Source organism: Yinghuangia sp. YIM S09857 (assembly GCF_051388915.1).
Lineage (GTDB): Bacteria > Actinomycetota > Actinomycetes > Streptomycetales > Streptomycetaceae > Yinghuangia.
Genome location: NZ_JBPKBH010000007.1, coordinates 318,708 through 363,182, shown reverse-complemented (window position 1 = coordinate 363,182; position 44,475 = coordinate 318,708). Strand labels below are relative to the sequence as shown.

The 44,475-nt window shown below is 70.4% G+C and carries 43 protein-coding genes and 1 riboswitch; of the genes, 27 read left to right on the top strand and 16 right to left on the bottom strand.

The window, feature by feature from the left end; translation table 11 throughout:
• Window positions 1-148: 148 nt before the first annotated feature.
• Window positions 149-625, bottom strand: a complete 477-nt coding sequence (locus tag ACRX5S_RS17880; protein ID WP_436773933.1) for an RICIN domain-containing protein — start codon at window positions 623-625, stop codon at window positions 149-151.
• Between the two features lie 354 nt (window positions 626-979).
• A complete protein-coding gene (locus ACRX5S_RS17875) occupies window positions 980-2,878 on the bottom strand; it encodes an anthranilate synthase family protein (RefSeq protein WP_436773932.1) in 1,899 nt (632 codons plus the stop codon).
• A gap of 365 nt (window positions 2,879-3,243) precedes the next feature.
• Here ACRX5S_RS17875 and ACRX5S_RS17870 point away from each other — a divergent pair, with 365 nt between their 5' ends.
• Window positions 3,244-4,578: a class II 3-deoxy-7-phosphoheptulonate synthase gene (locus ACRX5S_RS17870; RefSeq protein WP_436773931.1), complete on the top strand. Its 1,335-nt coding sequence runs from the start codon at window positions 3,244-3,246 to the stop codon at window positions 4,576-4,578.
• Window positions 4,579-4,694: 116 nt separating this feature from the next.
• Entirely contained in the window at window positions 4,695-5,714 is a 1,020-nt protein-coding gene (locus ACRX5S_RS17865; protein WP_436773930.1) for a threonine aldolase family protein, read from the top strand.
• A gap of 97 nt (window positions 5,715-5,811) precedes the next feature.
• On the opposite strand, the gene ACRX5S_RS17860 is transcribed toward ACRX5S_RS17865, so the two are convergent.
• Window positions 5,812-6,171 carry a (2Fe-2S)-binding protein gene (locus ACRX5S_RS17860; protein WP_436774062.1) on the bottom strand — a complete coding sequence of 120 codons (360 nt, stop codon included), beginning with the start codon at window positions 6,169-6,171 and terminating at the stop codon, window positions 5,812-5,814.
• Window positions 6,172-6,291: 120 nt separating this feature from the next.
• Window positions 6,292-6,771 (bottom strand): bacterioferritin, encoded by a 480-nt coding sequence (gene bfr / locus ACRX5S_RS17855; RefSeq protein ID WP_436773929.1) that lies wholly within the window; start codon window positions 6,769-6,771, stop codon window positions 6,292-6,294.
• Between the two features lie 243 nt (window positions 6,772-7,014).
• Between bfr and ACRX5S_RS17850 the strand changes: the two genes are divergently transcribed.
• Window positions 7,015-7,710, top strand: a complete 696-nt coding sequence (locus ACRX5S_RS17850; protein ID WP_436773928.1) for a sulfite oxidase-like oxidoreductase — start codon at window positions 7,015-7,017, stop codon at window positions 7,708-7,710.
• A 55-nt stretch (window positions 7,711-7,765) separates the two neighbouring features.
• Here the strand turns inward: ACRX5S_RS17850 and pknB are convergent, their stop codons facing one another.
• The 4 genes from pknB to thiO form a co-directional block, all read right to left on the bottom strand.
• A complete protein-coding gene (gene pknB / locus ACRX5S_RS17845; protein WP_436774061.1) occupies window positions 7,766-9,811 on the bottom strand; it encodes a Stk1 family PASTA domain-containing Ser/Thr kinase in 2,046 nt (681 codons plus the stop codon).
• 166 nt (window positions 9,812-9,977) lie between these two features.
• Entirely contained in the window at window positions 9,978-10,769 is a 792-nt protein-coding gene (locus ACRX5S_RS17840) for a thiazole synthase (protein ID WP_436774060.1), read from the bottom strand.
• 13 nt (window positions 10,770-10,782) lie between these two features.
• Complete coding sequence (gene thiS / locus ACRX5S_RS17835; RefSeq protein WP_436773927.1) at window positions 10,783-11,001, bottom strand: sulfur carrier protein ThiS; 219 nt, start codon at window positions 10,999-11,001, stop codon at window positions 10,783-10,785.
• Entirely contained in the window at window positions 10,998-12,209 is a 1,212-nt protein-coding gene (gene thiO / locus ACRX5S_RS17830) for a glycine oxidase ThiO (RefSeq protein WP_436773926.1), read from the bottom strand. Before thiO ends, thiS begins: the two co-directional genes overlap by 4 nt.
• Window positions 12,206-12,318, bottom strand: a riboswitch (TPP riboswitch). (Overlaps the previous gene by 4 nt.)
• 480 nt (window positions 12,319-12,798) lie before the next feature.
• On the opposite strand from thiO, the gene ACRX5S_RS17825 reads away from it, so the two are divergent.
• The 5 genes from ACRX5S_RS17825 to ACRX5S_RS17805 all read left to right on the top strand — a co-directional run bounded on the left by ACRX5S_RS17825 (window position 12,799) and on the right by ACRX5S_RS17805 (window position 16,158).
• The gene (locus tag ACRX5S_RS17825; protein ID WP_436773925.1) at window positions 12,799-14,001 is read left to right on the top strand and encodes an NAD(P)/FAD-dependent oxidoreductase; all 1,203 of its coding nucleotides are present in this window, start codon (window positions 12,799-12,801) and stop codon (window positions 13,999-14,001) included.
• Between the two features lie 97 nt (window positions 14,002-14,098).
• The gene (locus ACRX5S_RS17820) at window positions 14,099-14,464 is read left to right on the top strand and encodes an Rv2175c family DNA-binding protein (RefSeq protein WP_436773924.1); all 366 of its coding nucleotides are present in this window, start codon (window positions 14,099-14,101) and stop codon (window positions 14,462-14,464) included.
• A complete protein-coding gene (gene thiE, locus ACRX5S_RS17815; RefSeq protein ID WP_436773923.1) occupies window positions 14,461-15,132 on the top strand; it encodes a thiamine phosphate synthase in 672 nt (223 codons plus the stop codon). Before ACRX5S_RS17820 ends, thiE begins: the two co-directional genes overlap by 4 nt.
• Before the next feature lie 73 nt (window positions 15,133-15,205).
• Entirely contained in the window at window positions 15,206-15,736 is a 531-nt protein-coding gene (locus ACRX5S_RS17810; protein WP_436773922.1) for a ribonuclease domain-containing protein, read from the top strand.
• Window positions 15,733-16,158: a barstar family protein gene (locus ACRX5S_RS17805; protein WP_436773921.1), complete on the top strand. Its 426-nt coding sequence runs from the start codon at window positions 15,733-15,735 to the stop codon at window positions 16,156-16,158. The genes ACRX5S_RS17810 and ACRX5S_RS17805 overlap by 4 nt, the downstream gene beginning before the upstream one ends.
• Window positions 16,159-17,312: 1,154 nt before the next feature.
• On the opposite strand, the gene ACRX5S_RS17800 is transcribed toward ACRX5S_RS17805, so the two are convergent.
• A complete protein-coding gene (locus ACRX5S_RS17800) occupies window positions 17,313-18,422 on the bottom strand; it encodes a polyprenyl synthetase family protein (protein ID WP_436773920.1) in 1,110 nt (369 codons plus the stop codon).
• A 141-nt stretch (window positions 18,423-18,563) separates the two neighbouring features.
• On the opposite strand from ACRX5S_RS17800, the gene metF reads away from it, so the two are divergent.
• A complete protein-coding gene (metF, locus tag ACRX5S_RS17795) occupies window positions 18,564-19,505 on the top strand; it encodes a methylenetetrahydrofolate reductase [NAD(P)H] (RefSeq protein ID WP_436773919.1) in 942 nt (313 codons plus the stop codon).
• A gap of 966 nt (window positions 19,506-20,471) precedes the next feature.
• Here the strand turns inward: metF and ACRX5S_RS17790 are convergent.
• Window positions 20,472-21,953 carry a phytoene desaturase family protein gene (locus ACRX5S_RS17790; protein ID WP_436773918.1) on the bottom strand — a complete coding sequence of 494 codons (1,482 nt, stop codon included), beginning with the start codon at window positions 21,951-21,953 and terminating at the stop codon, window positions 20,472-20,474.
• 413 nt (window positions 21,954-22,366) lie between these two features.
• Here ACRX5S_RS17790 and sigJ point away from each other — a divergent pair, with 413 nt between their 5' ends.
• The gene (sigJ, locus tag ACRX5S_RS17785; protein ID WP_436774059.1) at window positions 22,367-23,230 is read left to right on the top strand and encodes an RNA polymerase sigma factor SigJ; all 864 of its coding nucleotides are present in this window, start codon (window positions 22,367-22,369) and stop codon (window positions 23,228-23,230) included.
• A gap of 72 nt (window positions 23,231-23,302) precedes the next feature.
• Window positions 23,303-24,118 carry a hypothetical protein gene (locus tag ACRX5S_RS17780; RefSeq protein ID WP_436773917.1) on the top strand — a complete coding sequence of 272 codons (816 nt, stop codon included), beginning with the start codon at window positions 23,303-23,305 and terminating at the stop codon, window positions 24,116-24,118.
• Between the two features lie 44 nt (window positions 24,119-24,162).
• Here the strand turns inward: ACRX5S_RS17780 and ACRX5S_RS17775 are convergent, their stop codons facing one another.
• Window positions 24,163-25,362 (bottom strand): cytochrome P450, encoded by a 1,200-nt coding sequence (locus ACRX5S_RS17775; RefSeq protein ID WP_436773916.1) that lies wholly within the window; start codon window positions 25,360-25,362, stop codon window positions 24,163-24,165.
• A gap of 122 nt (window positions 25,363-25,484) precedes the next feature.
• On the opposite strand from ACRX5S_RS17775, the gene ACRX5S_RS17770 reads away from it, so the two are divergent.
• Complete coding sequence (locus ACRX5S_RS17770; protein ID WP_436773915.1) at window positions 25,485-26,144, top strand: TetR/AcrR family transcriptional regulator; 660 nt, start codon at window positions 25,485-25,487, stop codon at window positions 26,142-26,144.
• Window positions 26,145-26,341: 197 nt separating this feature from the next.
• Here ACRX5S_RS17770 and ACRX5S_RS17765 read toward each other — a convergent pair whose 3' ends face one another.
• The gene (locus ACRX5S_RS17765; RefSeq protein WP_436773914.1) at window positions 26,342-27,895 is read right to left on the bottom strand and encodes an ABC transporter substrate-binding protein; all 1,554 of its coding nucleotides are present in this window, start codon (window positions 27,893-27,895) and stop codon (window positions 26,342-26,344) included.
• Between the two features lie 379 nt (window positions 27,896-28,274).
• Here ACRX5S_RS17765 and ACRX5S_RS17760 point away from each other — a divergent pair, with 379 nt between their 5' ends.
• The 4 genes from ACRX5S_RS17760 (at window position 28,275) to ACRX5S_RS17745 (ending at window position 32,713) form a co-directional block, all read left to right on the top strand.
• On the top strand, window positions 28,275-29,171 hold the full coding sequence (locus ACRX5S_RS17760; RefSeq protein ID WP_436773913.1) for an IclR family transcriptional regulator: 897 nt from the start codon (window positions 28,275-28,277) through the stop codon (window positions 29,169-29,171).
• Window positions 29,172-29,230: 59 nt separating this feature from the next.
• Window positions 29,231-29,395 (top strand): hypothetical protein, encoded by a 165-nt coding sequence (locus ACRX5S_RS17755; RefSeq protein WP_436773912.1) that lies wholly within the window; start codon window positions 29,231-29,233, stop codon window positions 29,393-29,395.
• 523 nt (window positions 29,396-29,918) lie between these two features.
• Window positions 29,919-30,272 (top strand): effector-associated constant component EACC1, encoded by a 354-nt coding sequence (locus ACRX5S_RS17750; RefSeq protein WP_436773911.1) that lies wholly within the window; start codon window positions 29,919-29,921, stop codon window positions 30,270-30,272.
• 41 nt (window positions 30,273-30,313) lie between these two features.
• Window positions 30,314-32,713: a caspase family protein gene (locus tag ACRX5S_RS17745; RefSeq protein ID WP_436773910.1), complete on the top strand. Its 2,400-nt coding sequence runs from the start codon at window positions 30,314-30,316 to the stop codon at window positions 32,711-32,713.
• Window positions 32,714-32,727: 14 nt separating this feature from the next.
• On the opposite strand, the gene ACRX5S_RS17740 is transcribed toward ACRX5S_RS17745, so the two are convergent.
• From ACRX5S_RS17740 to ACRX5S_RS17730, 3 genes are read right to left on the bottom strand one after another with little or no spacing between them, the layout of a single operon-like run.
• Window positions 32,728-33,156, bottom strand: coding sequence for an NUDIX hydrolase (locus tag ACRX5S_RS17740; protein ID WP_436773909.1), 429 nt, complete (start codon window positions 33,154-33,156; stop codon window positions 32,728-32,730).
• A complete protein-coding gene (locus tag ACRX5S_RS17735; protein ID WP_436773908.1) occupies window positions 33,153-33,902 on the bottom strand; it encodes a protein phosphatase 2C domain-containing protein in 750 nt (249 codons plus the stop codon). The genes ACRX5S_RS17740 and ACRX5S_RS17735 overlap by 4 nt, the downstream gene beginning before the upstream one ends.
• A 12-nt stretch (window positions 33,903-33,914) precedes the next feature.
• Window positions 33,915-34,682: a GntR family transcriptional regulator gene (locus ACRX5S_RS17730; protein ID WP_436773907.1), complete on the bottom strand. Its 768-nt coding sequence runs from the start codon at window positions 34,680-34,682 to the stop codon at window positions 33,915-33,917.
• Between the two features lie 418 nt (window positions 34,683-35,100).
• On the opposite strand from ACRX5S_RS17730, the gene ACRX5S_RS17725 reads away from it, so the two are divergent.
• From ACRX5S_RS17725 to ACRX5S_RS17695, 7 genes are all read left to right on the top strand, one after another.
• Window positions 35,101-35,415 carry a hypothetical protein gene (locus tag ACRX5S_RS17725; protein WP_436773906.1) on the top strand — a complete coding sequence of 105 codons (315 nt, stop codon included), beginning with the start codon at window positions 35,101-35,103 and terminating at the stop codon, window positions 35,413-35,415.
• Window positions 35,406-35,660 carry a hypothetical protein gene (locus tag ACRX5S_RS17720; protein ID WP_436773905.1) on the top strand — a complete coding sequence of 85 codons (255 nt, stop codon included), beginning with the start codon at window positions 35,406-35,408 and terminating at the stop codon, window positions 35,658-35,660. The genes ACRX5S_RS17725 and ACRX5S_RS17720 overlap by 10 nt, the downstream gene beginning before the upstream one ends.
• Window positions 35,657-37,222: a hypothetical protein gene (locus ACRX5S_RS17715; protein WP_436773904.1), complete on the top strand. Its 1,566-nt coding sequence runs from the start codon at window positions 35,657-35,659 to the stop codon at window positions 37,220-37,222. Before ACRX5S_RS17720 ends, ACRX5S_RS17715 begins: the two co-directional genes overlap by 4 nt.
• On the top strand, window positions 37,219-37,539 hold the full coding sequence (locus ACRX5S_RS17710; RefSeq protein WP_436773903.1) for a WhiB family transcriptional regulator: 321 nt from the start codon (window positions 37,219-37,221) through the stop codon (window positions 37,537-37,539). Before ACRX5S_RS17715 ends, ACRX5S_RS17710 begins: the two co-directional genes overlap by 4 nt.
• Window positions 37,540-37,636: 97 nt before the next feature.
• A complete protein-coding gene (gene traA / locus ACRX5S_RS17705) occupies window positions 37,637-38,005 on the top strand; it encodes a plasmid transfer protein TraA (protein ID WP_436773902.1) in 369 nt (122 codons plus the stop codon).
• Between the two features lie 35 nt (window positions 38,006-38,040).
• The gene (locus ACRX5S_RS17700) at window positions 38,041-40,152 is read left to right on the top strand and encodes a hypothetical protein (RefSeq protein WP_436773901.1); all 2,112 of its coding nucleotides are present in this window, start codon (window positions 38,041-38,043) and stop codon (window positions 40,150-40,152) included.
• A 171-nt stretch (window positions 40,153-40,323) separates the two neighbouring features.
• Complete coding sequence (locus tag ACRX5S_RS17695; RefSeq protein WP_436773900.1) at window positions 40,324-40,536, top strand: hypothetical protein; 213 nt, start codon at window positions 40,324-40,326, stop codon at window positions 40,534-40,536.
• Window positions 40,537-40,642: 106 nt separating this feature from the next.
• Here the strand turns inward: ACRX5S_RS17695 and ACRX5S_RS17690 are convergent, their stop codons facing one another.
• On the bottom strand, window positions 40,643-41,092 hold the full coding sequence (locus ACRX5S_RS17690; protein WP_436773899.1) for a hypothetical protein: 450 nt from the start codon (window positions 41,090-41,092) through the stop codon (window positions 40,643-40,645).
• 176 nt (window positions 41,093-41,268) lie between these two features.
• Here ACRX5S_RS17690 and ssb point away from each other — a divergent pair, with 176 nt between their 5' ends.
• The 4 genes from ssb to ACRX5S_RS17670 all read left to right on the top strand — a co-directional run bounded on the left by ssb (window position 41,269) and on the right by ACRX5S_RS17670 (window position 44,421).
• A complete protein-coding gene (ssb, locus tag ACRX5S_RS17685; protein WP_436773898.1) occupies window positions 41,269-41,754 on the top strand; it encodes a single-stranded DNA-binding protein in 486 nt (161 codons plus the stop codon).
• A gap of 92 nt (window positions 41,755-41,846) precedes the next feature.
• Window positions 41,847-42,239: a hypothetical protein gene (locus ACRX5S_RS17680; RefSeq protein ID WP_436773897.1), complete on the top strand. Its 393-nt coding sequence runs from the start codon at window positions 41,847-41,849 to the stop codon at window positions 42,237-42,239.
• Window positions 42,236-43,243 carry a bifunctional DNA primase/polymerase gene (locus ACRX5S_RS17675; protein ID WP_436773896.1) on the top strand — a complete coding sequence of 336 codons (1,008 nt, stop codon included), beginning with the start codon at window positions 42,236-42,238 and terminating at the stop codon, window positions 43,241-43,243. The genes ACRX5S_RS17680 and ACRX5S_RS17675 overlap by 4 nt, the downstream gene beginning before the upstream one ends.
• Entirely contained in the window at window positions 43,240-44,421 is a 1,182-nt protein-coding gene (locus tag ACRX5S_RS17670) for a DUF3631 domain-containing protein (protein ID WP_436773895.1), read from the top strand. Before ACRX5S_RS17675 ends, ACRX5S_RS17670 begins: the two co-directional genes overlap by 4 nt.
• Window positions 44,422-44,475 lie beyond the last annotated feature (54 nt).

Here is a 44,475-nt window from a genome sequence, read left to right as displayed (position 1 = left end):
GGGCAACACCAATGGTGTTGCCCCCCACAGCGCTTTGCAGACATTTACATCCTGTTGGTGCACTTCTCAAACCCTGCTGCGCTGCCACGCAATCGGGCACGTGCTCGCCGCTTCTGCGTCATTCGATGGCTGACCCTGCCAGAAGGGGTCACGCCCACCCCCAGTAGTGGTCCCACCAAGGTCCGCAGCCCCACACGATGAGCTGGACGTAGGGCTGGGTGCTTCCGCCCGGGACGCCGATGCACATGCCGGAAGTGAAGTTCCGCAGGCGGAACCAGTTGCCTGTGGAGTCGTACTCGAATGTCCAGAGCTGGGTCCAGTAATAACCCGATTTCCCGCACGTCTCCGCAACGAGCGGGGCTCCTGCCGTGCCTGGCGAGGTGATGCAGCCGAAATACATGGTGGAAGCCGGCGCCAGGCGGATGTGCCACCAGCCAGTGCCGTTCGCGTCGGTGTACTCGGGGGTCAGGTCCAAAACACTCGCGTTGGCGCAGTTGACCTGTTGGAGACGCCAGTTGGCGGTGGGGGGACTGATGCACAGGGACGAGTTGAGGTTCCGCAGTTTCGTGATCAAGCCCGCAGAACTCGGCGGTGCGACTGCGACCATGAGCGTCAGAAGCGACATGGCCAAAAACAGCAGCGTGCGAATTTTCCTGCCCATCCCAGTCCTTCACTAGTTTCTGTCACGACGGTGCGGGTTGCGCCCGAACAGAAGAAGATACGAACGGGAAGTGATGCCCCGGGGGCGAAGATCCGGGCACCGGACTGTATCTTTCGCGAGTGCAGAATTCAACAGGTGACGACCCGGGATTGCGATTGCCCAGGGGGATGCGGCAGGCGGAATTCCTTATTCCGCCGCCCGTCGTCCCGGCTGTTCGTGCGGCGTCGCCGTGTCCTGCGAACGCTGCCCTGGAATGCGCGGCGCACCTGGGGGTCGGGCATGTTCGCTGCAGTAATGCGCCGCACCTCCCGGCATCCCCTACAGCGCCCCCAGGATCTCGCGGACGATCGCCAGTCCGTTCTTCGTGAGCACCGACTCCGGGTGGAACTGGAGCCCGGCGATCCGCGAGCCCTTGGCGTGCATCGCGTGCACCTGGCCGCCGCCGTCCTCGTCGACGCTGAACTCCAGACCGTGCAGCGGCCGTTCCGGGGCGCAAGCGGCGAAGGTGTTGTAGAAGCCGACCTTCTCCGGACGGCCGAAGAAGTCGATCTCGACCTGCTTGCCCTGGTACGGGCTTTCCTTGCGCACCAGTTCCAGGCCCAGCTCCGCGGCGATCAGCTGGTGCCCGAGGCAGACCCCGAGCATCGGGCCGCCGGAGTCCAGGCGCCGCCTCACCGCCGCGCCCATCGTGCGGATCTTGCGGTCGAGCACATGCCGCGGGTCGCCCGGGCCGGGGCCTACGAGCAGCAGTTCGGCCTCGGTGACCTGGCGGGCCGAGACCTCGTCGTAGGGCGTGACGGTGACCCGCAGGCCCAGCGTCCGCAGCAGGTGGGCCAGCATGGCCGTGAAGGTGTCCTCGCCGTCCACGACCAGCACCTGACGGCCCGCCAACTCCGGTGCCCGCAAAGCGTGGTCGTCCCGCGCCGTCATCCAGAACGGGGCGAGCCCGGCATTGCGCGAGGCCAGCAGCCGGGCCACCTCCGGGTCGTCCGCCAGCGGCGCGGCGGTCCCGGGGACGCGTACCGCCGACGGCACCACGCCGAGCGCGGCCAGGACCCCGGCGGCCTTGGCGTGCGTCTCGGCGACCTCGCTCGCGGGGTCGGAGTGGCGGACGAGCGTCGCGCCCGCCGGGACGCGCAGGGTGCCGTCCGGCGAGATGTAGGCGGTGCGGATCAGGATCGGCGCGTCGAGGGTCCGGCGGTTCTCCGCGTCCCGGCCGATCAGCGCCACAACGCCGGAGTAGTACCCGCGCCCGGTCGGCTCGTGGCGGCGGATGACGCGGCAGGCGTTCTCCAGCGGCGACCCGGTGACGGTCGGCGCGAACATCGTGCCGCGCAGCACCGCCCGCACGTCCAGCGAGCTCCGGCCGCGCAGCACGTACTCGGTGTGCGCGAGGTGTCCCATCTCCTTGAGGTACGGCCCGAGCACCTGCCCGCCCAGGTCGCACACCTCGCTCATCATCTTCAGTTCCTCGTCGACGACCATGAACAACTCGTCGACCTCCTTGCCGTCCCGCAGGAACCGCAGCAGCCCCTCGCGGTCCGGCCCGCCCGCCGGATAGCGGTACGTCCCGCTGATCGGGTTCATCACCACCTCGCCGCCGATCGCGCTCACATGCCGCTCGGGGCTCGCGCCGACCAGCGTCAGGTCGCCGGTGTGGACGAGGTACGTCCAGTACGCCCCGCTCTCGCGCGTCAGCAGCCTCCGCAGCAGCGTGCCCGCCGTCTCCGGCCCGTAGTCCGCGAGCCGGTCCCGGTACTCGCGCCGCACGACGAAGTTCGCCCCTTCGCCGCGCCCGATCTCCTCGCCGATGACGCGCCGCACGATCCCGGCGTATGTCTCGTCGTCCACGTCGAACCCGCCGCCGGTGAGCGTGACCGGGGTGTCCGGCAGCGCCGCCAGCACGTCGTCGTACGGCAGCACGGCCTGTGATGTGACGCGCAGGCACAGCAGCGGCGTGCCGTCGTCGTACGCCTCGAACCCGCGCTCGCGGATCTGCCGGAACGGGATGAGGGCCAGCACGTCGTGCCGCGCCTCCGGAGCGGAGTCGTCCAGGTCCGGCAGCGGGACGGCGTCCAACGTCGGCACCTCGACCACGTCGCCGAAGAGGAGGTCGAAGTCGTCGGACCCCTCGCGGCGGAGCAGCGCGAAGGGCGGCGGGGCGGGGGAGAAGAGGGGGGCCAGCAGCTCGGCCGTCTTCGGCGCGGTCGCGGTCATGGGGTCGTCCCATTCGGTCGGGGACGTGCCGCCCGTCGGGCCCCGCTCCCGCGTCCTCGACCCGAACGCGAAACGGCCGCCCACCGGGCGGCCGTCGGATCAGGAGTCCTGGAGAGGTCTAGAGATCGCGAAGTAGCGGGGCCGCCGCGGAGCGGGGCCACCACCAGGAGTACGCAGTGCAGGAACGCGCGATCATGCGGTCACTCTAGCGGCACGGGACCGGGTTCCGACAAGCGACCGGCCGGACGGGACCCGGCGCGTTCCGGACCCGCGGATCCCGACCCCCGCACCCCCGGGCGAGAGACCCTCGTCTCGTTCTTCGGTCATCGCTCTAATTGCCTTGCCGCATTGTTTAACCTTGGGGGGTGACAGCGAACGACATCGACACCTGGCGATCCCTCCCGGCGGCGCAGCAGCCCGAGTGGCCGGACTCCGAGGCCCTGCGCGACGCGCTCGCGGACCTCGCGTCCTATCCGCCGCTGGTCTTCGCCGGCGAGTGCGATCAGCTCCGTGGCCGACTGGCCTCGGTGGCCCGGGGCGAGGCGTTCCTGCTCCAGGGCGGCGACTGCGCGGAGACCTTCGTCGGCAACACCGCCGACGCGATCAAGAACAAGCTCAAGACCCTGCTCCAGATGGCCGTGGTGCTGACTTACGCGGCGTCCGTGCCGGTCGTCAAGGTCGGCCGCATGGCCGGGCAGTACTCCAAGCCGCGGTCGCAGCCGATCGAGACGCGCGACGGCGTGACCCTGCCGACGTACCGCGGCGACGCCGTCAACGACCTCGCCTTCACCCCCGAGGCGCGCACGCCCGACCCCGAGCGCCTGAAGCGGATGTACCACTCGTCGTCCGCGACGCTCAACCTGGTCCGCGCCTTCACCACGGGCGGGTACGCCGACCTGCGCCAGGTGCACGCCTGGAACCAGGACTTCGTCGCCCTCTCGCCCTCGGGCGAGCGCTACGAGCGCCTGGCGTCGGAGATCGACGGCGCGCTGCGCTTCATGCACGCGTGCGGCGTCGACCCGGAGGAGTTCCGCACGGTCGAGTTCTTCGCCTCGCACGAGGCGCTGATCCTGGACTACGAGTCGGCGCTGACCCGCGTCGACTCGCGGACCGGCGACCTGTACGACGTGTCCGGCCACATGGTCTGGATCGGCGAGCGCACCCGCCAGTTGGACGGCGCGCACGTCGAGTTCGCGTCCCGCATCCGCAACCCGATCGGCGTCAAGCTCGGCCCGACGACGACACCGGAGGACGCGCTCGCGCTGATCGACAAGCTCGACCCGGACCGCGTGCCCGGCCGCCTGACCTTCATCATCCGCATGGGCGCGGGCAAGGTCCGCGACACGCTGCCCACCCTGGTGGAGAAGGTCACCGCGTCCGGCGCGCAGGTCGCGTGGGTGTGCGACCCGATGCACGGCAACACCTTCGAGGCGACCAGCGGGCACAAGACCCGTCGCTTCGACGACGTGCTCGACGAGGTCAAGGGCTTCTTCGAGGTGCACCGCGCGCTCGGCACCCACCCGGGCGGCATCCACGTCGAGCTGACCGGCGACGACGTGACCGAGTGCGTCGGCGGCGGCGACGAGATCTTCGTGGACGACCTGCACCAGCGCTACGAGACGGCGTGCGACCCGCGGCTCAACCGCAGCCAGTCGCTCGACCTCGCGTTCCTGGTCGCGGAGATGTACCGGGGGCACTGACCTCGCGGCCGCGCGGCGGTGCCCGAGACGGTGGTAAAGGCGGAAAACCGGCGGCGAAGGGGCGTACACGGCAATGTGTACGCCCCTTCGCCATGTCCGGATGGCAGGCTGGGGCCGTGATTGATCTGCGCAGCGACACCGTCACCCGTCCCACCCCCGCGATGCGCGCGGCTATGGCCGACGCCGAGGTCGGCGACGACGTCTACGCCGAGGACCCGACCGTGCGCGCGCTGGAGGAGCGCGTCGCGGACCTGTTCGGCGGGCGGCTCACCGGCCTGTTCACGCCGACCGGCGTCATGGCGAACCAGATCGCGGTACGCCTGCTGGTCGGCCCCGGCGAGGAACTGGTGCTGGACGCCGACGCGCACATCGTGGCCCACGAGGACGGCGGGGCGGCCTGGCACGGTGGTGTGCAGACCCGCACGACGCTGAGCCCGCGCGGGCTGCTGGAGCCGGCGGACCTGGCGAAGCTGTTGCGGCGGGGGGACGCGTACACGGTCGGTACGCGCGCGGCGGCCGTCGAGCAGACCCACAACCGCGGCGGTGGAGCCGTCTACCCGCTGGAACAGCTCGCCGCCATCCGGGAGTTGACCGCGGCGGCCGACGTCGCGCTGCACTGCGACGGGGCACGGATCTGGCACGCGCACGTCGCGACCGGGACGCCTCTGGCGGCGTACGGCGAACTCTTCGACACGCTGTCGGTGTGCCTCTCGAAGGGCCTTGGCGCGCCCGCCGGTTCGGTGGTGCTGCTGCCCGGCGAACGGATGGTCGAGGCGCGCCGCATGCGGCACCGCATGGGCGGGGCGATGCGGCAGGCCGGGATCCTCGCGGCGGGCGGGTTGTACGCGCTCGACCGGCACGTCGAGCGCCTGGCGGAGGACCACACGCACGCGGCGCTGATCGCCGACCGTCTGGCCGAAGCGGGACTGGACGTGGTGGCCCCGGAGACGAACGTGGTCCTGGTGCTGCTGCCGGAGCCGCGCCCGGACGCCGCGACGGTCGCGGCGCGCTGCCGCGACGCGGGAGTTCTGGTGTCGGCCTTCGGACCCCGGCTGATCCGCATGGTCACGCACATGGACGTCGACGCGTCCGCGTGCGCGAAGGCGGCGGAGGTCGTCGGGCTTTCGGCGGGTTGAGGTCGACCACGGACGCCGGGCGACGGGGTTGGAACAACGGACGCCCGGCAAACAAGGCCGACCGACGGACAGGGGAGTCGGCGGGGCGGACGCCGGATCAGGCGACCTGCGTACCCGCGTCCGCCGACACGATCGCGAGGGGGACGGCGACCAGCGGGGCCGGGCCGGGCTGCGGCACCGCGCCGCGGTCGGTGAGGTCCACGAGGTCGCCGCAGGCCGCGGACCCGACGGCCGGTTCGGCGGCGGGGGAGCGGTCGGCCCGGCATATCCGCCCGCAGCGCTTGGTGCAGCCGTCGCACGCGCGGTCGTCGCGCGGGATCATCGCGGAGATCGTCTTCACGCAGCGACCGCAGTCGGTTCCGGCACGGCACGAGGCGGCGATCTCGCGCATGCTGCGCGCGCCGCCGTCTATCTGGGCGGTGACGTGGGTGTCGGTCACGCCAAAGCAGATGCACACGTACACGGAACGTCCCCCCAAGGGTGAAGTCACTAAGGTAAGGGTAACCTCACCCCTGGTGGGAAGTGAAGAGAGGCCTCCGTCACGTGGCCGGAAGCGGCCCCTCCGAGGCTCGGTCGCTCAGCTGTCGGGCTGCTCGATGAGCTGTGTGACGTACAGCGGCTCGCCCAGCTTCTTCAGCAGGTCGAGCTGGGTCTCCAGGTAGTCGACGTGCTCTTCCTCGTCCGCGAGGATGTCCTCGAAGATGTTCGCGGACGTGGCGTCGCCCTTCTCGCGCATGAGCAGGATCCCGCCACGCAGGCGCTCGATCGCCTCCATCTCGACGGCGAGGTCCGCGCGGAACATCTCCTCCAGCGTCTGGCCGATCCGCAGCGCGTTGAGGCGCTGGTAGTTGGGCAGGCCCTCCAGGAAGAGGATGCGGTCGGTCAGCTTCTCCGCGTGCTTCATCTCGTCGATGGACTCGTGGCGAGTCCAGTGCGCGAGCTTCGTGTACCCCCAGTGCTCCTGCAACTTCGCGTGCAGGAAGTACTGGTTGATGGCCGTGAGCTCGGCGGTCAACTGTTCGTTCAGGAGCTCGAGGATCTGGGGGTCGCCGTGCATCGCGATGCACCTTCCGACTCGGTGGGCGGCGGGATCCGTGAGGTACCAGGGATGTACGTGATCACGGTTATGTGAATGCTGTCACCTCATGCGCCTTAAGTTCCACGAAGGGAAGCCTTGCCTTTCAAGGGCTTTTAATGGGGAATTGCCGGAAATGACGTATACGCGACGGGGGATCCGGCCGCGCCGCACGGGGGCGGGGGCGGTCGTGACCTGCCCCGGGGGTCTGGGACCATAGAGGGCATGGGTCATACCGGAGCGGAGCAGGGGGGAAGCGATCCGGCGGGCGGCACGGCCGCGACGGCGGGTGCGGCGGCCAAGGCGTCGGCCGCCGGCGGCGTCGACCCCCGACTGCCCCCGGGTCAGCGACTGCAACGCGGTTGGCCGGTCCTGCACTACGGTCCGGTGCCGCGCTTCAAGCCCGACACCTGGGACTTCCGGGTCTTCGGCGCCACCGCGTCGGGCGACAAGCACGCGTGGAACCACGAGGAGTTCTCGGCGCTGCCGCGCACCACGGTCGAGGCCGACTTCCACTGCGTCACGAAGTTCAGCATGCTGAACAACGAGTGGGGCGGCGTGTCGGCCGAAACCATTCTCGCGATAGCGCCGCCCGCGCCCGAGGTCACCCACGTGATGGTGTGGGCCGAGTACGGCTTCAGCTCCAACCTGCGGATCCTGGACTTCGCCACCGAGCGCACGATCTTCGCGACGCACCACGACGGCGAGCCGCTGACCGCGGAACACGGCTTCCCGGTCCGGCTGATCGTGCCGCACCTGTACGCCTGGAAGGGCCCCAAATGGGTCCGCGGGATCGAGTACATGGTCGCCGACAAGCGCGGGTTCTGGGAGGAGCGCGGCTACCACAACATCGGCGATCCCTGGCAGGAGCAGCGCTACTCCTACCAGGAGCGCGAGGGCGAGGGCCCGGACCTCCAGTAGTCCGGGCCACCCCTGGATCGCGTCCTCAAATACCCTCCGGGCACGCGGCGCCGGGCTAGAACACGTTGATGGTCACCTTCGACCCGCGCGGTGCCAGGTTGCCGCCGCCCGGGCTCATGCTCGTCACGTTGCCCGGTCCGATCGGGAACAGCTTCTGCACGTCGACCTTGAAGCCCGCGGCCTCCAGGATGCCCTTGGCCTCGCCCTCGCTCTTGCCGTCGACCTTCGGCACCTCGACCAGGTCCGGGCCCTTCGAGATCGCCACGAACACCGTCGACCCCGGGTACAGCGTGCCGCCGGTGGGCGACTGCGCGGCGACCATGCCCGCGGGCGCGTCGTTGGAGAAGACCGGCGTCGGATCGACCACGAGGTTGAGCCTGCGGTCCGCCAGCGCGTCGCGCGCCGCGCCCTCGGTCAGGCCGATCAGGCTCGGCACCTCCACCGGCTGGCCCTTGCTCACCACGATGTCGACCGGGGTGTCGCGGGACAGCATGGTCCCCTTGGCCGGGTCGGTGCGGATGATCTGGCCGGGCTCCAGCGCGTTGTCCTCCTGCCGCTGGCTGCCCAGCACCAGGCCGACCCCCTCCAGCGCCAGCTTGGCCTGGTCGGCGGTCTGCCCGGTGAGGTCGGGAACGCCGAGCCGCTCCGGGCCCAGCGAGACCGTGAGCGTGACGATCGTGCCCTTGTCGACGCTCCGCCCCGGCCGCGGGTCGCTCGCGATGACCAGGTCGCGGGCGACCGTCTCGCTGAACGACTCCACGATGCGCACTTCGAGCCCGGTGTCCTTGACGCGCTTCTCCGCGTCGACCTTCGCGAGGTTCAGCACGGCGGGGACGTTCGCGGAGCTGTTGGCCCCCAGCCGCCACGCCACCACGCCGATGACCGCGGCGGCCACGACCACCGCGATGAACGCGAGCACCCCGCGCGAGGGTCCGCGCCGCCGCCGGGCCGCGCCCTTGCCGGGGTACGGGCCGTGCGGATCGTCGGGATCGTCCGGCCCCAAGTGCTGGTGTGCGTAGGCGCCGTGCGGGTGCTCGTCCAGGATCGACTCGGTACCGAGCCCCAACGGGCCGAGGTCGAGCGGTACTTCGACCTGGCGGGTGAGGTTCGCGCCGTCGTCGCCGAGGCTGCCGTACGGCGGCGGCGGGTACGCGGCGGCACCCGCGTACTCCGGGGCGTGCTCGGGGAATTCGTCGTACGCCGGGGCCGGGGGCGGCAGCACGCGCTCGGCCGCGCCGAAGTCCAGCTCGGCGTCGGACATCTCGTGCTGGCGGGTCTGCCGCACCAGCGACAGGAGCTGCTCGGCGTCGCCGGGCCGCTGCTCCGGATCGCGCGTGGTGGCCCGGGCGACGAGGCGGTCCAGGGCCGCGGACAGCCCCGGTACGACTCGCGACGGCGGCGGGACGTCCTCGTGCACGTGCTTGTAGATGATCTCGACGGCGGAGCGGCCCTGGTAGGGCTGACGGCCGGTCAGCATCTCGTACAGCAGGATCCCGGCCGCGTAGACGTCCGAGATCGGCGAGGCGGCGCCGCGCTCGATCTGCTCGGGCGAGAGGTAGGCCACCGTGCCGACGAGCACCTTGCCGGTGGCCGCCGACGCCGCCGTGGCGGTCGCCCGGGCGAGGCCGAAGTCGGCGACCTTGATGCCGCCGTCGTCCGAGATCAGGACGTTCTCCGGCTTCACGTCGCGGTGCACGAAGCCGGCCCGGTGGGCGGCGCCGAGCGCGGCGAGCGTCGGCTCCAGGACGCCGAACGCCTCACGCGGCGTCAGAGTGCCGAGGTCTTGCAGCAGTTCGCGCAGCGTGCGGCCTTCGACGTACTCCATCGCCAGGAACACGACGTCGCCGTCGTGGCCCTGGTCGAACACGCCGACGACATTCGGGTGCGAGAGCCGCGCGGCCGACTTGGCCTCACGGATGAAGCGCTCGGTGAAGGAGGCGTCCGCGGCCATCGCCGGGTGCATCACCTTCACCGCGACCGTGCGGTCCAGACGGGTGTCCAGGGCCCGGTAGACGGTGGCCATGCCGCCCGCCGCAATCCGGGACTCCACCCGGTAACGGCCGTCGAGCAGGCGCCCGACGAGGGGGTCGTCCATAGTCATGTCCACGGTTGGGATTTTACGGTCACCCAGTCAGGGACGGGTCACACGGCCGGTCGGTTCCGGTAACTGATGAGCTGTCAGCCACAGGTCTCCTCCCCTGGTTCCCGCTGGTGGGAAAGCTACGCGTGGTTCTGCGGGCGCATCCGGAACGGCCTCGCGGACGTCCTCAGAAAGCCGGGATCTCGGCGAGTCCGTCGACGGGCGAGGAGGCCTCCGCGTAATGTCGGCGCGGGATGCGGCCGGCCCGGTACGCCAGGCGCCCCGCGTCCACCGCGTGCCGCATCGCCGCCGCCATGAGCGCGGGTTCCTGCGCCCGCGTCACCGCGGAGGCGAGCATGACCGCGGCACAGCCCAACTCCATCGCGAGCGCGGCGTCCGACGCGGTGCCGAGGCCCGCGTCCAGGATCACCGGGACGCCCGCCTGCTCGGTGATCAGCCGGATGTTGTGCGGATTGCGGATGCCGAGGCCCGAGCCGATCGGCGAGCCCAGCGGCATGACCGCGGCGCAGCCGACCTGCTCCAGGCGGCGGGCCACCACCGGGTCGTCGTTCGTGTAGGCGAGGACCGTGAAACCGTCGTCGACCAGCCTCTCGGCGGCGTCGAGGAGTTCGACGGTGTCCGGGAGCAGCGTGCGCTCGTCCGCGACCACCTCGACCTTGACCCAGTTCGTCTCCAGTGCCTCGCGGGCCAGGCGCGCGGTCAGCACGGCCTCGCCGGAGGTGTGGCACCCGGCGGTGTTCGGCAGCGGCCGGATGCCGAGCCGGCGCAGCAGGTCGAGCACCGAGCCGGAGGTCGCCGGGTTCAGGCGGCGCATCGCGACGGTGGTCATCTCGGTCCCGGAGGCGATCAGCGCCGCCTCCAGGATGTCCAGGCTGGGGGCGCCGCCGGTTCCGGTGATCAGCCGCGACGTGAAGACGTCGCCGCCGAGTTCGAGCTTGTCGTCGGTCCCGTTCGGGATCGTGGCCACGTCGTCATCCTCCCTGGACTGCGGTCAGCACCTCGACGCGGTCGCCCGCGTCGAGCACGGTCGCGGGCCACGCGCTGCGCGGCACGACGTTCTCGTTGACCGCGACCGCGACGCCCTTGGTGGCGTTCGTCATGGTCGCGACGAGGGCGGCCACGGTGGTTCCGGGGGCGAGCGGGCGCGGCTCGCCGTTCACGGAGACGGATTCGGTCGGCTGAACGGTCATGCGTACGACACCTCCTTGGACGACGCGGACGACGCGGACGACGCGGGCGGCTCCCCCGCCGCGGACGCGGCGAAGCGCCCCGGGCCCCACGGGCGCACGACCTCCGGCACGGTGCCCTCGGCCAGCAGTTCGGCGACCGCGTCCGCGGTGACCGGGGTCAGCAGCACGCCGTGCCGGTAGTGGCCGGTGGCCAGCACCAGGCCGGGCAGCTCGGCGGCGCCGATGACCGGGGCGTTGTCGGGCGTGCCGGGACGCAGGCCCGCATGCGTCTCCACCAGCGGGAGTTCGGTGATGCCGGGGACCAACTCGTGTGCGTCGCGCAGCAGTTCGTAGACGCCGCCCGCGGTCACCTCGGTGTCGTAGCCCAGTTCGTGTTCGGTGGCGCCGATCACCAGCTCGCCGTCCTCGCGCGGCACCAGGTACATGCTGCCGCCCTTGACGACGCCGCGGACGTTGCGCGACAGGAACGGCGCGAAGACCTCCGGGACGCGCAACCGCAGGATCTCGCCCTTCACCGGGCGCACCGGCGGCAGCGTGCCGGGCGGCAACCCCTCGACCGCGTTCGACCAGCACCCGGCGGCGAGCACGACCTGCCCGGCGGCGAGTTCGGTGCCGTCGTCCAGGCGTACGCCCGTCGCCCGGTCCGCGTCGGCGCGCAGCGCCGCGGCGCGGGCCCGCACCAGCTTCACGCCCGCGCGCTCGCAGGCCGCGAGGAGCGCGGCGACCAGGCGCCGGTTGTCGATCTGGTGGTCGGCCTCGACGTGCAGGCCGCCCGACACGGCCGGGGACAGCATCGGTTCGAGGCGCCGGCACTCGCGGCTGGTCAGCCACGTGGAGGCGAGGCCCAGGCGCTCCTGGTACGCGTGCAGGTCCTTCAGGACCGCGCGGTCGTCGGCGTCCAGGGCGACCGCGAGGGTGCCGCACGCCCGGTAGCCGGACGGCAGGCCCGAGGCTTCGGACAGTTCGGCGGCGAACGACGCGTAGCGGTCGGCGGAGGCCATGTTGAGGCGGAGCAGGGACTCCTCGCCGTATTGGAGTTCGGAGACCGGGGTGAGCATCCCGGCGGCGGCGTGCGACGCCCCGCGCCCGGGGGCGGGGTCGACGACCGTGACGGAGAGGCCGCGCAGCGCCGCGCGCCACGCGATGGAGAGGCCGATGACACCGCCGCCTATGACGACGGCGTCGGCCGGGGGGCCCGCAAATGCCATGGTTGCTGAACACTCCCTTACGCCGGCATGACCCGGATCAGGTTCGGACGGTCGGGAGCTGACAGCTCCCCTCTCAGCCCGGTCCCACCGGGCTCCCGTGAGGTGTCAACCCTACCTCCGCCCCGCCGAGCCCCCCGGAGCCTCCCCGCGAGCGCCCCGCCGCTGACCCGTCCGCCCGTCGCGGCTCGCCCCCGTCCCCAGCCCCCGCACCCGTCCTAGCCCCAGCGCCCGTCCCCAGCCCCGTCCCCAGCCCCCGCGCCCGTCCCAGCCAGCGCCCGTCCCAGCCCTCGCGCCCGCCCCAGCCCTCGCGCCCGTCCCCAGCCCCAGCCCCCGCGCCCGCGCCCGCGCCCGTCCCAGCCAGCGCCCGTCCCCAGCCCTCGCGCCCGTCCCCGTCCCCAGCCCCCGCGCTCGCGCCCGTCCCCAGCCCTCGCGCCCGTCCCCAGCCCCTGTCCCCGCTCCCGCGCCTGCCCCGCCCCCTCGGTCCCGCGACCGTCCCCGCCCGGTGGCCGCGTGGCCCGGTGCGTGATCCTTGCCTCAATCAAACTCTTGGACGATGGTGCGACACGTGTCGGGACTTAGGGTTCGCGGCATGGAGAACGTGCTTGTCGTGGGCGCCGGCATGGCCGGCCTACAGACTGTCGTGGGGCTGCGCGACCAGGGGTACACCGGCCGGATCACCCTGCTCGGCGCGGAGGAGCACAAACCGTACGACCGGCCGCCGCTGTCCAAGGAAGTGCTCGCCGGGAAGACCGACGACACCTCCTTCGACGCCGACTGGGACGCCCTCGGCGTCGACCTCCTGCTCGGCCGCACCGCCACCGCACTGCGGCTGCGCGACGGTGCGGAAGGCGGCGAGGTCGACACCGACGCGGGGCCGGTCGACTTCGACCGGCTGGTGATCGCGACCGGCTCGCGCGTCGTCAACCTGCCCGGCGCCGACGAAGTCCCCGGCGTCCACGTGCTGCGCACCATCGACGACGCCCGCGCGCTGCGCGACGCGCTCGTCCCCGAGACGCACGTGGTCGTCGTGGGCGCGGGCTGGATCGGCGCCGAGGTCGCCACCGCGGCCGCCGCGCTCGGCTGCCGCACCACCGTCGTGGAGGCGCTGCACGCACCGCTCGCCGGAGCGTTCCCCGACGAAATCGGCGCGCGCTTCGTGCCCTGGTACGCCGAGGCCGGGGTCGAACTCCTGCTCAACACCCGCGTGGACCGCCTCGAACCGGGCGCCGTGCACCTCACCGACGGCTCGCGCCTGCCCGCCGACGCGATAGTGGTCGGCATCGGCGTCCGCCCCGAGACTGGGTGGCTCGCGGGCTCCGGCGTGGACCTCGACGAGCAGGGCGCCGTCGTGGTCGACGACCACCTGCGCACCTCGGCTGTGGGGGTCTACGCGGTCGGCGACTGCACGGTGTTCCAATCGCCGCGCTACGGCAGGCGCATGCACGTCGAGCACTGGGACAACGCCCTCCAGGCCCCGCGCACCGCGGCGGCGAACCTCATGGGCGGCGACGCCGCGTACGACCCGGTGCCCTACTTCTGGTCCGACCAGTTCGGGCGCATGGTGCAGTACGTCGGCCACCACCCAGCGGGCGACGAACTCGTGGTGCGCGGCCCCGGCGAGGACGGCAAGTGGACCGCGGGATGGTTCGCGGGCGACGCGCTCGTCGCCCTGTTGAGCGTGGCCCGGCCGCGCGACCTCGCCCAGGGGCGCAAGCTCGTGCAGACCGGAGTCGCGGTGGACAAGGCGAAGTTCGCCGACATCGGCGTCGCCCTCAAGGACGCGGCGCGCTGAGGCTGGTTCCGGCGGCGCGCTCGGCGGCGGTCCGCCGACGCGCCCAGGCCGAACGGGCCGACCCGTCGAGGTCGGTCCGTTCTCCTATCCTGGTCGCGTGAGCGAGACCGAGACCACCATCGAAAAGCTTGTCGGCGCATGGCTGACCCTCCCCGAGATCGCCGAGATGTTCGGCGTCGAGGTGACCCGGGTCCGCCAACTGCTCAAGGAGCGCCAGTTCCTGGCGGTCCGACGCGGCGAGAGCCGCAGCCTCCAGGTGCCCGCCGCGTTCATCCAAAACAACGCGACCGTCAAGGGCCTGGCCGGGACCATCACGGTGCTGTCCGACGCGGGCTTCTCGGACGACGAGATGCTGGAATGGCTCTTCACTGAGGACGCGTCGCTGCCCGGCACCCCCATCGAGGCCCTGCGCGGCAACCGCAAGACCGAGGTCCGCCGCCGCGCCCAGGCACTCGCCGTATGAGCGTTGTGGACCGCGGGGCGGCGGGATCGGGCACGGCCCGCGCCAGGCTGGCCGACGCCCGTGTCTACCTGTGCACCGACGCGCGCGAGGCGCAGGGCGATCTGCCGGAGTTCCTGGACGCCGTGCTGGCCGCCGGAGTCGACATCGTGCAGTTGCGGCAGAAGGGCTTGGAGGCCCGGCAGGAGCTGGAGTTCCTGGAGGTCTTCGCGGACGCCGCGCGGCGTCACGGGCGGCTGCTCGCGGTCAACGACCGGGCGGACGTCGCGCACGCGACCGGGTCGGACGTCCTGCACCTGGGACAGGACGACCTGCCGGTGCCGTACGCGCGCCGCATCATCGGCGACGACGTCGTCGTCGGGCGCTCCACGCACGCCGAGGCGGAGGTGGACGCGGCGATCGCCGAGCCCGGCGTCGACTACTTCTGCACCGGCCCGGTCTGGCCCACGCCGACCAAGCCGGGCCGTCACGCGCCCGGCCTGGACCTGGTCCGGTACGCGGCGGCGCGTCGCCCCGAGCGGCCGTGGTTCGCGATCGGCGGCATCGACCTGGGCAACCTCGACCAGGTGGTCGAGGCGGGCGCGACCCGGGTGGTCGTGGTGCGGGCCGTCACCGAGGCGGACGACCCGGCGGCGGCGACCGCGGAGTTCGTGCGGCGCCTGAAGGCGTAGTCCCGGCCGAGGGCGGCTCCGCAGAAGCGGTCATTGCCGGGTCTGCGGGCGCGGGCATGCCACCATCCCGGATATGTCCGAAATGCCGAATAAAACCCGGCTGATCGTCGGCGGCGTGCTGATCGCCGTCCTGGCCGCGGTCGCTTTCCTTCTCACCCGCGGCGACGGCGACGACGGCGGATCCCCGGACCGGTCGGCGACCCGGACCGCCACCGCGGCGGCCTCGCCGGAGGCGTCCGGGTCGACGAACGGGGCCTTCGGCGGGACGGCGTCACGTACGGGGGCGGCGCCGGCGTCCTCCGCGCCCGCCCCGAGTGTGCCGCCGGGCATGTCCGTCGTGCGGGTCGGTCAACTCCCGGCCGAGGCGCGGGAGACGCTGCGGCTCATCGACGCGGGCGGGCCCTTCCCGTACGCCAAGGACGGCTCGGTGTTCGGCAACCGCGAAGGGCGGCTGCCCGAGCAGAAGAGCGGGTACTACCGGGAGTACACCGTCGAGACACCGGGGTCCGACGACCGGGGCGCCCGCCGCGTCATCACGGGATCGTCGGGGGAGCGGTACTACACGTCCGACCACTACGCGACGTTCAGGGTGATCGTTCCGTGAGGACTTGGCACGAGGTGCGCAACGCGACGCCGTGGACGTCCGGGCTGCTGCCGGGCGACCTGGTCGACCTGCCGCACGCGGCGGCCGCGCGGCGGCTCGTGGACTCGGCGCACACGCACGGCTGGTGGGGCGCCCGCCTGGACCTCGGCGAGGCGCACGACACGCCCTCGTTCTTCGCCGCATGCGCGCGCGACCTGCGGCTGCCCGGGTACTTCGGGCGCAACTGGGACGCCTTGTGGGACTGCCTGACCGACGACACGCTGCTGCCAACCGAAAGGCGTCGCCTCGTCGCGGTCGACCGCTGGCGGCGGTTCGCGGAACGTGCCCCCGGGGACTGGACGGCGGCCCGCAATTTGCTGCGCGAAGCAGCCGACTATTGGCATGAAACGGACAGTCCACTGGTGGTGTTGGTCAGGCTCTGAGGCGGGTAGGAGCCGATTCGGACACGGGGCTGCCGGGTTTCCGGGCGCCTTCGGACTGATCCGGGTGTGCCGCGTGTCGGCTCCGGTCGTTCACCTATTCGGCTCTGGTCGGGTTCTGTTCGGGATACGCCCTGGTACGGCCGAATTTGTCCGCCATCCGAGTGGTCACCGGTGTGATTGGTTCGCGGCGCGTTGCCATGAGGGCGGGTGGCGGCAACCAACTGGCCAGACTTCGGACCATGAACAGCTCCGTCGAGCGCCGCCCGGCCGGCGCCGTCTACGACAGTGTGTTGCTCGCCTCCACGGCACCGAGACCGGTCCGTACGGAGCCGATGGTGCCCGGACCGCGTCCGGTGCAGCAGGTGTCCGACGAGCAGTCCGGCGCCGGACCCGCGGCCGACGACGACGCGGAGGGCGGATCGGACGACATCCCCGGCGCCTCAGCCCCGCCCCCGGCGGTACCGCCGCCACGCGGGCGCCCCGCGGTCGCCGACCGCGTGCGCATCGGCACGGTCGAACTGTTCCGGCCCCCCGAGCCCGCACCGACCGCACCGGCTGCACCGCCCGCGCGGTCGGGCGCGGGAGTCGGATCGGGAACGACCGGCTCCGAGCACCACGACCAACACGCGCCGCCCGAGACCGCGCCCGGCACTTCCGGGGACGAGACCTCCGGCCTCCTCGGGCCGCTGGTCGTCCTCGGCCTCTTCCTGACCGCGCTGCTCCTCATCGGGCGCTACCCGCCGGACATCCTCAAGCCCGTCCCGGCGGGCGCGCCGCAGGCCCCCGGACCCGGCGACCGCGTGGTCCCGGGGGCCCGGCGCGCCGAGTTGGCCGCGGGGGACGTACGCAAGGCTCCGCCGCCGACGCCTGCCGACGCCGCGCCTTCCGAGGCTGCGCCTACGAAGAACGCGCCTACGAAGACCGCGCCCACCATGACCGCGCCTGTCGGCGCAGCCCCCGGCAGCGAGCCGACGGTTGCACCGGTGCCGCGCCCCGGCGGCGCGACGAACGTCCAGGACCGTCCCGAAGACCGCGGCAGGTCGGCCGACTCGGCCGACGGCGGCAAACGCGGTGGCCGGTCTGCAGGCCACGTCGAAACCGGCACCGGCAGGATCGCCGGGACGCGAGGATGGGCGCCCGCCGCCCCGGTCGGCTCAGACGGTGCGCGCCGTGGCGGCCCCGACGAGGCCGCGCAGCACCGCGCGGGCGTCGTCGGCGACCGGGGCCGCGTCGAGCGCGGCGAGGGCCCGTCCGGTCAGCGCGTCGATCATCGCCTCGACCTCGGCGAGGGCGCCGGTGCCCTGGATGACCGCGCGCAGCTCCTTCACCCCGGCGTCGTCCAGCCCCGGGTCCCCGACCAGGTCGTCGAGCAGCCGGGTCTGGGCGCGGGTACTGCGTTCGGCGGCGAACGCGAGCAGCACGGTCCGCTTGCCCTCGCGCAGGTCGTCCCCGGCGGGCTTGCCGGTCTCGGCCGGGTCGCCGAACACCCCGAGCACGTCGTCGCGCAGTTGGAAGGCCTCGCCGAGGGGCAGCCCGTACGCCGAGTAGGCGGCGAGTAGGTCGTCCCCCGCCCCGGCCAGCGCGGCCCCGACGTGCAGCGGGCGCTCGATCGTGTACTTCGCCGACTTGAAGCGGATCACCCGGCGCGAGCGCTCGACCGAGCCCCCTCCCATCGCCTGCTCCAGCACGTCGAGGTACTGCCCGGCCATGACCTCGGTCCGCATGACGTCGAACAGCGGCTTCGCGGCGGCCAGCGAGGACGGCGCCACGCCGCTGCCGGAGAACATCTCGTCCGACCACGTGAGGCACAGGTCGCCGAGCAGCAGCGCGGCCGCCGAGCCGAAGCCCTCGCCGCTGCCGCGCCAGTCCGCGGCCGCGTGCAGGGCCTCGAAGCGCTTGTGCACCGCGGGCTTGCCGCGCCGCGTGTCGCTGCGGTCCATGAGGTCGTCGTGGATCAGCGCGCTGGCCTGGAGCAGTTCGAGCGAGGTGGCCGCGCGCACCGCGGCGGCACCGGCCTCGCCCTCGTCGACCCCGCCCGCGCCGCGCCAGCCCCAGTAGCAGAAGCCGGGGCGCAGCCGCTTGCCGCCGTCCAGCATGAAGTCGCGCAGCGCGGCCGTGACCGGCGCCATGCCGTCCCCGACCCCGGCGAGTACCGCGGCCTGCCGGTCCATGAACGCCGCCAGCGCGGCATTGACCCGTTCGCGCAGGCCGTCCCGGTCGAGCGGGTGCACTGCGCCGGACGTGTGGGGCTGGGAGGAGGTCACGGGTCGTCTTCCGTCGAGAGCCGGGCCCGAGCAGCGTAACCGGGAGGCGCGCGTACCACCGACCCCGGGCCGCGCGAAAGGGCGTCTCGCGAGGCGGACACACACTCCTCACCAACCGTCGGTCCCGTTAATCTGCCCTGTATGTCAGTAGGAGTCGCCTCGCCCCGCAGCCCGGGAGGGCCGTTGGGCCCGGCACGCGCCACCGCCATCCGCGATCTCCTCGCGAGCGGCAGGCGGACCTTCTCCTTCGAGTTCTTCCCGCCGAAGACCGACGCGGGTGAGCGGCACCTGTGGGACGCGCTGCGCCGGGTCGAGGCGCTGGGCCCCTCTTTCGTGTCGGTGACCTACGGCGCGGGCGGCTCCAGCCGCGACCGCACGGTCAACATCACCGAGCGCATCGCCACCGAGACCACGCTGACCCCGGTCGGGCACTTCACCGCGGTCGGGCACTCGGTCAGCGAGCTGCGCAACATCATCGGGCAGTACGCGGACGCGGGCGTGCGCAACGTCCTCGCGCTGCGCGGCGACCCGCCCGGCGACCCGCAGGGCGAGTGGATCGCCCACCCGCAGGGCTTCTCGTACGCGGAGGAACTGGTCCGGCTGCTCCGCGAGTCGGGCGACTTCTGCGTGGGCGTCGCGGCGTTCCCCGAGATGCACCCGCGGTCCACGAACTGGGACGACGACATCCGGCACTTCGTCCGCAAGTGCCAGGCGGGCGCCGACTACGCGATCACCCAGATGTTCTTCCACGTCGACGACTACCTGCGGCTGCGCGACCGGGTCGCGGCGGCGGGCTGCGACGTGCCGATCATCCCCGAGATCATGCCGGTCACGAACGTCGGCCAGATCGAGCGGTTCGCCCAGCTCAGCAACGCCGACTTCCCGGCGGAGCTGGCGGACCGGGTGCGCGCGGTCGCCGACGACCCGGCCGCGGTCCAGGCGGTCGGCATCGAGTACGGCACCGCGATGGGCGAACGGCTCCTCGCCGAGGGCGCGCCGGGGCTGCACTTCATCACGCTGAACCGGTCGACGGCGACCCTGCGCATCTACGAGAACCTGGGCCTGCGCGACCGCGAGGCCTGAACCGCCGCGCACGACGTCGCCTGAGCGCCGTGCCCGAGTCGTGGGGCGACTTGCGCGACGCACGGGTCGGCGTCGGGCCCCTTGACCTGTCGCGTGCCGCGTACGCCGTTTGTTGACCTGCCGCGCGCCACCGCCTGTTTCCGGACGCTGGGGAAACCGCCCTCTGCCCCGTTAGGGTGAGGGACCTTCACCCGATCGACAGAAGGGCGTGCCGGTGAGCCTTGGCATGATCGTGCTGTATGCGCTTTTCGTCCCGGTCGGCCTGTGGCTCCTCACCGAGGCGATGTGGCAGCACGGCGCGCCGTTCCGCTACCGCGTGCTCGCCCTCGTCGGTTTCGGCGGCGTCGTCGCGGGTGTCGCGATGGGCAACGCGATCGTTTCCGGGTCCGGCGGAGTGTGCTTCGTCCTCGGCCAGTTGCTGGTCACGCGGCAGGTGCGCCGCGGCTACTACCACGGGTGGACGGTGCGTTTCGGCCGCAAGCGGGCGCGCCGCGCCCGGCACGGCCGACCGACACCGGCCGATGCGGCGGCGGGTGTTGCGGCGGACGCGGGGACACAGCAGTTCGAGGCGTTCGACGGCCCGAATCCCGCGGACTTCGTCGGCTACGGCGGCTACGAGCAGGGCGGTTTCGCGGAACCGGCGTACGACGCCGGCGAATCGGACCGCTACCTGTACGGCGACACGGGCGGCCCGGCCGGAGCTCCGCCCCCTCCGGCGTATGCGCCGGGGGAGGGGTTCGGTGCTCAGGATGATTACGCGTCCGGCCCGCACACGCAGCAGATGTACGTGCCGGGCGAGGACGCGTACGAGGACACCTACGCGGGCAGCGGCGCGTATGCGGCCTATGGCACGCAGGCGCCCGACGGGTACGGCCAGGAAGGCTACGGCCCCCAGGCGGGCGACGGCAGTGGGGAGTTCGGCGCGGTGCCGCCGCACCACACGGACGCCTACGGCGAGTTCCCGCCTCAGCCCTTCCCGATGAGCTCCGACACCGCCGCCGCGCCCATCCCCGCGCCGATGAGCCCGCCGCCCGGATGGGCCGAGGCCCCCACGGCGAACAGGCCGGGAACCGACGAGCGGTTCGGCTGACCCCCGGCGACCGGGCAGGCGGGCACGCCGCCGTTCGGGGTGCCGGTGGCGCGGGCCAGATCGGCGGGGGTGCGCATCTCGTACCAGTGCAGACGGTCGGCCACGGGCAGGCCGCGTCGGGTCATGAGGTCGAGCACGTGTTGTGCGAACTCGTCGCGTACGCCCGGCTGTTCCCAGTCCACGAGGCCCTTGCCGCGGCCGTGGGCAGGCACGCGCACCTGGACCGTCCAGGCCTCGTCGCCGTCCGGTGCGCCGCCTTCGGGGGCCAGCACGCACAGTGTCGGGTCCGCGGGGGGACGGGCGTCGGAGGCGTACAGTGCTTCGGCCTCGTCGGCGGGGGAGTCGGGGAAGAGGTAGGTGCGGTACGGCCGGCCGGGCGTTGTGCCGCGGAGCGCGAGGTGCATCTCGACGATGCCGGTGGTCGCGTAGCTGCCGGCGGCTTTGGTGAGGAGCGCGGTCGCGGCGGGGTCGGCGGTCGGGCCGGTCGGGCGTTGCGCAGTGGTGCCGTGCGGCGGCGGACCCGCCCAGATGACGATGTCGGCGTCGATACGTCCGCCGCCGTCCGCGAGCACGACGCCGTCGGCGCGGCCGTTCGCGAGTGACACGCCCGCGACGTCCGTGCCGGTGCGGAACTTCACCTTGCGGTCCAGGCAGCGGGCGTGCAGCGCCTCGGCGATCTTGTGCAGGCCGCCGCGCACCGTCCACAGGCCGAACGTCTGTTCAAGGTACGGGAGCACCGCGACCGTCGCGGGAGCCCGCCGCGGATCGAGCCCGGCATCCAGCGCGAACCGCTCGGCGTGCGCACGCAGCCGCGGGTCGCGCACGGTGGAGCGGACCAGCGGACGCAGGCGCCGCCACGGGGTGGTGGTCCGGAAGTCGCGCATCCCGCCCGCGGCGCGCCGCGGCCGGTCCGCCTCCGACGCGACCTCGAAGAAGCCGGTCCGCATGACGCCCCACATGGCCGCGCCCCGGTCGAGGAGCCGGTTCCAGTCGGCTCCGGCGCCTTGGCCGAACGCGGCGTCGAAAGCCGCGGCGGCCCCCGCGCGTGTCGCGTTGGGGACGTCGACCACCGTCGCGCCGCGGTCGAACGAGCACCGGGTCGCCGGGTCGACGCCTACGAGGTCCACGCACTCTTCGAGGGCCGTGCCGGTTTTGAGGAAGAGGTCGCGGTACACCGCCGGCAGGGTGAGCACCGAGGCACCGGACGTGAAGGTGAAGCCGTCCCGGCCGAACGAGCCGAGCATGCCCCCGACATCCTCCGACCGCTCGCACAGCGTCACCTCATGGCGGCGGACCGCGAGCCTGGCCGCGACCGCGAGTCCACCCATACCTGCACCGACGACGACGATTCGAGCCACGTCGAAGGAGGGTACGCCACCGGCGCGACCGCGTCTGTCACACATCCGCGCGCTGTCTCGTCTCTCCTTCGTGCCAGTGTTCGGATGAAAGGCGGAGGTGCGCGATGACCGGCGGCGGATTCTTCGGCGGCGGGGGCGACGGGACAGGGGTGGACGGGTCCGGAGTGCACGGGCCTGGGGCGGTCTGGCTCGGTGCCGACGGATCCGGGGCGGGCGGGTTCGGCGGCGGCTTGGCGGATGCCGACGGGGTGGGTGCAGACGGGGTGGATGTGGACCGGCCCGGTGTGGACGGGACAGGGGTGGACGGGTCCGGTGCCGAGGGGCCCGGTGCCGACGGGCACGGTGTGGACGGGCTTGCGGCGGCGTCGGAGGCCCGGTCCGGGGGCGTCGTCACGGCGGTCGACGAGGATGCGCTGGCACTCGCGTTCGAGGCGGAGCGCCCGTACCTCCTCAAGGTCGCCTACGTCACGACCGGCTCGATGGCCGAGGCCGAGGACTGCGTCCAGGAGTCCTGGCTGCGCCTGCGTCGCCTCGACGACCCCACCGAGATCCGGGACCTGCGGGCGTGGCTGACCACCACGGTCGCCCGCCTCGCGCTCGACGCGCTGCGCAGCGCCCGGGCGCGTCGCGAGCGGTACTTCGGGACCTGGCTGCCCGAACCGCTGGTCGAGCCGGTGCCCGAGGCCGACCCGGCCGACCGCGTCACTCTCGACGAGTCGGTGAGCATGGCGCTGCTGGTGGTCCTGGAGTCGCTGTCGCCCGCGCAGCGCACCGCGTTCCTGCTGCACGACGTGTTCGGGATGACGTTCGGTGAGGTGGCCGAGGTCGTGGGCCGCACGCCGTCGGCGGTGCGGCAACTCGCTTCCCGCGCCCGCCGCGAGGTCGAGGACGGGCGTCCCAGGTTCCCGCCGACCGCAGAAGAACAGCGCCGCCTGGTCGAGGCGTTCGCGGCGGCGTGCAAGAACGGCGACCTCGACGGGCTCGTCGCGATGCTCGACCCCGATGCCGTCTGCCGCGGCGACGGCGGCGGCAAGGTGCCCGCGCTGCGCGTGGTGGTACGCGGCGGCAACCGCATCGCGCGGCTGCTGCTGGCCTTCGCGGGCGGCGAGCCGGTCAACATGCGGCCGGTGATCGTCAACGGCACGTGGGGCCTCATGGCGTGGGAGCCGGACGGCACGCTCTCGATCGTCGCGCTGACCGTGGACCGGCAGCGCATCACGGCGGTGGATGTGGTGCGCAACCCCGACAAACTCACCACCGTTCGGGGGTGGATCTGAGTATCCGAACGCTGTCCTCCGGTTCCGCGCTCAACTACCGTGCGGGCCAGGGGACAAGCGTGGGGAGACGCGATGCCGGGGGTTGCGCACGACGGCGGGGGCACGGCGGCCGAGGATGTCCGACGGGACGAACCACCACCAGGCGCACCGGAGTTGCCCGCGCCGCGATCCCGTCCTGCCGCGAAGGCGGGACGCTGGGCCGCGGGCGGGCTCGCGGTCGTGGTCCTCGTCCCGTTCCGCCTCCTGTGGGAACTCCTCAAGTTGACGGGCCGCTTGCTCGTCGTGGCGCTCGTCTTCAGTTGGCGCCGCATGCTGGTGCCCGGGGCGAACTTCGTGCACCGGTGGTTGCTCGTGCCGGGCTGGGCGTTCTTCCGGGACTTCCTGTGGGGCTGGCTGCTGCGGACCGTGTTGTGGGGGATCGTCCTCACGCCGATCCTCGCGTTCCTGCTCGACCAGGTGCTCAAGCCGGTGCAGCGGGCGGTCGAGCGCTACCTGTGGCGCCGCGTGCTCAAGCCGTTCGGGCTGCTGGCGTGGCGCCATGTGGTGCGCCCGACCGCCCGGGGTGTCCTCTGGATCCTGTGGAAGCTGTTCTTCCACCTGGTGATCCGGCCGCTGGCGGCGCTGTGGAAGTGGGTCCTGCAACCCCTGTGGCGGGCGCTGCGCCGGGTGCTGAGGTTCGGCTGGCGCGGGGCGACCGTCATCGTCGGGGCGGTGGTGGTCACCCCGTGCAGGTTCCTCCACCGGGTCGCGCTGAAGCCGCTGTTCGTCGGGCTCGCGGTGGTGTGGGCCGCGGTGGTCGTAGCGCCGTTCCGGTGGACATATCGACGCGTGCTGCTGCCGATGAACCGTGCGGTGGCCGACATCATGGGTGCGGTGTTCGGACGCTGAGGCGTGGCTGTGGGCCGGCCGTCGTACTGATGGGGGACGAAGCCTCACCAGGCCACCGGCAGTTCGACAATCGCCGTGGTCAACTGGTCCCGTGTGAAGCGGATTTCGGACGTCGGCACGGCGAGGCGCAGGTGCGGGAAGCGGGCGGCCAACTGCCCGAACACCTCGGTGAGTTCGATGCGGGCGAGCGGCGCTCCGACGCAGTAGCGGGCGCCGTACCCGAAGCCGAGGTGCTGCGCGGGTGCTCGGTCGGCTCCGCACCGCCTTGCGTCGAAGCGCTCGGGGTCAAAGCGCTCGGGGTCCGGGAAGACCGCCGGGTCGTGGTTGGCCGTGAAGGTGTCGAGCAGCACCAACTCGCCCGCGTGTACGGTCACTCCGGCGATTTCGAGGTCGGTCGCGGCCCAGCGCGGCATGCCGCCGGTGCCGGCGATCGGGGCCCGCATGATCTCCTCGACGGCGGCGTCGACGCGCGACGGGTCCGCGACGAGGGCCGGCCACTCGCCCGGCGTGCCGAGCATGCAGAGGGCGCCGTACCCGATCTGCACGACGGTCGTCTCGTGGCCCGCGAACAGCAGCATCATCGAGAGCGAGGCGATCTCGGCGTCCCCGAGACCGTCGGTGGCGCACAGGTCCGAGATGATGTCGTCGCCCGGACTGTGGCGCTTGTGGTCAACCAACTCCCGTCCGTAGGCGTAGAGTTGCATCAGGCCATCGGTGGACCGGGCCGCGTCGGCGACATCGCCGACGGCGACGGACCACGCGCGGAAGCGGTCGCGGTCGGCGTACGGCACACCCAAGAGTTCGCAGATGACCAGGATCGGCAGGGGCAGCGCGAGTGCGGCGTTGAGGTCGGCCGGGCTGCCGCTCTTCTCCATGTCGTCCAGGAGATCGGCGGTGAGCCGGGCGATACGAGGGCGCAGGGCCCGCATGCGGCGCGGCGAGAACAGTGGTTGGAGGATGCGCCGCATGTGCGCGTGGTCGGCCTGCTCGGTCTCGTGGTTGCCCACCGGGGTGCCGAGAAGCGCCGACTCCCCGAACCGGGGCGCGCGTTCGGGATCTGGATGGGAGCGTCCGAGGCGGCGGTCGTCGAGCAGTGCGCGGACCTCTTCGTACCCCGTGACGAGCCAGGCGTCGTCGCCGACGCGCGTGCGGACCTTGTGGATGACGCCGCTGTCGCGCAGTTCGCGGAGCTCGGGCGGCGTGTGCAGCGGTTCGGGTGCATGGAAGGGCAGTTGAGCGGTCACGGCGTCTCCCCGTTCGCATTTGTATACGATCGATTTAACAAAGCTACTTGTATACTCTGTAGTTCACAAGATGGGACCGCACAACAGCCGGATTCGGCGGGCGGGTACAGGGAGTGGGTGCGATGACGGCACAGCATGCGGTCCACGGCGCGGCGGCTGCGGCGGAGACCTCGGGGGGTTCCGCAGGGCCCCAGGCCCCGGCTCCGGTGCGGCGCCTCCGGCGTGCCGAGCGGCGCGAGCAGATCCTGGACGCGGCCACGCGCGCGTTCGCCCGCTCCGGCTTCACCGCGACCAGCCTCGACGACGTCGCCACGGAGGCCGGGATCACGCGCGTACTCCTCTACCGCCACTTCGATTCCAAGGCCGACCTCTACCGCTCGGTCCTCGACCGCGCGTGTGCCCGGGTGATGGCCGCCATGGGGGACGAGGACCTGCAACCGGAGGCCCTGGGAGCGCTGCTCGGCGCCGCGTCCGCCGACCCGGACGGCTTCCGCCTGCTGTTCCGACACGCAGCCCGCGAACCGGAGTTCCACGATCTGGTCGACGAACTCGCGGCGACCTCAAGCGAGGTGGCGAGGCACAATCTCGCGCGCGTCCTCGCCCCCGGCCCGTGGCTCACCTGGGCCGCCGCCGTCGTCACCGCCGTCACGACCGAGGCGGTCATCGCCTGGCTCGACGCCGGACAGCCCGATCCGGAGGAAGCAGCCTGCCGCATCGGTCTGGTGGTCGACGGCATCATCAACGCCGCGGGCCGACCGGCGTCGGATCCGGCCGGCGGCTGACACCGGCTCCGCGAACCGGTCGAACTCTCCGCCCCGGACCCGGCCGGCGGCTGACACCGGCTCCGCGGCACGACCGAACTCCCCAGCCCCCCGGACCCGCAAATGCCGGACGCCCGCCGCTCCCCTCCGGCTGAGGGGGGCGACGGGCGCACCAACTACCGGCTATCGCTTGCCGGTGCGTGCTTCGTGGCGCAGCGTCAGCTCTTCAGACCGATCTGGTCCATGATCAACTGCCCTTCGTTCACCAGACTCACGCCCGTCAACTGCGTCCGATACACCGTCGACGTCGTCGCCTCCTGCCACACCCACACGGGCAGGTCCTTGGCGATCTCCCGTACCAGGTCCGTATAGGCCTGCTTGCGGGCCTCCGGCGTCGCGGCCGCCCGGGCGGCGTCGAGGGCACGGTCGACGGCCGGGTTGGCGTACCCGCCGTAGTTGGACGTGCTGGTCGAGCGGAACAGCGTGTCGTACGCCGGGTCCGGATCGGCCTGCCACATCCCGTAGTTCTGCGCCTGGAAGTCCCGGTTGACGAGTCCCTTGGTGATGTACGCGCCGATCTCCAGCGCCTCGATCTCCATGTGCGCGTTGTTGTACTGGTTGATGCGGCTCTGCATGTACTCGGCGGTCTTGCGCGCCGTCGCGTGCTGCTGCGTCAGGAACGTGAAGTTCACCGGCTTGCCCTCGGCGGCAAGTTCGTCGAACAGCCGCTGCGCCTCGGCCCGGTCGTACCCCGGCTGTTGCGGCACCGCGGGGTCGACGAGTGTCGAGTTCTCGCGGAACACCCCGCGCCCGGGCTTGACTTGGCCGCTGAACAACGACTTCGTCAGGTCCTCGGCGTTGACGGCCAGCGCGATCGCGCGGCGTGCGCGCGGGTCGTCGAACGGCGCCCGCTTCAGGTTGAAGAGGAAGAACTGCCCGCCGTCGACCTGCGTCGTGTCCGCCTTGAGCTTCTTCTCCTCGGCCTGCGCACCCGCCTGCCCGTCCGAGGTGACGGTCAGATCGGCCTGGCCCGTCGCGATGGCGGACAGGATCTGCTGGTTGTCCGCCACCGTCTTGAACGTGACCTGGTCGAGGTGCGGCAGACCCGCCTGCCAGTAACCGGGGTTGCGCACCATCGTCTGGTGGTCGCCGCGTACCCAGTCCTTCAGCTTGAACGGACCGGCGCCCACCGGCTTCGCGCCGAAGCCGGCCGGGTCGGCGCGGAAGGCGGTGGGGGAGGCGATGAAGGAGAGGCCGTACGCGACGGTCCGGTCGAAGCTCAGGTTCGGCGTCGCCAGTGTGATGCGCAGTTCGAGCGGCCCGGTGGCCTCGGTCGTGACGCCGGTGACCAGGCCGCGGCGCAGCGACTTCATCGCGGGGTCGGCGTGCGCCTCCCAGTTCGCCTTGACCGCGGCGGCGTCGTACGGCGTGCCGTCCGTGAACGTCACGTTGGGCCGCAGCCGAAGCGTCCAGACCTTGCCGGTGGCGTCCGGCTCCAGGCTCTCCGCGATGCGCGGGCTGACCTCTCCGGTCTTCGGGTCGAGCATGACCAGGAAGTCGTACAGCGCCGCCATGCGGCTGCCGTCCGCGGTCGCGGTGTAGGACGCGACGAAGGGGTCCAGTGCGCGCGACTCGACGGGCAGCGGGATGGTGATGGCGCCGCCTTGGCGGACGGGTGCGTCGGATGCGTCGCTCGCGGAGGAGTCGCCTCCTCCGCCGCACGCCGTCGCCGCGAGCGCGAGTGCGACCGCCGCCGCGACGACGGACGGCATCCGGAGGGTACGCCGGGGCCCCGGACGCCTGCGGCGTCTCGGCTCGGCGGGACGGGTGGCGAGGGGCCAAAAGGCCATCGGTCACTCCCTGGTCGATGTGGTGGTGTCCCGGCGCCTGGCAGCCCATAATGCTTGCCTTTGACAAGAAATCAAGGGTGGTCGAAACGGTTGACGGCCTGGGGGAGTGCTGATTGGTTTGGAACGCCTGTTCCAGATACGGAACCCCGACCGGACACGTGTCGGATCCGCGCATTCCGAACACCGCAACACGCGCACCACGTCGTTCCAGAACTGGAACCACCGCCACGCAGGTGCCCGCGGACGCCGCCTGACGACCCCTCAAAATTCTTTCCGCCGACGACACGAAAGGCGGCACGGCATGCCCGAGCGGCGTTCTCCGCCAACCGAACGCGTCACGCAAGTGCTCAACCTGCTCGCCGAACACCCGACCGAACCACTCACGCTGGCACGCATCGCCCAGCGCCTGGGCATCAGCAAGCCCACCTGCCTCGGGATCCTGACCACCCTCACCGAGACCGGATTCGCGCACCGTACGCGCGACAAGGCGTACCGCCTCGGCCCCGCCCTGGGACGCATCGGCCGCGTCGCCGAAGACGGCCGGGCGCCGCTCGACGCCCTGATGCCGCACCTGCACGCGCTGCACCGGCGCCTGGGGCTCAGTTGCCTGCTGACCACGATGAGCGACGACGAGATCGTGGTCGTCGGCCGAGCGGGCGCGATCCGGGCGGGCGCCTCACGCGACCTCGTCGGCGAACGCTTCCCGGCCGTACCGCCGCTCGGCCTCACGGAGTTGCTGTGGAGCGGCGACCAAGTCCTCCGCGACTGGCTCGCCCGCACACCCCTGGTGCCGGTCACCGCCCGGCGCAGCGTCCTCAACGGCGTGGTCCAGGACGCCCGTTCGCGCGGCTACCTGGTCGAACACCTCACCGACGGAACCCCCGCCGCCCGCAACGAAGTTCTCGCCAACCTCATCACCTCGGGCATGGCCGACACCGTCATCGAGACCCTGCGCGGCTACCTCCCCGAAGCCGACTGGAGCGAATTCGCCGATCCCCCCACCCCCGGCCCCCGCGACATCGCCACCATCCACGCCCCGGTACACGACCGACACGGAGCCCAGCGCTACAGCATCGCCGTCGTGGCATCCCGCCGCCGCGTCTCCCCCCACACCTACGACACCTGGATGCGCACCACCACCCAAACAGCGCAAGACGCCACAAAAGCCATAAACGGCTGGAACCCCTGGCACCCCTGACCCCCGCGCAGGCCGCGTCCATCCTCGGCAAGCGGCCGTACGACCTGCGGCACGCTTGCGTGTCGCTGTGGCTCAACGCCGGGATGGACCCGGCCGAGGTCGCCCGGCGCGCGGGGCACTCGGTTTCGGTGCTGCTGCGGGTGTACGCGAAGTGCCTGGACGGAGAGACCGCCCGCGCGAATCGCCTGGTAGACGACGCGTTGAGTCGTTGGCGCGAGGGCTGATCCGCGTGCGGGGCTGCCCCGCGTATGCCCCGCACGTGCTGGTCAACCTGCGGGACACAGTGAGACAACCTGCGACTTTCCAGGCTTCTCGCCCAACAGGGCGAACCTGGCGCGTTGAGCGGTTGAGGTGACGAAGTCGCAGGTGGGAGGGTGGTTTTCGGATTCCCGTTCGAGAAAAAGGCTCGGGGCCCGAGACCGCCCCCCGCCCCCGGCGTCTGCGGCGGCCGAGTTGCCTGACCTGCACGTTCGCAAGATCGAGTCATGGATTGCACGGGCCACCCAACGGATGCCCAACATCAGCTGAGCCGGTCTCCGCTTCCATTGCCGCTTGGGCGAGCTGCCGACGCGCGACGAGGCGCCGGGGCCACCCGAGACCGTCGGCCCCGAAGCGTCGGGGCAGAGACCGAGGGGGTTGCCGTTGTCCATGTTGTCGACTCTCGACCAGAACATTTCACCCACGCGCTGAGGGCCCTCGACGGTAGCGTTGGGAGCCTGTGGTTGGGGACATGGGCATCGTGTGGGGGTGGAGAAGACCATGACGCGATATGACGTTCGGCTGCTTGATGGCGATGTCGACGATTTTGTGCAACTACTCAAGTGGCTCCAGGGCGACGATCAGCTTGCTCGCCATGCGGTTGTGTCTCGGGCCGACGAAACGGCAAAACCTGGTGAGATGGGCACCGCGCTCGAAGTTGTTCAGCTTGTGGTTGATAGCGGTTTTCAGACCCTGAATCTCGTAATGACCTGCGCCCTTTGGAGGCAGAGCCGGTATAGGCCTCCGGTCGTCACCATCGAGCACAACGGGGTCCGGGTCACTGTTGACTCATCTGACGCAGATGCCGTTGCTCGCATCGCCGAGGCGCTCAGGGGAAGTTGACATTGCCTACAGATTTTCCGCGTGCAGAGAATTCGCGGGCGGTGATTATCGGAACCGCAGCCTATGACCATCTGGATCAGCTGGATGCCGTGCGGAATAATGTCCACGGCCTCCACGCTTATCTGACCTCTTCATCGGGCTGGAACCTGGCAGATGAGCACTGTCAGACGATCTTGAACCCAATAAATCAACGCGAAATTATGGCGCCGCTGCGCGATGCAGCGGAACAGGCAACGGACGGCCTATTTGTCTATTTTGCTGGCCATGGGCACCTTGACGATGATGCGCAATTTTTGGCATCACTCGTCGGAACCCGTATGCATGAGCCATGGACCTGCGTTGAATATCGGCACATCAAGCAGGAGATATTGCGCTCGAAGGCCAGGCAAAGAGTCCTGATTATCGACAGCTGTTTCAGTGGCAGAGTGCATGGTCTGATGTCCGACAGCACCGAAGCGCTCAAGCAACACACTGTTGTCGAAGGTGCTTTGGTAATCACTTCTACTACCGGAAGCGCAGCCGCTCTCGCGCCCGTGGGGGAAGAATATACTGCGTTTACCGGGATGCTCTTGGAGACTCTCCGGCTGGGAATCGACAACGGCTGTCGGCATCTCAGCGCGAGCATGGTTTACAACGACGTCAAAGAAAAGCTCCATGCGCGCTCTCTTCCAGAACCTAGTCAAACCGGCCGGGATCGGGCGGGAGAGATTCTCCTGGCTAGGAACGCAGCGTATTCCGATCCCGGGAAGGCCATACCCCTTCGCTCGGCCGAATTTGTGCGGTGGGCTGATGTGGGGGGCGATGCCTTCGATCAGCTGGTCGGCAAGATCATATCCAAAGTTTATGGTTTCCGCAGTCAGGTCACGATTGCAAAAAAAGGAAGAGCTGTTGGTTGGGACATAGAGGTGGTCCAAGGTGGGCGTCGACGTCTCTTCGAATCACTCTACTGTCCGAAAGGAATTGGCTCTTCAGTTGTTCGCAGTTCTGCTCGGGCTCGCCTAGAGCGGGCGATCTCTACTGGAGAATTCTTTGAGTGGGTTCTCGTTGTTCCGGTAGTTAGGAATGATGAACTAAAGGACTTCGCAGGGCAGTTGTCCGCCGAATTCAACGTCAAAGTCAGAACGATCGATTCCGTTGACTTGGAGGACTACCTCCAGAAGATGCCCAGGCTCCTCGATCACATCGCGCCGGTGCACCTCGTACGCTCTGATGGCAGTCCCGGGCGGGCGGGGCCCTTTGCGGCTAGAGGGCTTCGCGATTTGTCGGATCGCCTGCGCGAGATACCCACACTCGGAGACAAAGACTGGACCGTTGATTTCGCACGCCGTGGGGACATGATCGTGAATACGATTCGGCCGCGCGGCCCTGAGGCCATCAAGCGAAACCCGATACGCGTCAACATAACCTTGGCCCCCGGACACGAGAAAGAAGGTGAGGCGTTGCAGCGCCTCATCGACTTTGGGGTATCTGAGAAGCTCGTTCTTAGTAAGAATGCCGTGACTGCACTGGAGGTATCAGGGCCGGAATGGGCTCAAGAGAGATTCTTGAATGTTCACGTCGAGCTATTGCCAGCTGACGGCCTAGCGGACACGGGGGCTCTGGTAGAGCTTAGGTTTCCTGAAACTGAAAATAAGCCCGCTAGTAGGCATGAAGGGAGCCTAACTCACATCTCTTCTGGCGTACGGGGTTACACGCTCAGCGCCAGTTTTTATTCCGAGCTTACTGTCTCTTTCCTAATTCCTCGGGGTGAGGTGTGCACTGCTACGTGCGAGCTCTTCCTATATGTAGGGGGGATGAGCCCCGCAGCAGCCCTGAGAGCACTTGACCTGGCGCGAGAAATAACCTCGCGGCCATCGTTCAGTTTCTATGTTGATGGAGCTCCGGCCTGGACACTTGAGGCCCCAATGTCCGAGCCTGCGAATATCGACGATGAGTTGCGGGACTTGGAAATGCTGGTGGCGGACCTTGACGTGGTGCAACGGCACAGTGGGGTTTACTTTGCAATACCCGAGGAGGTCTCGGCCGTAGAGCGAGTCCGCCTGCGCTTCGGGCGCCTGTTGGCAGAGGGAAACTGCCTTGTAAATCCCGAATGTAAGAGACTGTCAGGCACTCTGTCAGGCTTCGATGATCCCGTTCTGCGGGCGCTCGTTGAAGGGGAGGGTCGGGCTTTGGCGGTTCATTTTCAAGAATGGACGCTGCTCTTTCAAGGGCGGGAGATCCCGTTCGGGTCCGTGGTGGCCTATCACCCCCACGTGGTTGCCGAAGACCCGAAATCTGTCTTGAACGCTCTTGATGCCCAACTCCCGGGGACACCGATTGCGTTGGTCCCGCAGGGCGGCCGCTACTATCACTTCTACATTCCGGAAAAGATCAACGGTAAAGAAGGTGCTGAGCCCTTCTCGTCCTGGGGGCTCCACGGATATTCGCCTCCGCAAGCATGAAATAATGCGACGGACTAGCTTAGAAGTTCTCCGTCATGGGACCTGATCTCTACTCCACGCGGCCAATTGAGTGAGTCGATAACGCGAATTCGGTAGGCCTCAACCATGAGGTCGGGCAGATCATCGATCGATGCCCAGCGGAATCCCATAACTTCGCCGTTCGGTTTGAGGTGGCCTCCCGTAATCTGGCAACGAAAAACCAGGGCCACGACTCCCAGGACCATGTTCTTGTAGACACCGGTCAGCCCGAGGGGCTCGACCTCTAGACCCGTCTCTTCGCGCATCTCCCGACGAAGCCCGTCAATGATGGTCTCGTGTCGCTCGAGGACTCCACCCGGAGGCTCCCAGCGGCCGTTGTCGCGGCGGCGGATTAGGAGAACTTGGCCTTCTCCGTTGACGATGACGCCTGCGACGCTGACGGAGTGCTTGGCGGCATCGGTCATGGGGTGAACTCGCGGCAGAGGGCGATGGTGGCGTCGTCGTGGGGTTTGCCGCGGTAGGTGCCGGGGGCGGTGGCGAGTTCGGCCTCGCGGACGGCGCGGACCGCGGCGGCGGGGCCCTCGGATTCGGTGAGGTCCATGAGGCGGGACCAGGACCATTCGTAGCGTTCGACGAGGCGGGACATGCCGTCGGTCATGACGGCGATACGGCGGACGTCGGCGGCGGGGAGCGAGCCGACGATGGCGTGTTCGGCTGCCTCGGGCTTGGTGCTGGCGATCCAGAAGCCGCCGGGGTGATTGCGGAGGCGGTTCAGGTCGGCCTGCGTGTAGCCGGGGAGATGGGACGTCGCGTCGTCGGTGATGGCCTGCACCTTGCCGTCGGTGGTCTCGATGGCCATCGGCGAGTCGCACAGGATCAAGTAGTCGACCGTGTCCGCGTGGTGGCGCATGAGGGCGACTGTGGTGGACGGGCTGTTCGGGTGGGTCAGGTCGCAGGTGTCGGCGTGCATGGCGCAGACGCGTTCGATCGCGTCGGCGAGGATGGACGTCAGGGACGTGTCCGGCTCGGTGACGATGGCGGTCGCGAGTTGGGTGCCGAGGCGTTGGACCAGCCATCGGACGTTGTGGATGCAGCCGGATTCGCTGAGCTGCGTTGCTCCGTCGAGCACGACGACGAACCGTTCCCCCGCGATGACGAAGTCGTCGTTCTTGCCGCCCGGTTCGGGCTCGCTGGTGTAGGTGACCTGCAAGGCGCTTCCTGACTACTCGGGTGCGGGGAACTCGTAACAGAACACGTGGCGGTCGCCGGCGACCACTGACGTCAGTACTTCCACGGGACCATCTGCGGTGAACGCAATCCGTCGAAGCTCGGCGACCGGGATGCCGGGCGAGAGACGGAGAGACTTCGTCTCATCGGGCGACGGCATGCGGATGGCGATCTCCTCGCGGAACCGCTCCAGGCGTAGGCCCTTCTCCTCAAGGCGCGCATAGCTGCCGCCAGGGCCCGTGTCCTCGTTGCGGATCGCGGTGTCGGCGACCGTCTCAAGCAGGTAGTAGCTGTCGGCGACCTGGGTGGGTTCGTCGTCGACCCAGTTGCGCCGGCGGCGTACGAAGACCGTGGTGTCCGGCTCGATGCCGAACCACTCGGCGACCCACTTGGGCGCCGGTACGTCTTCGAGCCCGAGGATCTCCTGACCCCAGCGGCGTCCCTGTGCCTCTATCTCCGCCTCGAAGGCTGCCTTGCCCTCCGCGCGCGTCTTCCGGGAGAAGCGAGCCGAGCCCATGTGGATCGTGGGTGGCTGCTTCTTCACGAACACGCCGCGGCCTCGTTCCGAGACGACGAGCCCTTCCTCCTTGAGGAGCCGTACGGCTTGGCGAGCGGTCGTCGGCGACGTGCCGTACGTCCCGACCAGCACGCTTTCGGACGGGAGTGGCTGCCCCGGTTCAAGCGCGCCGCTGACGATCTGCTTGCGCAACTCGTCGGCGATCTGGCGCGACGGGGGCCGCGGGTCGGTCGGATCGATGCTCATGCGAGCCATCGTAGGACTACTTCCCTAGTGAGGTATTGCGGCGCCCAGACTTGTCGCGCTACGGTGACGTCACTACCTCACTAGTGAGGCAGTGACGTAGGGGTCTTCAGATCGCTACGTGTGGTTTGACCTGCACGTATGCACGGCGCCGAAAGCAGAGCGACCGGCAGGGAAGGCGGCAGTGGCGAGCCGCGCGCCCGTCGGTACAGCGCGTTCCTTGAGAACTCCACAGTGAGTTGAACGACCACAGACACGAGTGTTTTTGGTCCCCGATCCGCGCTGAAGTCGGTTGTGGGTCGGGGGTCATGACCGCTCGTCAGTTGTGGCGAGGCGCACCGATGTGCGCCGGGGCGGTCGCCGTCCGGCCAAGGTCCGGCGGCCGCCCCGTGGGTCACCTCCTGAAGAAGAGGAGAGCGACTTGCGAACCATTGTTGCGGGACGCCCGACGTCGTCGGGTGGTGAGTTCGCCGAGTTGGTGCTCGGCTTCGACCCGGTTCTGTTCACGGGACCCGCGGTCGAGACGGAGTCGGAGCGCGCGGCGCGGCTGGATGTGGCGTCCGACGTCCTGACGGAGATGTGGCGGGAGGACGCCGAGGCGGCGACCTACGCCACCCTGCTGTCCCTGGCGGCAGCGCGGTTGCGGCCGGCGGTCGTTCGTCGGGCTCGCGGTTACCGCGTTTGCGCGTACGGCTCGCTGCAGCGTGGCCGGGTGGGCGGTGCGCGATGGCTGTGACGCTGGTTCGTCAGGCTGTGGCGTCGACGAGCGCGGGCACCGCGTACGCGCGGGCCGACGAGGCCGTCAACGACCTGCTTCGCTTCCGGGCGCAGGTCGGCAAGTTGGCGACGCTCGCGGCGGAGTTGGAGGCGCGGTACGGACCGGCTGAGGGCTGGGATGCGCGTACGTGGGACGAGTACGAGCACCGTTCTGAGGCCGGGGCGTGGCGTGAGGCTGCGGCGTTGTTCGGCGGTCCGCAGTGAAGCGGCCGACGCGCCTGTCGGAGTTGGTGGGTGCGGGGCCCGGGTCGCTGTGGCTTCCTGAGCCGACGGCTCTCGCGGTCGAGTCGGAGGCCAAGGCGCGTGCCGCGCAACTCGTGGACGATGCCGAGCGGTCCGCGCGTGAGCTGTTGGCACAGGCGGAAGTTGAGGCCGACCGCATCCGCGGCGAGGCGTTCACGGAGCGGCGCGCGGCGGAGGCTGAGGCCCGCCAGGCGGAGACGAGCGCGGGCATCGTCCGCGACGAGTTTGAGCAGTTGAGCGCGGCCGGCCCCGAGGCGGTTGCGCGGGCTCGGGCGACCGCGGAGACGATCGTCGCCGAGGCTCGGAGCAGTGCGGCGACGCTGCGCGAGGACGCGTCGGCGACAGCGTCGCGGGTGCGCGGTGCGGCCGACACGTACGCCAAGGGAGTCCTCGACGAGGCCGAGCGTGCTAAGCAGCGCGCTCAGGAACTCGTCGACGAGGCCAAGGCGGAGGCTCGGCGCATCGTCGAGGGCGCGGACGGGGAAGCGGGCGACGTCGTCGCGGCGGCGAAGGATGCGGCGGCGGAGGCGGCGGCGGAGGCGAGCGGCACCGCGAACGCGGATGCCGACCGCATCCGCGCCGAAGCTGAGGCGGCGGCCGACGCGTTGCGGGCGCAGGCGCGTACCGCGGCCACCCGGATCACGTCCGAGGCGAGCCGCGAGGCGCAGGCCGAACGCGCGCGGGCGGCAGGCGCCGTCCGCGATGCCGAGGCGGCGCGTACGGATGTCGAGCGGTTGCGCGTGGACCTGGGCAAGAAGCTGGACCGGCTGCGGTGGCGCACGAACATCCTCGGGCGCGTGCTGCCGGTTGTCGCGCTTCTCGCGGCGGTCGCGCTGACGGCCTCGGGTGAGTACCACCTGTACGTGTGGGCGGGGTTCGGGTTCTTCGCCGCGTTCGGTCCGGTGTGCATCGACGCGTACGTGATCGCCGCGTTCCGGCGTCGCCGCGAAGTCGGTTGGGCGATCGGCGTGATGGTGCTGACGAACGTCACGGTGCACCTGCTTCCGCTGCTTCCCGGCGGGTGGATGCACATCGTCATCCGGGTCGCCGTTGCCGGGCTCGCTCCCGTCGTCTTGTGGCGGGTGCACGAACTCCTCCATGACGGAAGCGCTTCCCGCGACGCTGACCAGCCCGGGGAGCAGACGGAAGCGCTCCCGACCGACGTACCTGCGGTGCTTCCCGCGCCTGTTACGGAAGCAGTCGTGACCGCTTCCCGGGAAGCGCCTGCCACGCCGGTGCGGATCACATCTGTTCCCCGCAAGGCACCCCGCGCCTCCGCGAAGCAGGCCGCGCCCGTGCTGGGAAGCGGCTCGCGGGATCACGTCGCGGCGGCGCTGGAACTGCTGCGTGAGCACAACGGCGACGTGTCGTACCGCGCGGCCACGCAGGCTCTGGGCTGCCGCTACGACACCGCCAAGGACGCCCTCGACGAAGCCAAGCGGCAGTACGCCGGTGGCGCGAACGTCCTGACCCTCCCCGTTCAGTCCGGCACCACCAACGCCGAGGAGGCGACACCCCGATGAGCGTCAAGAAGGCCGCGACCGGTCCGCGCAAGCGCTGGGAGAACGCGGCGGCGTGCCGCGACTCCAGCGGTACCAGCGCGTACGCCGAGTGGTTCAGCGAGCCGGACGGCGTCCGCGAGACCGACGCCGCGCGGGAGATGCGCGAGCGCGCGGCGAAGTCGCTGTGCCGCTCGTGCCCGGTGCGGCGTGACTGCCTGGTGGCGGCGCTGGAGGAGCGCGACGAGCACACGATCCGCGGCGGGCTGACCGTTGAGGAGCGGCGCGCGCTGCGGCGCAAGGCGAACCGCACCGCGGCCGAGGTCGCCAAGGCCGCCTGACGGCCGAAAACGAACAGCGCAGTACGACAAGCACAGCCGACATCTCGTGCGGGGCCCGGAACTTCCCGGGTCCCGCTTCTTCTTGGAGGACTGCCCTATGGCTCGCCGTTCGCTCGGCAACGCCCGTCAGATCCTGTCGGACCCGGAGTTCTTGAACCCGGAGAGCATCCGCACATACACCAACGCCGGCCGCGAGCTGCTGCGTGACGTCTCCGTCGACCTGGCCATCGGGTCGGAGGTTCTGCGCGCGGTGCTCAAGGAAATCCCCGTCATCGGCTCGAACGCCCCGGGCGGGGCCCGCGTCCGCGCGTTCGCCATCGCGCGGCACGTCGACATCGCGGCCGAGGAGTCCAAGGCCGCCGCCGCGCGCATGGCGCAGTGCTACGCGGCGTTCCTCAAGCACTTCGCGCCCGAGCTGGAGCAGGCAGGCCACAAGAAGCCCGCCCCGAAGTTCACCTTCGCCTGACCGCCCCGACGACTTCGAGAGGACGAACGATCGCGATGGCAGCGAAGAACACCTTGCAGCAGGGGAGTGCGGACGTCGGGGCGCAGATGGCGAAGTGGATCGCCTCGCGTACCGCGCCGTTCCTCCCGCCGTGGCTGCTCGTCGGCGTCCTCGGTGGCGCGGCGGCGTTCGGGCACGCGCACTTCGAGGACAACACCGCCGCGACCGCCGTCATGGGCGCGGCGTCGACCGCGGTCACCGCGGCGACGTGGCAGGAGGCGTCCCGGCGTTCGCCGCGGCTGCGCGGGCACGCCACGGTGACCGTCGCGGCGTCGACCGCGTACGTCACGGCCGGCACCGTCGCCGGTCCGCTGACCGGCGGCGTCGGCACCATGTACGTCATCGGCGGCGCGGCGCTCGCGCTGTCGTGGAACGTTCGCTACGCGCTCCGCAACTCGGCCGAGGCCGAAGGAGCGGGCGGGGACAAGCTGCTCGATATGGTCGGCATGGCCAAGGCCAACGTCGTCAAGGGCAACGTCGAAGGCTCCCGCGTGGACGCCGTGTTGCAGCTCGAACGCGGCAAGATGACCGCGGCCGACGCGCAGAACAAGGCCGGGCTCATCGCGTCCGCGGCGGGCATCCCCGCTACGGCCGTACGCATGACCGCGGACCCGGACGACAGTTCGCGGGTGTCCATGTCGCTGGTCGCGCAGGACGCGCTGAAGAAGCCGACGCCGTGGCCCGGCCCGTACGCGCCCGGCAGCTCGGTCGCCAAGCCCATCGTCATGGGTGTGTGCGAGGACGGCCTCGCGCTGGAGTTCTACCTCCCGGGCGACCCGGACGTGCCGCGCAACGCGAGCCACATCCTGTGGGCGGGCATGAACGGCTCCGGCAAGTCCGAGGGCTTCCTCGTCATGGCGGTCGAGGTCCTGACCCGGTCCGATGTGCTGCTGTGGGTCGGCGACCCGTCCAAGGGACGCCAGACGCTCGGCGACATCGCGCACGGCCTCGACTGGATCGAGACGACACCGAAGGGCGTCGGAGCGATGCTCGACGCGTTGCCGCACGTCATCCGCGCCCGCGCCGATCAACTCGGGCGGCTCGGCTACAAGCAGTGGGTCCCGGAGTGCTGGACCAAGCACCGCATCCCGCTCGTCGTGGCGCACTTCGAGGAAGCGGCCGACAGCACGGTGTCGGAGAACCCGAACCTCAAGCCGATCGCCCAGCAGGCGCGGTCCGCCGGCGTCATCCTCTCGGTCAGCCTTCAGCGCGCGTCGGGTACGAACGTCGACACCGACGTGCGGTCGGAGTTCGGGACCGGGTTCATGTTCGGCTGCCAGAAGCCCGTGGACGCGACGTTCGTCCTCAACGACGAGACAATCGAGGCGGGGGCGAGCCCGCAGACGTGGAAGAACAGCAAGCCCGGTTCCTGCTACGTACAGAGCCCCGGGCGCACGCTCGGGCGCTGGGCCATGCCGAACCGCACGTTCCGGCTCGACCCGAGCGAGGACGCCCGGCGCGAGGTCCGCGAACTCATCGCCGCATACAAGGGCATCCGCGCCGTCGCCGACCCGGTGACTGCCCGCGCGGCGGGACCGGCGTACGCGGCACACCGCGCCAGCGCGACCGCGAAGGCGCGCGAAGCCCGCGCGGGCGTTCCCGCGCCGCGCGCGGATCTCGCGCGGCGGGACCGAACGCCGAACCGGCTGCCCGAGGCGGAGGTTGTGGACGCGTCGTTCGTCTTCGCAGGCGACGACGAGGCGCCGCGCGGCTACTCGGATGCCGAACTCGCCGCGATGGACGACGCGCAGCTTGCCGCCGCCATGCAGGCGTCCTGCGCGGATGACGACCTGGTCGTGAACCCCGACGAGGAACTGCCCGAACTGCCGGACGGAGCCGACTCCGTCGTGCTCGGGGAGCCGTCGCCGTTCCCGGCGCGCGAGCTGACCGAGGACGAGGCGTACGCCGAACTCCTCGCGCTCGTCGACGCACTGGAGGCCGCCGGCCACCACGAGATCGGGCCGCGCGAGATCACCCAGCAGTGGAAGGGCCGTTCGCGATCGTGGGTGTCCCGGACCCTCAACCGGCTCGCCGACGAAGGCCGCCTCCGGGAGACGGAGGCCGCCGGACGGTACGGCATCGTCCCGGCAGACGGCTACGCCGCGTAGCTGTGCGCGGCAGGTGTGCGCACACCTGCCGAGTGTGCGCACGGCGTGCGCACACCCCGTTCACGCGTACGCGCCCGCATAAAGGCCCGCAAGCGTCCGCGCACACCTGTGTGCGCACGCTCACGCACACCTCACCCAACGTGACCAAACCCCAAGGAGGGACGCACCGCCATGGCCGAGTTCTACATCGAGTTCAAGGACGCCGCGGGCAACAGCCGCGGCAGCAAGTACTTCAGCAAGTCCACCGACAGCGACGCGCTGACCGAGGGACAGAGCCTGCTCACGTCCGAGCACCGCACCAACAAGCGCATCGTCGTCGCGACCGTCTACCACCGGACGCTGTTCTCCGACCGCGCGAACGAGGTCGGCGAACTGAAGGTCTGACCATGCCCCGGGGCGGCCGTCCCAACCGCCAAGAAGAGCCGACCGCCCCGGGCCCTGTCTCACCACAAGCCGAAACAGGCATTCCGATTCTCCGCCCCGTGCACGTTTACCAAGCAGGCGGCCGTGACGCCTTGCTGTCCTCGGTCTCCTCCGGCCACGTGACGGGGTGGGCGTCGGTACGGAGGAGGATGCCGGGATCCGGCGGATCCTCCGGATGTCGCGGCGGCCACCACGCCCGCCGGGTCCGCGGAAGCGGGATCTCGACGAGCTTGCCATCGTGGATCATCCACAGCCCGAAGCAGTCGTCCTCCTCGTCGTGGATGAGGACCTGCACCGTTTCCGGGCGCGGCCATGGCAAGGACTCCAGATCCCTTAGCAGGCCGGTTCGGCCGCTCATCCTCACGAACTCAGTGCCCCAGGCGAACATGTAGAGCCCGCGCGGCCGCATTTCGTGGAAGACGCCGTTCCAGGTCCGATCCGGGTCGGAGCGGGTCAGTGGCTCCATGACCTCGTCTGCGTCCTGGGCCAACACGATCACTTCAGCGATTCTGCTCACGCCCGCACTTCACCGCTTGGCGCTTGTGCACGCAATCGAATTCGCGCAGCGCTCGCCGCTTGCGGTACTGCCTGCCCCGCCGTTCCCCACGGTCCCGGAAGTCGAATTCGACTGCTTCCGAGGCTGCGGGGGATGGCCGGAAGGCCCGGCCCTCCCGACTAAAGGGAGGCACCACAGTGGGCACCAACACCACGCACATCACCGTGACCGGGAACCTGACGCGCGACCCGGAGGCCGGATACACCGCCTCGGGCGCGTTCTTCGCCCGGTTCTCCATCGCTGTCACGCCGCGCAAGTTCGACCAGCAGTCGAACCAGTGGACCGACGGCGAGACGACGTTTTGGGACACCACTGCATGGCGTGCGCTCGGTGAGCACATCGCCGAGTCGCTGACCAAGGGCGACCGCGTCATCGCGACCGGCACCGTTCGCACGCACCGCTGGCAGGACGAGAAGACCAAGGAGCCCCGCTCCCGCGTCGTGCTGGAGCTGGAGGACATCGGCCCCTCCCTGACCTGGGCCACCGCCACGGTCAACAAGGCCACGCGCAGCGCCGGCGCACCGCGCGCCAACGGCGCCAGTCACGACCCGTGGGCCGACGGGCCCACCGACGGATGGGCGCCTGCGAAAGCCGCGGCCTCCGACGACAACCCGCCGTTCTGAACACGCCCCGGGGCACCCGATGACTTCTTGGCGGAAGCGGGTGCCCCGGGTCTCTCACCGCCCCTCGCGGGGGCAGACAGGAGACCTCAAGCATGACCTATCCCACGACCGCGCGTCGCGGGCCGGACGCGCCTACCGTCGCTGACTCCATCGCCGAGGCCACGCGCACGCTGAGCTACGTCTTGCAGAGCGAGGCGAGCCGCGGAGTGTGGCCGCCGACGCCGGCCGATGCGTACCGCATCGTCGGGGCGCTCGTCATCATGGCCGGACGGCTGCCTGACGTCCTCCACGAGATGACGGGTATCGCCCACGAGCCGGACGGCCTGCGCATCGACGACGGCAGCGACCCCCGCGCGCACCTCAGGCGGCTGTGCGTGGCCATTGGCGAAGCGCAACAGCACGTCAGCGGCCTCGAATCCGCCCTGAACACCGCGTGGACGCTGCTCGGCGCCGTCGGTTACGACCAGGCGCAGGACGCGCAATGACCTCAACCAACCGCAACCGCATGTGTCGGCGGTGGTCCGCGAATCCGTGCCCTGAAACGCGCGGGCTGCGCCGGTACACCAACGGGTACTTCTGCCCCGCCCACGCCCCCGGCGGGGGCACCGCGCCGCTGGACGACCTGAACCCCTTCAAGACTGCGGCACTCGCGTGCGCCGAACGCGGGTGGCACGTGATCCCGCTCGTAGCGGGCGGTAAGGAACCCGCCGTCAGCCATTGGCCGGACCGGGCAAGTAGCGATCGCGAGCTGATCGCGCGGTTCTGGGACCGCGGCCCGTACAACATCGGCATCGTCACCGAGCCCAGTCGCCTGGTCGTCGTGGATCTCGACATGCCCAAGCACGCTGGGGACAAGCCGACGAAGGAACCGTGGTCGGGCACGGACGTACGCCACGGCGCGGATGTGCTCGCGGTGTTGGCGAAGAACGCGGGACAGCCTTTCCCGGACGAGACGTTCGCCGTTACTACCCGATCCGGCGGAACGCACCTGTACTTCGCTGCACCGCCCGGACCGGCGCTGCCGAGCACGGTCGAAAAGCACGGATGGAAGGTCGACACCCGGGCCCGCCGCGGGTACGTGATTGCTGCTGGCAGCGTCGTCGAGGGACGCGCGTACACCGTCGCTCGTGACGTCGACGTCGCACCGCTCCCGGCATGGCTCTTGGGAGTCCTGCGACCCGTGGCGACGCCCGCGCGACCGGTGCCACTCGGCTCGGTTCGCGTGGCGTCCGCGTATGCGGCCTCAGCCTTGCGGAACGAAACGGCCAACGTCGCGGCTGCGCTCGAAGGCGGTCGCAACGCTGCACTCGTACGCGCCGCACGGGCCTTGGGTCGGCTCGTCGCGTCCGGCGACATCCCGCGCGCGGTGGTGGAAGACGCTCTTAAGGGGGCAGCCACGACTGCCGGGCTCCCGGACAACGAGAGCGCTCCGTCCATCCGAAGCGCTCTCGACTGGTCAATCTGCAACAACCGCAAGGGAGCGGCATGACCGAGCCGGAATCCCCCCGCCTTAAGAGCGCTCTTCTTCCCGAACCCACCGGACCGCGAGTCGACGGTTCCGCCGTGCTCGACGAGGTCGAGGCATTCCATCGTCGCTTCAACGTGTTCCCGCTCGAAGCTGCTTACGTGGCAGTGACGTTGTGGGACGCGCATGCGCATCTCGTCGACTGCTTCGACGCCACGCCCCGACTCGCGTTCCTTTCGCCTGAACCGGCGAGCGGCAAGAGCCGGGCGCTGGAAATCGTCGAAACGCTCGTTCCCGCGCCGATGGTGGCCGTGAGCGCGAGTGCTGCGGCGCTGTTCCGGTCCGTGTCGGGTGACGCGCGGCCGACCGTGCTGTTCGACGAGATCGACACCGTGTTCGGCCCGAAAGCGGGCGAGAACGAGGAACTGCGCGGGTGGCTCAACGCCGGCCACCGACGCTCGGGCGTCACGTACCGGTGCGTCGGCGACGGGTCAAGTCAGAGCGTGCAGGCGTTCCCGTCGTTCTGCGCGGTCGCCGTGGCCGGGCTCGGGTCGCTGCCGGACACGATCCTGACCCGCTCGGTCATCATCCGCATGCGCCGGCGGGCACCGAACGAGCGTGTGGAGCCGTTCCGGCAGCGCATCCACACCGACGAGGGACACGAGATCCGTGACCGCCTCGCCGCGTGGGCGACGACGGTACGAGAGCAAGTCGCCGACGCCTGGCCGGAGATGCCCGAGGGCATCACGGACCGTCCCGCCGACGTCTGGGAGTCGCTGCTTGCGATTGCCGACGCCGCGGGCGGTCACTGGCCCGAGCGAGCCCGCGCGGCGTGCGTCGAACTCGTCGACGCAGCAGGCGATGACAAGTCGTCGGTCGGCATCCGGCTCCTCACGGACCTGCGGGACCGGGTGTTCCGCGGGGCGGAGCGGATGCCGACGGCGGTGATCCTGGAGCACCTGAACGCCATGGACGAGGCCCCGTGGGCGGACCTGAATGGGCGCTCGCTGGACGGCCGAGGACTGGCGAAGCTCCTCAAGGAGTACGTCACCGGGGCCAACAAGCCGATCGCCGCGCGGAACATCCGCAGCAGTACCGGACCGATCGTCAAGGGCTACTACGCGACCGACCTACACGACGCGTGGACGCGCTACTGCCCTCCCACCCTGGAAAGTCCGCTACATCCGCTACAAGTGGTCTGAAACAGGGTCTGACCAGCACGAACGACGTAGCGGATCGGCACGCGCCGATCCGCT

What these genes read in the sequence shown, in the direction of transcription:
- ACRX5S_RS17880 (WP_436773933.1), bottom strand. Translation starts at nt 625, where the DNA reads ATGTCGCTTCTGACGCTCATGGTCGCAGTCGCACCGCCGAGTTCTGCG.
- ACRX5S_RS17850 (WP_436773928.1), top strand. Translation starts at nt 7,015, where the DNA reads ATGGGTCATACCGGAGCGGAGCAGGGGGGAAGCGATCCGGCGGGCGGC.
- thiE (WP_436773923.1), top strand. Translation starts at nt 14,461, where the DNA reads ATGAGCGTTGTGGACCGCGGGGCGGCGGGATCGGGCACGGCCCGCGCC.
- ACRX5S_RS17825 (WP_436773925.1), top strand. Translation starts at nt 12,799, where the DNA reads ATGGAGAACGTGCTTGTCGTGGGCGCCGGCATGGCCGGCCTACAGACT.
- ACRX5S_RS17670 (WP_436773895.1), top strand. Translation starts at nt 43,240, where the DNA reads ATGACCGAGCCGGAATCCCCCCGCCTTAAGAGCGCTCTTCTTCCCGAA.
- ACRX5S_RS17720 (WP_436773905.1), top strand. Translation starts at nt 35,406, where the DNA reads ATGGCTGTGACGCTGGTTCGTCAGGCTGTGGCGTCGACGAGCGCGGGC.
- ACRX5S_RS17710 (WP_436773903.1), top strand. Translation starts at nt 37,219, where the DNA reads ATGAGCGTCAAGAAGGCCGCGACCGGTCCGCGCAAGCGCTGGGAGAAC.
- ACRX5S_RS17760 (WP_436773913.1), top strand. Translation starts at nt 28,275, where the DNA reads ATGCCCGAGCGGCGTTCTCCGCCAACCGAACGCGTCACGCAAGTGCTC.
- ACRX5S_RS17770 (WP_436773915.1), top strand. Translation starts at nt 25,485, where the DNA reads ATGACGGCACAGCATGCGGTCCACGGCGCGGCGGCTGCGGCGGAGACC.
- metF (WP_436773919.1), top strand. Translation starts at nt 18,564, where the DNA reads ATGTCAGTAGGAGTCGCCTCGCCCCGCAGCCCGGGAGGGCCGTTGGGC.
- thiS (WP_436773927.1), bottom strand. Translation starts at nt 11,001, where the DNA reads ATGACCGTTCAGCCGACCGAATCCGTCTCCGTGAACGGCGAGCCGCGC.
- ACRX5S_RS17700 (WP_436773901.1), top strand. Translation starts at nt 38,041, where the DNA reads ATGGCAGCGAAGAACACCTTGCAGCAGGGGAGTGCGGACGTCGGGGCG.
- ACRX5S_RS17780 (WP_436773917.1), top strand. Translation starts at nt 23,303, where the DNA reads ATGCCGGGGGTTGCGCACGACGGCGGGGGCACGGCGGCCGAGGATGTC.
- bfr (WP_436773929.1), bottom strand. Translation starts at nt 6,771, where the DNA reads ATGCACGGCGACCCCCAGATCCTCGAGCTCCTGAACGAACAGTTGACC.
- ACRX5S_RS17740 (WP_436773909.1), bottom strand. Translation starts at nt 33,156, where the DNA reads ATGACCGATGCCGCCAAGCACTCCGTCAGCGTCGCAGGCGTCATCGTC.
- thiO (WP_436773926.1), bottom strand. Translation starts at nt 12,209, where the DNA reads ATGGCATTTGCGGGCCCCCCGGCCGACGCCGTCGTCATAGGCGGCGGT.
- ACRX5S_RS17765 (WP_436773914.1), bottom strand. Translation starts at nt 27,895, where the DNA reads ATGCCGTCCGTCGTCGCGGCGGCGGTCGCACTCGCGCTCGCGGCGACG.
- pknB (WP_436774061.1), bottom strand. Translation starts at nt 9,811, where the DNA reads ATGACTATGGACGACCCCCTCGTCGGGCGCCTGCTCGACGGCCGTTAC.
- ACRX5S_RS17875 (WP_436773932.1), bottom strand. Translation starts at nt 2,878, where the DNA reads ATGACCGCGACCGCGCCGAAGACGGCCGAGCTGCTGGCCCCCCTCTTC.
- ACRX5S_RS17675 (WP_436773896.1), top strand. Translation starts at nt 42,236, where the DNA reads ATGACCTCAACCAACCGCAACCGCATGTGTCGGCGGTGGTCCGCGAAT.
- ACRX5S_RS17810 (WP_436773922.1), top strand. Translation starts at nt 15,206, where the DNA reads ATGTCCGAAATGCCGAATAAAACCCGGCTGATCGTCGGCGGCGTGCTG.
- ACRX5S_RS17680 (WP_436773897.1), top strand. Translation starts at nt 41,847, where the DNA reads ATGACCTATCCCACGACCGCGCGTCGCGGGCCGGACGCGCCTACCGTC.
- ACRX5S_RS17695 (WP_436773900.1), top strand. Translation starts at nt 40,324, where the DNA reads ATGGCCGAGTTCTACATCGAGTTCAAGGACGCCGCGGGCAACAGCCGC.
- traA (WP_436773902.1), top strand. Translation starts at nt 37,637, where the DNA reads ATGGCTCGCCGTTCGCTCGGCAACGCCCGTCAGATCCTGTCGGACCCG.
- ACRX5S_RS17730 (WP_436773907.1), bottom strand. Translation starts at nt 34,682, where the DNA reads ATGAGCATCGATCCGACCGACCCGCGGCCCCCGTCGCGCCAGATCGCC.